Raw genomic sequence first — 56,474 nt, forward strand, 5'->3', positions numbered from 1 at the left:
CGATCATCAGATGCTGGCCTCCATTCCAGCCACCATCTTGAATCACAAAATCAGCAAACAGGGAATCCTGACGATTCAATCAAGCCGTGAACCGCTCTAACGGCGGTGAAAGCGCGCGTCAGGGCGCTCGGCTCCGATATGGTGGTGGTGCAGGTGCCGCGCATGCGGCCGCGCTTTTCGCTGATCGCCGCGGCCGTGGCCGCCGCCCTGCTGTGCGTGATGATCGCGGGCGGCTGGATCGGCACGGTGGCCTTCGAACGCCATCGCAACGCACAGGACCTGGTCGCGCAGGCGCTGGCGGCCCATGACCGCTGGTCGGCCGAGGCGATGAATGCCGCGACGCCACCCGTCAGCATCGACGATTTCCGGGCGCCGGAACTGGCGAGAGCCGACCTGAGGCTGGTTGCGCTGCTGCCGGACGTCAGGATCGGCGGCAAACGCGCCATACAGGCCAGCTATCTCGGCCCGCACGGATGCCGGCTGAGCCTGTTCCGCATCCCGCAAGCCGGCACGGACCAGCGCCTGCGCATCGCCCATGACGGAGACGCCCAGTCCGCCGAATGGGAAGACAAATCCTTCCATTTCGTCGTGGTCTCGCGCAAGCTCGACATGGCGCGCTTTGCGGTGCTGGCCGACGCGCTGCAGGCGACGACCACGCGGCCGGATCGTGTTCCGGCACGGGATATGATTGCCGCGCTGGAGAGCGCGCATCAGCCCTGCAACGGATAGGTCTCTTCCGGGCATTTGGCCAAGCGACAAAACCTCAATGGAAATTGCGTCCCTTGGGCATGACATCGCGCGCCTTGCGGGCAATCGCCTCGTCGTCCGGGGCAGCGACCCGTGCCCGGCGGCCCCCGGCATAAGTTTGCGCATCGCCTTGCGCGCTGGCGCTGCGCATGGCAGCGGCTGCCTGCACCTCTTCCGAAAGCGACCCCAGCCATAGCGACAGGTCCTCGATCCTGTCGGCAATGATGTGGACGACATCGGATTCCGACTGCAGCCTGCCGCTGACGCGAATGAAGCGCGAGCCCATGATGACCGGCCGGAACCGGTCGAACACCTTCCCCCAGACAATGACATTGGCGATGGCCTTCTCGTCTTCCAGGGTGAGGAAAATGGCCTTGCCATTGCCCGGCCGCTGGCGCACCAGCACCAGACCGGCGACGCAGACACGCCGCCCGTCCGGCACATTCGGCAGCCGCCAGTTCGGCGTGATGCCGGCGCAATCGAGTTTGTCGCGCAGGAAGGACACAGGATGCGCCTTCAGCGAAAGGCCGAGCGAGCGATAGTCGTGGATGACATGCTCGCCGAGCGGCATTTCCGGCAGTTCGGTCTTCGGTTCCATGTCTGCCAAGCGGATTTCAGGTCGATCGAACAGCGGCAGCTGGCTGGCCGCATTTCCGCTGCCCAGCGCGCGCACCGCCCACAGCGCCGCGCGCCGGTCGAGCCCCAGCGAGCGGAAGGCGTCGGCCTGGGCAAGCCGTTCCAGCGCGTCCACCCGCAGGCCGGAGCGCAGCCACATGTCGCGCACCGATTCGTAGCCTGCCCCGCGCGCGGCTACGCATGCCTTCATGTCGTCCTCGCCCAGTCCCTTGATCTGGCGGAAGCCGAGTCGCACCGCATATTTCGTGCGGATCACGCCGCGCATCTCGGCATGCCGGGCGATGACCCGCGCCGGATCGAAGGAGGCTTGCTCCAGCGCGCAGTCCCAGTCGGATGCATTGACGTCGATGGGCCGCACCTCGACGCCATGGTCCTGCGCATCGCGCACGAGCTGGGCCGGCCGATAAAACCCCATGGGCTGCGAATTCAGGATCGCGGCGCAGAAAACGTCCGGATAGAAGGTCTTGAACCAGCAGGAGGCATAGACCAGCAGGGCGAATGAGGCGGCATGGCTTTCGGGAAAGCCATAATCGCCAAAGCCTTTTATCTGGTCGAAGCAGCGCTGGGCGAATTCGCGCGGATAGCCCTTCGCCGCCATCCCCTCGACCATGCGCGTTTCATAGTCTTTGATCGTGCCGTTGCGGCGGAAGGTGGCCATGGCCCGGCGCAACTGGTCGGCTTCGCCCGGCGAAAAGCCGCCGGCCTCGATGGCGATGGCCATCGCCTGCTCCTGGAACAACGGCACGCCGAGTGTGCGCTTCAGTATCTTTTCCAGCTCGGGCTTGTGATATTCCACCTTTTCCTTGCCCATGCGCCGGCGCAGATAGGGATGCACCATGTCGCCCTGGATCGGGCCGGGCCGCACGATCGCGACCTCGATGACGAGATCGTAGAACTCTTTTGGCCTTAGCCGCGGCAGCATCGACATCTGCGCGCGCGATTCGATCTGGAAGACGCCGAGCGTATCGGCGCGGCAGATCATGTCGTAGACGGGCTTTTGTTCCGCCGGGATGGTGGCCAGCGTCAGCCGTCGGCCATAGGGGTCGCGGAAACGGTAATGGTCTTCCAGAAGATCGAGGGCACGCCGGAGGCAGGAAAGCATGCCGAGCGCCAGCACGTCCACCTTGAGGATGCCGACGGCGTCCAGATCGTCCTTGTCCCACTCGACCATCTTGCGCTCGTCCATCGCCGTTTTCATGATCGGCACGATCTCGTCCAGCCGGTCCCTGGTGATGACGAAGCCGCCGACATGCTGCGACAGGTGGCGCGGGAAGCCGAGTATCTCGTTGGCACGGTCAATCACATGCCTGGCTGCCGGGTCAGACTTGTCGAGGCCGCCGGCGGTGGCTTCCTTCTCGCCCAATGTGCTGGACGACCAGCCCCAGATAGAGCCCGACAGCGCGCCGCGCACGTCGTCCGACAGCCCCATCGCCTTGGCCACCTCGCGCAGGGCGGAACGGCCCCGATAGCTGACCACGGCGGCGGCGAGCGCGGTGCGCTTCTCGCTGTATTTTTTGTAGATATAGGCAATGATCCTGTCGCGTTTCTCGTGCTCGAAATCGACGTCGATGTCCGGCGGCTCGTCGCGTTCGGTGGACACGAAGCGCTCGAAGAGGACCTGCACCTTCATGCGTTCGGGATCGATCTCGGTGATGCCGAGGCAATAGCAGATCACCGAATTGGCGGCCGAGCCGCGCCCCTGGCAAAGCACGTTGCATTCTTCCGAACGGGCATAGCGGACGATGTCGTGAACGGTGAGGAAGTAGCGGGCATATTTTTTCTCCGCGACGATGCCGAGTTCGTGCCGGATCAGGCCCTGCACCTTTTCCGGCACGCCTTCCGGATAACGGTTTGCGGCCCCTTCCCAGGTCAGCCGTTCCAGCTCCTCCTGAGGGTCGACGCCCTCCTCCGTGGTTTCCTCGGGATAGTTGTGCTTCAGCTCGTCCAGGGAAAAGCTCAGGCTTTCGGCAAAGCGCAGCGTCTCGGCCAATGCCTGCGGACAGGCGCGGAAAAGCCGTGCCATCTCGGCGGGATGCTTCATGTGGCGCTCGGCATTGGCGGCGAGTTCGAAGCCGGCCCGGGCGACGGGCCTGTTCAGCCGGATCGCGGTGAGCACGTCCTGTAAGGCGCGCTGCCCGGCGGCATGGTAGAGCACGTCGTTTGTCGCCATCAGCGGCACGCCCGCGGCATCGGCCATCGCGGCCGCCTGCTCGATGCGGAAACGATCATTGCCGAGATAAGCGGGCGCGACCGCAAGGCGCAGATTCTTGCCAAACCGGTCCTTCAACTGCCGCATAAGAGCCAGTTGGTCCGTCGCCGGTGCCGAGAGGTCCGGCAGCACGGCAAGCGACAGGAGATCACCCCATGCGAGCAGGTCCTTGCGTTCGAGAAGCGTCGCGCCCTTTTCGGTTTCGGGCCGCAGATTGGCCTCGGTGAGCATGTGGCACAGATGTCCCCAGCCCGCGCGGTCTTGCGGATAGGCAAGCACATCCGGCGTGCCGTCGCCGAAGACCAGCCGGCAGCCGGGATGATAGGCAAGCCGCACCGGCTCCGCGTTGTCCGACAGCCTGATGCATTTGGACTGGGTCCAGGCGCGCACGACGCCGGCCACCGTGTTGCGGTCGGCAAGGCCCATGCCGGCATGACCCAGCAGGCAGGCCGTTACCACCAGTTCCCGCGGCTGCGAGGCGCCGCGCAGGAAGGAAAAATTCGATTGCGCGCCGAACTCGACATAGGCCGGGGAAGCAATCGGCGCGAAGGGGAATGGCTCCTGTTTCATGCGAACAGCCCTTGCATGAACCAGCGTGGATGGGGCTTGCCCTCGGCATAAAACCCCTCGCGGAACAGCCAGTAGCGGCGACCGTCGTGATCCTCGATGCGAAAATAGTCGCGCGTGGGGGTATCGGCGTTTTCATGCCACCATTCCGGGGCGATGCGCTCCGGCCCTTCGGCGCGCGCGACATCATGGAATACGCGGCGCCAGCGGAAACGCGCGGGCGGCCCTTCCGGGATCTCGGCGGCCATCACCTCGATCTGCTCGGGATGGGCAAGCAGGCGGATCGGCCGCTCCAGTGCCTCGGCCGGCAAGGCGCGCAGGGCCGTGGCGCCAACCGTCATCGCAAAGGATTGCCGCGCAACCGTCCGTTCCGGCACATGGCTTTCCACAATGGCCGGCCTGTGCACGGTCTGCGCGCCGAGGCGCGCCGAAATGCGGTCGACGAAAAGCGCGAGATCCTCCTCGCCCTGCGCGACATCGCCGGCAAGGTCGGCCTGGGCCATGTCGAAGGGTGCGGTGGCCAGAACCGAAAGCCGCAGCAGATCGAAGCCATAGCCGGCCTCAAGCGCGCCATCGAGCGCCGTCAGCCGTTCATGGAACAGGCGTGCGACCTGTTCGGCCGCGCGCAGCGGCCGCGAGGTGCCGACGCCGATGCGGCTGACCATGCCGTCCACCCGGAACAAGAGCAGTTGCAGGCTGCGCGCGCCTTCGCCGCGCCGCTCCAGATCGGCCTTCAGGCTCGTGGCGAGCAGGCGCACGAGCCGTTCGATGTCCTCCATGAGAACGACAGGCTCGGCCAGATGCCGCTCCACCGAAAGCGTCGCCACCGGCAGGCGCGGCGAGATCGCCTCCTCGATGCGGCCAAGCGCCTGATCGATGCGGGCGAGCAGGGTCGCGCCGAAACGGCGCGCCAGCGGCGCGCGGGAGCTGCGCAATATGGCGTCCGCAGTGCGCAGGCCCACACTTTCCAGCCCGGCGACGGTTTTGGGCTCAAGACGCAGTGCCGCCAGCGGCAGCGGCCCGAGCATCCTTTCCTCATTGCCGGCCTCGATTATGGCCGAGCTGCGATAACGCGCCGCCGCCCAGGCCGCCCCTGGCGTCGAGGCAAGGCCCGCCCGCACATCGAACCCTTGGTGAAAAAACCGCGCCAGCAGGTCGTCGAGCAGCGCCTTTTCGCCGCCGAACAGATGCGCGCAGCCGGTGATGTCGAGGAACAGGCCCTCGGCCCCGTCGAGCGCCACCAGCGGCGTGTAGCGGTCGCACCAGTCGGCCAGGCTGCCCAGCAGGCGCCGGTCGGCGGCAGGGTCCGCCTCGACGACCTCGATGCCGGGATGCATGGCACGGGCGTCGGCAAGGCCCATGCCGGGCTTCAACCGCAGCTTTTCAGCCTGCTCGTCGAGGGCCGCGATGCGCTGGGTGTTGTTTTCGCGATGGCTGACGACCAGCGGCGGTCGTGCCGCCTGCGGGCGCGAACGCCACAACCGCCCCAGCCGCTGGCGCAGGATGCGCTCGGTGCCGAGATAGGGAAACCATAGCGCCAGTATCCGCTGGCCCGAGGGCCTGTTCGTGTCTTTCGGCGAATGCGCGTTCATCGGCGTTCCATTCCAGGGTGAACTGTCCGGGCAGGGCAAGGCGGCTTTTGTCGATCCCGACGGCAAAGCCCGGCGGGCCGATCGAGCCTTCCAGCGGCCCGGCGATGGTGTGGCGCGGCGCCGCCGTTGCCGGCGACACGACGAGCCTGACGGGGGCCGCGGTCGGCTCGGCCCATGCAGCCTGCCGCAGAAGGAAAACGGGTCGCCCGGCGGCCTGCGCGCGTCGATGCAGCCGGCGCGTGGCGGTGAGGTCGAGCTTTTGCGGATTGCCGCGAATTTCGAGGATAACGGCCGAAAATCCCTTCAGCTCGGCCGCCTCCTCCGCGATCCACAGCGCATCGATCAGCTTTGGCGCCTCGGCGATCAGCAGGTCGTCCGGCGAGATGCCGAAGCGAGAGCGCAGGCCCGGCGCATAAGGCATGCCCGCTTCGTGGAAGATTTCAGCCGTGCCGATCCACAGCAGCGGCGTCCGGCACGCCGCCCGCGCCAGCAAAAGTCCGGTCAGCGCCAGGACAAAACCGCCGGCCGCGCCGGCGTCGCGGGTTTGCGCGCCGTGGATTTCCGTCAGCGCCGCAAGCGGCAGGCCGCCGCCAAGGGCAGCATCGAAACCCGCCGCCCCGGTGGCCAGGCAGGCGGCATCGACAATCGCGCGGCCATGACGCCGCAGTACCACAGCCTGGCCCTCATCCGCATGAGCGACCGCCGGCTCCAGCCGCTCGGGCAGCGTGCCCTCGATCTGCGCGATTTTGCGGCGCAAGGCAAAAACAGTCGCCTGCGCCACGGCGGAACTCGCCATGACGGTGTGCCTTCCCGGTAATTGTTCCTGTTATGTTCTTATAGATTCCAGAGGTCGACCCAAGAGTCAACAAGGAATTTATTCCTTTACGCGATCGGCAACCATGCTTGCCTGCATAGCCGACGGGAGAGCCCCGCCCGATTTTCCGCGTTCCGGCTTAAAAGCCTCGAAAGCCCGGGGACAAAAGGCTATATGCGGTCAAAAGGAAACAGAATGGCCCGTATTTACAAGAACCGCGCGTGGCACGATCAGCTTTCGCCGTCCCTGGAAGAATTGGAATTCCTGGCGCTCGAAGCCTATGCGCACCTGCCGGATGAGTTCCGGAAACTCACCGGGGAGGTCATCATCCAGATCGCGGAATTCCCCACCGACGAGATCATGGACGACCTGTCGCTGGAAACGCCCTTCGACCTTCTGGGACTGTTCGAGGGGCGCGGCATCGCCGAACGCTGGAACCCGCAGAGCGGCGAGGGACCGAACCGCGTCACGCTCTATCGCCGCGCCATCCTGGACTATTGGTCCGAAAACGAGGAAACGCTGGGCGACATCGTCACCCATGTGCTGATCCACGAGATCGGCCACCATTTCGGCCTTTCCGACGACGACATGGAGCGCATCGAGGAATCGGCCGACCATCCGTGAAGCGCGAACCGCCGCGCCGGCATGCGCGGGCGGCAGTCTCTCTCAATACTCGCCGAGCTTCATACTGGGGTCGTATTCGACGCCGTCGACTTCCTTCACGACAGCCTGGCCGCATTTCATGGTCCTGGTTTCGGCGTCGTAGCCATAGGTGGGCGCGCCGAACAGGTGCCAGCCCTTGTTCAGGACCGCTGTCACCTTGTGGCAGAAGCTCGCATCGTCCGGGCCGGTCAGAAAACGATAGAGTTGCATGGCGTCATTCCCATCGTGACGGTATCGTTGAACTCGGCTTTTCGCCCTGTCGGCTGCGTGGCGAAGCTTTATTCCACGCTTTTTTCGCTTACTTGGCAATCATCGCCGCCTTGGCCAGAAGTCTTTCGGCCTGGGCGCGATGCAACAGCTCCACCATGCGCCCGTCGAGCGCAATCGCGCCCTTTCCGGCGTTCTCGGGCAGGGTGAAGGCGGTCACGATTTTCCGGGCCTCGGCAAGCGCTTCGCCAGAGGGCGAGAAGGCGGCTTCGGCCGGGTCGATCTGGGCAGGATGGATCAACGTCTTGCCGTCGAACCCCATGGCGAGCGCCTGTGCGCAATCGGCCGAGAAGGCATCGAGATCGCGGAAATCATTGCTGACGCCGTCGAGGATGTCGATCCCGCCAGCGCGCGCGGCCAGCACCATCTGCATCAGCCAGGGCATCAGGTAGCGGCGATCCGGTGTCGCCTTAACGCCGGTCATGGCCACGAGGTCATTGGTGCCGGCGACCAGGCAGGACAGGCGCGAGGCGACATCGCGGCCAAGCTCGGCGATCGCGCCGATATTGAGCACGGCGCGCGGCGTCTCGATCATGGCCCACAGCCGCAGCGTCCCGGGCACGTCGGCCTCGTCCAGCACATCGCCTGCTTCCAGCACATCGCGCGGGGTTTCCACCTTGGGCAGCAATATGCCGTCGGGCCGGCAGGCGATTGCGGCGGCGAGATCGTCCGCACCCCACTCGCTCGACAGCGCGTTGATGCGCACCACCATCTCGCGCACGCCGGCCGGGCGGTCGCCAAGGATGCCGGCAAGTTTCTGCCGCGCGACTTCCTTCCGGTCGGGGGCGACGGCGTCTTCCAGGTCCACCACCACAACGTCGCAGGACAGCGAGGCGAGTTTGGCCAGCGCCTTGTCGCTGGAGGCGGGCACATAGAGCACCGAGCGGCGCAGGGTCGGAGCGTTTTGCATCATTTGGCCTTCTTGCCGTGCCGTGCTGGCTCTTGCAAGACGCCATCGAAAAACCCTGATAAGGGAAATCCATCCACGACCACAACCAATCGGGAACACAAAATATGGCGCATTACGACGTCATCATCATCGGCGGCGCGATCGTCGGCAGTTCGATCGCCTATTATCTGCGCGAGGAGGGGTTTTCGGGCTCCATCGCGCTGATCGAGCGCGACCCGCAGTTCACTTACTCCTCCACGACGCTGTCCTGCGCCTCGATCCGCCAGCAGTTCTCGATCCCTGAAAACATCCGCCTGTCGCAGTTCACGCTGGCGCTGTTCCGCCGCCTGCAGCAGGAATTCGGCGCTGACGCCGACATCGGTTTTCGCGAGGGCGGCTATCTCATCCTCGCCGGCGAGGCCGGCCTGCCCATCCTGAAGCAGAACCATGCCGCGCAGATGGCCGAAGGCGCCGACATCGTGCTGGAGGATGCCGACGCGCTGCACAGGCGCTTCGGCTGGATTTCCACCGAGGGCATCGTCGGCGGCGCCTATGGCCGCTCGGGCGAGGGCTGGTTCGACGCCCATGCGCTGCTCACGCTGTTCCGCAAGGCGCTGCGCGGCCGGAATGTGGAGTTCATCACCCGGTCGGTCACCGGCATCGAGCGCGAGGGCGACCGCGTCACCGCCGTCACCCTCGACGATGGCGAGCGGCTGGAAGCGGGCATGATCTTCAACGCCGCCGGCCCCTCCGCCGGCAAGGTTGCCGCCATGGCCGGCATCGAGCTGCCGGTGGAGCCGCGCAAGCGCAGCGTCTTCATCTTCGAGGCGCATGACAAATTCGACGACATGCCGCTGATGGTGGACCCCAGCGGCATCTATGTGCGCCCCGAGGGCAGCGTCTACATCACCGGCGGCGCGGAAGAGGAGGACGGCGAAGCCGCCGCCGCGCCGGAGGATTTCGACCCCGACTGGTCGCTGTTCGAGGAAAAGATCTGGCCGGTGCTGGCTACACGCGTTCCCGCCTTCGAGGCGATCAAGGCCACCCGCGCCTGGGCCGGGCACTACGACTACAACACGCTCGACCAGAACGCGGTGATCGGCCCGCACCCGCAGGTCACGAACTTCATCTTCGCCAACGGTTTTTCCGGCCATGGGCTGCAACAGGCCCCCGCTGCCGGCAAGGCGCTGGCCGAGCTTGTCATGCATGGCGCCTACAGGACCATCGACTGCTCGGCCTTCGGCTATGAACGCATCGCCGGGAAGCGGCCGTTCCGGGAACTGAACGTGATCTGAGCGTGCTGCGGCATGTGCCGGCCGAACACAATGCATTGCCCGCGCGTATCGGGCTTTGATTCACCGTCTCTATTGTGTAAAGCAGAGGCGAAACATTCCCCGGAACCAGAACGGGTACAGGCCTATGGAAAAGTTCAACAAGCTCACCGGCGTCGCCGCTCCCTTGCCGATCGTCAATGTCGACACCGACATGATCATCCCCAAGGATTACCTCAAGACGATCAAGCGCACCGGTCTCGGCACGGGGCTTTTCGCCGAGATGCGCTACAATGAGGACGGTTCGGAAAATCCCGATTTCGTGCTCAACAAGCCGGCCTACCGCAACGCGCAGATCCTCGTGGCCGGCGACAATTTCGGCTGCGGCTCGAGCCGCGAGCATGCCCCGTGGGCGCTGCTAGATTTCGGCATCCGCTGCGTGATCTCGACCTCGTTCGCCGACATTTTCTACAACAACTGCTTCAAGAACGGCATCCTGCCGATCACGGTCAGCCAGGAAGACCTCGACAAGCTGATGGACGACGCCTCGCGCGGCGCCAACGCCACCCTCACCGTCGATCTGGAAGCCATGGAAATCCATGGCCCCGATGGCGGCACGGTCAAGTTCGACCTCGACGACTTCAAGCGCCACTGCCTGCTGAACGGCCTCGACGACATCGGCCTGACCATGGAGAAGGCCCCGGCAATCGCCACCTTCGAGCAGAAATACGCCGAAACCCGCCCCTGGGCCTGAAGCCCGAAAGGCACATGTCGAATTGCAAAGGGCTGCCTCGCGCAGCCCTTTTTCGTGGCCAGAATACCATCCTGCAAGACAGGTTGAACGCACCGGGCAGTGAACTCCGGCGCAAGGGCTGACAGCGCGCGGCGGGCTGTGGCATGGTCGGCGCTTATTCGCCGCCGGAGCCCGGATTTCCGGCCTTTTATGCAACTCCCCGATTCGGAGTGCCCATGCACAAGACCGTTTCCCTTATCGCTGCCGCCTTGCTGCTGGGCGTCGCCATGCCGGCCCTTGCACAGGACGGGCAGCCAAAATCCATTCCCTTCGCCGGCGGCAAGCTGACGATCACCGAAACGCCCGAGCAGGACAAGATCCTGGCGTTCGACGGCAAGGAACTGGCCCGCAATTATGTGGTGCTCTACGACCGCACGGTGGAGCTGCAAGGCACCAGGGCCGCGCTGTTTGCGGTGGGCGACGGCGGCAATGCCTGCGGCACCTCGACCGTGATCGTCTGGAAGCCGGAAGATCAGACGCTCAAATCGGTCACGGTGGGTGCCGATTGCGGCGCGCCGCCGGCAGCCGCCACCGACGATGCGCTCTATTTCGTGCCCTATCTGCGGCCGGGCGAAACGGCCGACGTGCAGAGCTGGACCCCCGACGAGGGCCTGAAGCTCGCCGGCGAATTGAGCTACGCGCCGCAGCCGGACACGCATTGGGACGACCTGGAAGGCGGCAAGCTCGGGCATCCCTACGATCTCTTCGCCAACGCGGATTTCTATGCCGCCGCGCAAAAGCTGCTGGACGGCAAGCTGGAGGATGTAGCGCTGGCGCTTGCGGTGGCGGCCGAGCCCGAAAGGACGCGATCCGGCATCATCTACGGCAGCGGCTGCATTCCCCATTCCTGCGGCGAGGGCAATGGCTTCTTCGCCGTCGATCCGAAGGCCGAGGCGGTCTGGTTTGCCCAGCAGACCGATGCGTCCACGCCCGACGCCTGGCCGGCACTCGACAGTTGGCCGGCCGAAATCCGCGACATCATGACCAGAACCTTCGCTCAATAGGATTTTTCATGCGCAAGCTCATCTCCACCGGTTCGCCCTTCGAGAAGACCGCGGGCTATTCGCGCGCGGTGGTGCAAGGCGACTGGTGCTTCGTCTCCGGCACCACCGGCTACGACTATGCCACCATGACCATGCCCGACAGCGTGGAAGACCAGACCCGCAATTGCCTCGCCACCATCGCCAGGGCACTGGAGGAAGGCGGCTTCGAGATGGCCGACGTGGTGCGCGCGCATTACTACGTCACCGACCGCAGTTTTGTGGATGTGGTGTTCCCGATCCTCGGCGAAGCCTTCGGCGAGATCAGGCCCGCCGCCACCATGATCGTCTGCCAGCTCAACACGCCCGAGATGAAGATCGAGATCGAGGTGACGGCGATGAAACGGGAGTGATGATGTAGGGGATGGAGGCAGCGCAGCGCACCCGGCTGGAATGTCCGCAGTCGACCCATTGTCGTCGTTCATTGGCTTAACCGATGCATCAAAAGGCGTACCCGAAGCCTGTCGCGAGAAATCAGATCATGCCGCCATTGGCGCGCAGCACCTGGCCGTTGATCCAGGCCCCGTCCGGGCCGGCGAGGAAGGCAACCGCCGATGCGATGTCCTCCGGTGTGCCAAGGCGTTCGAGCGGGTTCATCTTCGACATGCGCTCGATCAATTCAGGCGACTTGCCATCAAGGAACAGCGCCGTGGCGGTCGGTCCGGGAGCGACAGCGTTGACGGTGATTGAGCGGCCGCGCAGTTCCTTGGAGAGGATGCCGGTCAGGGCTTCCACGGCAGCCTTCGTCGCGGCATAGACGCTATAGGTTTCGAGCTTCAGGCCGACCACCGAGGTCGACAGATTGACGATGCGGCCGCCGTCGCGCAGGCGCCTGGATGCTTCGCGCAAGGTGTTGATCGTGCCCTTGAGGTTGATGGCGATCTGGCTGTCGATGAGGTCGTCGTCGCTGTCGGCGAGTTTGGCCAGTTTCATGATACCGGCATTATTGACCAGAACGTCGATGCCGCCAAAGGCTGCCTCGGCGCTGTCGAACATGCGGGCGATATGATTAGGATCGCTAACGTCGGCCTGGATTGTGAGGGCCTTGCCGCCGGCCTTTTCAATGTCGGCGGCGAGCTGTTCGGCCGCAGCGACCGAGCCGGCATAGTTGATGATGACAGTGAGACCGTCGCTTGCGAGGCGCCGGGCAATGGCTGCGCCGATCCCGCGGGATGCGCCGGTTACGAGAGCGACTTTGCTGGTGGCAGTCATGGTGCTTCTCCTTCTGGTTCGTGCCGTGTGGGCTGATGAGCAGCAGATAGCCCTTTTATCCCTGCGGATAATCGGTAAAAATCAAGCATCACTATTCCGAACAGACGAACAATATAGAAGGCCTGTATGGATCGACTGGACGCGATGCGGCTATTCACGCGCGTGGTGGAGCGGCGCAGCTTCAGCCAGGCTGCGACGGACCTTGCCATTCCGCGCTCGACGGCAACACAGGTCATCCAGAAGTTGGAGGAACGGCTGGGCGCGCGCCTGCTGCAACGCACGACGCGCACGGTGCGGGCCACGCTGGACGGCGAAGCCTAGACGATGTGGAAAATGCTGAAGCGGCGTTCCGCGACACCAGTCCGCGCGGGCTGCTGCGGGTCGATGTGCACGGCACGTTGGCCCGTCATTTCCTGCTGCCGGCGCTGCAGGAATTTCTGGAAGCCTATCCCGGTATTCAGTTGCACATGAGCGAAGGCGACCGGCTAGCGGATCTTGTGCGCGAGGGGATCGACTGCGTGCTGCGCGTTGGCTCCCCGCAAGACAGCGATATGATCGCCCGGCGCGTTGCAGTGCTGAACGAGGTGACGGTGGCGTCACCGGATTATTTGGCCAAACATGGCGTGCCCATGAGTGTCGACGCCTTGAGGGACGGTCACTGCATGGTCGGCTTCCATTCCAGCGCGACGGGCGGGTTGCTGCCTCTGCAATTTACCGTCCACGGCGAAATCCAGTCACTAACACTGCCGACAACGCTTACCGTCAGCGCCGCGGAAAGCTACGTCGCAGCCGCAGGGCTCGGCCTGGGACTGATCCAGGTGCCGCGGTATCACGTGGACGCAGCGCTGGCATCCGGTGAACTGGTCGAGGTTCTGCCGGCACACCCGCCCTCGTCAACACCGGTCTCGCTGCTCTATCCGTCCAGCCGTCAGCTTTCTCCCCGTGTGCGAATCTTCATCGACTGGGTGGCCAGACAGTTCACTGCGTGCTGACGATGGCAGCGTTGTCGGTCGACACAGCTTTCTTCGGTTTGGAAGCACTCGGCGATCAGACTGCAGCCAGGATGGGCTGTTCTTCGGGCCAGCGATCCCAAAAGCGGGCGGTCAACTTCCCACCCCTTAGTTGCCGTAGGCTCACTCCCCCTCCTTCCCCTCCACGCCACCCCAAAACCCTTCCCTGCCCTGCACCAACCCTTTCCGTCTTGCGTGTCGCGCGCGCGGCGTTTAGCAAGGCGGCGGTTCATGGCTTTCTGAAAGGGTTTTCTCCTCATGGCTACGCGCAAGCTTCTCCTCCTGCCGGGCGACGGCATCGGTCCCGAGGCAATGAACGAGGTTCGCAAGCTGATCTCGGTGATGAACGAGAAATTCGGCTGCGGCTTCGAGACCGAGGAAGGTCTCGTGGGCGGAAGCGCCTATGACGCGCACGGCCAGTCGATTTCCGAGGCCGACATGGAGAAGGCCATGGCGGCGGACGCGGTGCTGTTCGGCGCCGTCGGCGGCCCGAAATGGGCCGACGTGCCCTACGAGATGCGCCCCGAGGCCGGCCTGCTGCGCCTGCGCAAGGACATGCAGCTCTTCGCAAACCTGCGTCCGGCCATCTGCTATCCGGCGCTGGCTTCGTCCTCGTCGCTCAAGCCGGAGGTGGTCGAGGGCCTCGACATCCTCATCCTGCGCGAGCTGACCGGCGGCGTCTATTTCGGAGAGCCCAAGGAAATCACCGATCTCGGCAACGGCCAGAAGCGCGCCATCGACACCCAGGTCTACGACACCTACGAGATCGAGCGCATCTCGGGCGTCGCCTTCGAGCTGGCGCGCACGCGCCGCAACAAGGTCACCTCGATGGAAAAGCACAATGTGATGAAGTCGGGCGTGCTGTGGAAGGACGTGGTCTCCCAGACCCACAAGGCCAAATATTCCGACGTGCAGCTCGAGCACATGCTGGCCGACGCCGGCGGCATGCAGCTCGTGCGCTGGCCCAAGCAGTTCGACGTCATCGTCACCGACAACCTGTTCGGCGACATGCTGTCGGACGTGGCGGCCATGCTCACCGGCTCGCTCGGCATGCTGCCCTCGGCCTCGCTCGGCGCGCCCGATGCCAGGACCGGCAAGCGCAAGGCGCTCTACGAGCCGGTGCACGGCTCCGCGCCCGACATCGCCGGCAAGGGTCTCGCCAACCCGATCGCCATGATCGCGTCCTTCGCCATGTGCCTGCGCTACTCCTTCAACATGACGGCCGAAGCCGACCGCCTCGAAGCGGCGATCGCCGGCGTGCTGGAAGACGGCCTGCGCACCCGCGACATCATGTCGGAAGGCAAGACCGAGGTCGGCACCACCCGGATGGGCGACGCCATCGTCGCAAAATTCCTGTCGCTGGCGGCGTAAGAACGCCCGCAGGCATCTGTCAGCCCGACGAGGCCCACCGGCTTCGTCGGGCTTTTTTTCGAGCCCTCTTCGCCGCAACCGCCAATTGACTATTTACGCAAAGGGCGTAAAAGCAGCGGCGAACAGGGAACCCCTCGATGCACGGCCACTCTTCGGCTCATTCCGCATTCGACCTTCCCGGCCATGATGTGAACCATCCGGCCGGGCGCGGCTTCGCGTCCCTGATTTCGACCAAAACCATGGCCAAAAAAACGACCACTACGGTCTGACTTCCCTTGGCCTGCTCACCCTCTCCCGGGTCTGGCCCGGGGGTGAAAAACCCGCGTTGGCCGGCGGGTTTTCTCCAGGAAAAGAGCGGAGAGGGACAGGAGTAATCTGACGATGGGTTTCAAGGTTGCGATCGCTGGCGCCACGGGCAATGTGGGCCGGGAAATGCTCAATATTCTGGAAGAACGCGGCTTTCCCGCCGACGAAGTGGTGCCGCTGGCCTCGCGCCGCAGCCAGGGTACGGAAGTGTCCTATGGCGACAAGACGCTGAAGGTGCGCGCGCTCGACACCTATGACTTCTCCGACACCGATATCTGCCTGATGTCGGCCGGCGGCAACATCTCCAAGGAATGGTCGCCGAAGATCGGCAAGCAGGGCTGCGTCGTCATCGACAACTCGTCGGCCTGGCGCTACGACGCCGAAGTGCCGCTGATCGTGCCGGAAGTGAACCCGGATGCGATCGACGGCTTTTCGAAGAAGAACATCATCGCCAACCCGAACTGCTCGACCGCCCAGCTCGTCGTGGCGCTGAAGCCGCTGCACGACAAGGCGAAGATCAAGCGCGTTGTGGTGTCCACCTACCAGTCCGTCTCGGGCGCCGGCAAGGAAGGCATGGACGAGCTGTTCACCCAGACCCGCGCCGTCTTCGTGGCCGACCCGGTCGAAGCCAAGAAGTTCACCAAGCGCATCGCCTTCAACGTCATCCCGCACATCGACGTGTTCATGGAAGACGGCTACACGAAGGAAGAGTGGAAGATGGTGGCCGAGACCAAGAAGATGCTCGACCTCAAGATCAAGCTGACGGCGACCGCCGTGCGCGTTCCCGTGTTCATCGGCCACTCGGAAGCCGTCAACATCGAGTTCGAAAACCCGATCACGCCGGACGAGGCGCGCGACATCCTGCGCGAGGCGCCGGGCTGTCTGGTCATCGACAAGCATGAGGATGGCGGCTACGTCACCCCGGTCGAGAGCGCCGGCGAGGACGCGACCTACATCTCGCGCATCCGCGAGGACGCGACCGTCGAGAACGGCCTGGCCATGTGGGTCGTCTCCGACAATCTGCGCAAGGGCGCGGCACTGAACACGGTGCAGATCGCCGAGCTTCTCATCGCGCGCGGCCTGATCACGCCGAAGAAGAAGGCTGCCTGATCGGCCTTTCATGAAATCGGGCGGCGCTTCGTGACCGAAGCGCCGCTTTTTTATTGCAGCCGGCGCTCCGCTCCGGGCCCGCGATTGCCATGCGCTGAAGCGGGCTTTCGCGCAATTTCATGTCGGCGGCCGCAGCCTTTCCGAAACGGAGTTGCGGTTTTCCCGAACCGATGCCCGCGCCGTATTTTCGACGCCGGCGCGGTGTCATTTCAATTCATGAACCAATCGCATTTATGCTCTTGCCAGCGGATCGCGGCTCGCTAAACACGGGCCATCTGCTACGATTGTCGCAGAGCAATGCATGGGTGGGGAGTTTTCAGAACCATGGCATCCAGCACAAAAATCACAGCCCCGAAATCCTCACCGACGCCGAAGACCGCCGAGAAGCGCGGCCGGCTGGCCGACTATCTGCTGGCGCGCGCGCCGGCCGAGGACATTGCGGCCTACGATCCGGTGGTGCTGACGCGCGCCGCCGAACTGGCGCGGCAGGCGGTCGCCCGCCATCACAAGGGAAAAACCGTGATCGCCATCGACCGCGATCCGGAAATCCGGCTCGAAGGCAAGCCGCTGACGGTGGTGACGGTCGTCAACGACAACATGCCCTTCCTGTTCGATTCGATCCTCGCCGAAATCGGTGACAGCGTCGGCGAGCCCACGCTGGTCACTCACCCGGTGGTGCTGGTGCGGCACGACAAGGACGGCGTGGAGGAAATTCTGGGCGAAGGCGGCCCGCACAAGGAGGACGACCACGGCGCCGATCGCGTCAGCGTCGTGCATGTCCACATCAAGGCGCTGAGCGACGAGCAGGCGGCGACACTGGAAGAGCGGCTGCGCAAGATGCTGGCGCAGGTGCGTGCGGCCGTGATCGACTGGAAGCCGATGCTGGCGCGGCTCGACCATGCGATTTCCGAATTCCGCTATGGCGAGATCCCCCTCGACAAGGATGCCGTGGCCGAGGCCATCGCCTTCCTCGAATGGCTGCGCGACGACAACTTCACGTTCCTCGGCATGCGCGAGTTCCGCTATACCGGCGGCGAAAAGACCGGCACGCTCGACCGCGCCGGCAAGCCCGGCCTCGGCATATTGGCCGATTCGGATGTGCTGGTGCTGCGGCGCGATGCCGATGGCGACAATGTCACCACGCCCGAAATCCGCGCCTTCCTGCACGGTCCCGATCCGCTGATCGTCACCAAGGCCAATGGCAAGTCGGTGGTGCACCGGCGTGCCTATCTCGACTATATCGGCGTCAAGACCTACGACCGTAACGGCAAGCTGTCCGGCGAACTGCGCATCGTGGGCCTGTTCACCTCCACAGCCTATACGCGCTCGGTGCTGAAAATCCCCTATCTGCGGTCCAAGGCGCAGGCGGTGATCGAGGCTTCCGGCTTCGACCCGGCCGACCATTCCGGCAAGGCGCTGATCAATGTTCTGGAAAGCTATCCGCGCGACGAGCTGTTCCAGACCTCGATTCCGACGCTGCGCAAGAATGCCGAGGCGATGCTCGGCCTCATCGAGCGGCCGCGCTCGCGCGCGCTGGTTCGGGTCGACCAGTTCGACCGCTTCGTCTCCGTGCTCGTCTTCGTGCCGCGCGACCGCTACGATTCCGACGTGCGCGAGAAGATCGGCACCTATCTCAAGACCATGTTCGACGGGCGGCTGTCGGCCTATTATCCTGCCTTCCCCGAAGGCGGGCTGACGCGCATTCACTTCATCATCGGCCGTTCCGGCGGCAAGACGCCGGTGGTCGAGCAGGCGACGATCGAGGCGGCGATCCGCGGCATCGTGCGGACCTGGGAGGATGCGCTGGCGGAAGCCGAAGCCGCATCCGGCAGCGATGCCGGCCTTGCCCGCATCGCCAGCCGCTTCCCCGAAAGCTACCGCAACAGCTTCACGCCCGAGCAGGCGCTCGCCGATGCGCGCCAGATCGGCACGATCAGCGCCGACAACCCCATCGCCATCGACTTCTATCACGACCACGGCCAGACGCCCGAACAGGCCTCGCTGAAGATCTATCACCACGGCATGCCGGTGGCGCTGTCGCGGCGCGTGCCGATCCTGGAGAACACCGGCTTCCGCGTTATCAGCGAACGCACCTTCGAGGTGCGCGGTGGCGAGGCCGGCTCGATCTTCATCCACGACATGGAGCTGGAAAACGCCTATGCCGGGCCGATCGACCTTTCCGACGGCGGCGCGTTGTTCGACGAGGTGTTCCTTTCGGTCTGGCGCGGCGACGCCGACAATGACGGCTACAACGCACTGGCCCAGGCCGCCGCGTTGCCGTCATCTGCCATCGGCATCCTGCGCGCCTATGGCCGCTATCTGCAGCAGGCCGGCATTCCGCAAAGCCAGGATTTCATCGCCGCCGCGCTCAACCGCTATCCGCAGATCGCGCGCGCGCTGCACGAGCTGTTCGTCGCCCGCTTCGATCCGTCCGTGAAGGACGGCGAGACGGCCGCCAGGCACCTCAAGGCATCGATCAAGGATGCGCTGGAAGAAGTGCCCAATATCGACGACGACACCATCATCCGGCGCTATCTCAGCCTCATCGAAGCCACGCTGCGCACCAACCGTTTCGTTGCCGATGCGAGGGAAAAGGGCCTGTCGCTGGCAATCAAGCTCGATTCGCGCGCCATCGAGGGCCTGCCGGAGCCGAGGCCCTGGCGCGAGATTTTCGTCTATGGGCCGGAGGTCGAGGGCGTGCACCTGCGCTTCGGCCCCGTCGCGCGCGGCGGTTTGCGCTGGTCCGACCGGGCGCAGGACTATCGCACCGAAGTGCTCGGACTGGTGAAGGCGCAGCAGGTCAAGAACGCCGTCATCGTGCCGGTGGGCGCCAAGGGCGGCTTCTATCCCAAGCGCCTGCCCACGGGCGGCAGCCGCGATGCGGTGTTCGAGGCCGGCAAGGCCGCCTATATCAACTTCATTTCCAGCATGCTTTCGGTGACCGACAATATCGAGGGCGGCCATGTCGTTCCGCCAGCGGGCGTGACGCGCCGCGACGGCGATGACCCGTATTTCGTCGTCGCCGCAGACAAGGGCACGGCCACCTTCTCCGACACCGCCAACGCCATCAGCGAGGCGCATGGCTTCTGGCTGGACGACGCCTTCGCCTCCGGCGGCTCGGCCGGCTACGACCACAAGAAGATGGGCATCACCGCGCGCGGCGGCTGGGAGGCGGTCAAGCGGCACTTCCGCGAGATGAACCGCGACATCCAGACCTCGCCCTTCACCGTGGTGGGCGTGGGCGACATGTCGGGCGACGTGTTCGGCAACGGCATGCTGCTTTCCGGGCAGACCAGGCTGATCGCCGCCTTCGACCATCGCGACATCTTCATCGATCCCGATCCGGACCCGGCCGTCTCCTTTGCCGAGCGCAAGCGCCTGTTCGAACTGCCGCGTTCGAGCTGGCAGGACTATGACCAGACAAAACTGTCGGCGGGCGGCATCGTCGTCTCGCGCAACCAGAAATCGGTGACGCTGCCGGCAGCGGCGGCGCAGGCGATCGGCCTTGCCGGGACCACCGCCTCGCCCACCGAGATCATCAACGCCATCCTCAAGGCGGATGTGGACCTGCTCTGGTTCGGCGGCATCGGCACCTATGTGCGCGGCAGCGGCGAAACCAACCAGGAAGTGGGCGACCGCACCAACGACGCCATCCGCGTGACGGCGGCGCAACTGCGCACCAAGGTGATCGGCGAGGGCGCCAATCTCGGCGTCACCCAGCGCGCGCGCATCGAATTCGGCCTGCTCGGCGGGCGCAGCAATTCCGACGCCATCGACAATTCGGCCGGCGTGAACTCGTCGGACGTCGAGGTCAACATCAAGATCGCGCTGGCCTCGGCCATGCGCAAGGGCACGCTGACGCGGCCGGCGCGCAACAAGCTCTTGGCCGAGATGACCGACGAGGTGGCGGCGCTGGTGCTGGCCAACAACTACCAGCAGCCGCTGGCGCTTTCCCTGCAGCGCAAGCGCGGACTGGCCGACCTCGTGCATCAGGGTCGTTTCATGACCACGCTGGAGGAGCGCGGCCTGCTCGATCGCGCGGTCGAGTTCCTGCCGTCGGCGGCTGCCCTTGCCGAGCGCGAGGCGCGCGGCGAGCCGCTGACGCGTGCCGAGCTGGGCGTGCTGCTTGCCTATGCTAAGATCGTGCTGTTCTCCGACATCGTGAACAGCGATCTGCTCGACGATCCGCATTTCGAGCGCGACCTGATGGACTATTTCCCGGAACGCATGGCCGGGAAATACGAGGCCGAGATCAAGGACCACAGGCTGCGCCGCGAGATCATCGCGCGCGTGCTCGCCAACGATCTCGTCAATCGCGGCGGGCCGTCCTTCGTCAACCGGTTGCAGGAAGCGACGGGCCGTAGCGCGGCCGATGTGGTGCGCGCCTTCGTGGTGGTGCGGGCAGGCTTCGAGCTGCCGGCGCTCTACCGCGAGATCGACGCGCTCGACAACCGCATCGACGGCCAGCTCCAGCTCGATCTCTATCAGGCGGTCGGGCGGCTGATCTTCGTCACCAGCCGCTGGTATCTGCGCAACGAGGCGGGCGAAGGGCCGGTGGACCGCGACATCGCCGCGCTGGCCGAGGCGCGCCGGGCGCTGGAGCCGCAGCTTGCCGCGTTGCTGCCCGCCTTCAACAAGGCCCGCCTTGCCGAGCGCCGCGACATCTTCGTGGCCGATGGCGCGCCGGAGGCCCTCGCCGAGCGACTGGCGCTGACGGATGTGGCCGAGCTGATCCCCGACATCGCGCTCGTGGCCAAGACGGCAAAGGCCGACATCGTGGCGGCCGCCCGCGCCTTCTTTACGGTCAGCGACATATTCCGCATCGCCCGCATCGAAGACGCGGCACATGCCATCAGCACGTCCGATTACTATGACGAGCTGGCGCTGTCGCGCGCGACCGAGACCATCGACGCCGCGCGCAGGGGGATCGCCTCGGCGGCGCTCACTCGCTTCGGCGCGTCCGACGACCCTGTGGCGGCATGGCTGGAAGCCGGCGGCGCGCGCGTCGCCCGCATCCGCGAGAGACTGCAGGGCCTGACCGAAGGCAGCGGCGACATCACCGTGTCGCGGCTGTCGGTGGCCTCCGGCCTGATGGGCGACCTGACCGAAGCTTGAGGCGCGACCCGTCTCAAATTTCCACCCCGCATCGCCGGGAGCGCATGCTCCCGGCGCAAGCCGGATTGTGTCCCTCGGATAGCCTCTCAGGAGGTCGGTTTCTGCGATCTCGCAACGATGACGATACCGACAAGAGACACGACGAGACCGCCCGCCATCGCCCATGACAACGGTTCGCCGAACATCACCCACGCCCAGATCATCACCACCGGCGGGCTGAGATACAGCACCGCCGTAACCCGCGCCGGGGACGATTTGCGAAGCGCCAGATAGTAAAGGCTCCACGCTCCGAGGGTGGCGACGAAGACGAGCCAGAGAATGCCGCCGACGAAACCCGGCTCCAGCAGCGGCAACACGCTGCCTTCATGCCAGGCGAACACCGAAAAGATGGCGGCAGCCGACAGGCACTGGATGCACAGGCTTTGATGCACCGGCATGAAATTAGCCGGGCTGCGCTTTTGCAGCAGCGTCGCCATGGCCAGCGACAGCGTCCCGACCACCGGCAATGCATACGCCCACAGCGGCACGTCGGCCATGTTCAGCGACCAGCCCGATGCGATCAGGACGCCGGCCAGCCCGATGAAGGAGCCGATCCATTGCCGCCCGTTGAGGGCCTGCCCGAGAACCGGCCAGGACAACACGGCCACCATCAGGGGCAGCATATCCGTGATCAGGGCGACGAGCCCGGTCGGGACGCCATGGGAGATCGCAAGCGCAAATGCGCCGAGATAGGCCGACATAGCCAGTGCGCCGAAAAGAACCTGCGGGAGAACGTCTTTCCGTCGCGGCCTTGGGCCGATCGTCAACGCGAAAGGCAGCAGCACGAGGCCCGAAACCAGGCTGCGCCAGAGCAGGATAAGGAAGATCGGCGCGTGGTCGCTCGCAAAGCGAATGCCGATGAAGCCGGCACTCCAGCAGATCACCAGTGCCGCTTCCAGCAGGACGAGGATCGCAAGCCCCATCAGCCCACGGCCAGGGCCACAGGGTGCTGCAACGGCTTCACTCACCGGCGCGGGCTTTCGAACCGATCAAGCATGGACAGGGCCATTTTGCGGGCCGCTTTCAGCCGCGCGTCATGGCCATCGAGACCCGCTCGCGACATCGCGCCTTCGAGCAGGAACGAGAGATGTTCGGCCAGTTCCGCGACCGCGCCGGGATCGGACCGCATCTCGCCGAGATGTTCCCGGAACAGGTGCTCGACATCGTCCTTTTGCGCCGCGACGGTTGCGCGGGCAGGATCGCCTACCGCAAGCTCTGCGGCCGCATTGAGGAGCCCGCAGCCGCGAAACCCCCATTCATAGGCGCGGACAGCGTGATCGACATAGGAATCGAACACGGCAAGAACACGCTCCCTGGGCGTGGACGCGACGGCAAGGCGCAGCCGGAGGAGTTCGTGCCACTCCGCACGCCGTCCCTCGACATAGGCGTTCACCAAATCGGCCTTGGACGCGAAATTGTTGTAGAGGCTCATCTTCGCGACACCCGCATGGGCGGTGATCGCGTCGATGCCGGTTGCCCCGACGCCGTCGCGGTAGAACAATTCGGCTGCCGCCTTCAGCAGACGCTCGCGCGCAGGAGTTTTGTCGGGCATGGTCGATCCTCAATCTAGATAGACCGATCTACCTAATTTTTGGATCGAATGAGACATCCCTCGCGTCCACCTCTGGCGCAATCGCGACATGGGCTATCATCTGCCGGAACGCGACCCTGCACTCGCGCCCATGATCACGATTGCCCATCTTGCCGCGTCGGAGGCTATAGTCGCGAAAGGCGTCGGAGGTTTCGCGTCCACGCTCCCTGCAGACATGGCCGGCAGCACATGGAGAGGAAATCATGGAAACCAGCGTCAGGAGGTTCTTCGAGCGATACGAAAACGCTTTCAACCGGTCCCTCGCCGGCGACATGGACATGGATGAGGTCTCGGCACTCTATGCCGCCGAGTTCATAGCCGCCTCGCCAGCCGGGGTGATGACCGGAAGGAACGACGATCAGCTCAGGCAGGTCATGGCGCAAGGCTATGCGCACTATCGGGCGATCGGAACGAAGGAGATGCGGATCCGCGATCTTCGTCTTTCCCCCATCGACGATCACCATTGCGTGGCGCATGTCGCCTGGACGGCAACCTATGCCCGGAAGGACCAGCCGGATGTGGCGATCGATTTCGATGTCCATTACTTCGTCCGGAAGCTGAACGGCGAGCCGCAGGTTTTCGGCTGGGTGTCGGGCGATGAACAGGCGCTTTTAAGGCAGCACGGCATCGTCTGAAATCCACTCGTCCCGGCAGGATCACGCCGGTCAAGGCCGGCCGCCTTTCGTGATCGTCCGGGCGGGAAAACGCTTTCGGGGTGGAGAAAATCGATTGCCTATCTATTTCGGAAGGGAGCGGATGGGGAACAACGCCGAAATCCTGGCTTCAAAGTGAGAGGAATACTCGATGGCTACCGCCAAGAACACGATTTGCCTCTGGTACGACAAGGATGCCGAGGCCGCCGCCCGCTTCTATGCCGGGATATTTCCCGGCAGCAAGGTGAGTGCCGTGCACCGCGCACCGGGCGACTACCCATCCGGTAAAAAGGGCGACGTGCTGACAGTTGAATTCACGGTTGCCGGTATCCCCTGCCTCGGCCTCAACGGGGGGCCTGTATTCAAGCATAACGAAGCCTTCTCGTTCCAGATCGCCACCGACGATCAGGAGGAGACCGACCGCTACTGGAACGCCATAGTCGGCAATGGCGGCCAGGAAAGCGAATGCGGCTGGTGCAAGGACAAATGGGGCATCTCCTGGCAGATCACGCCACGCGTGCTGACGGAGGCGCTGGCGGTCGGCGGCGCCGAAGCAAAACGCGCATTCGATGCCATGATGACCATGAAGAAGATCGACGTCGCCGCGATCGCGGCCGCGCGACGCGGTTGAGGCGCCGTCCTGTGGTCAAACGGCTGCCGTGTCCGGCAGCCTGGTTTCCGCTCACCAGACACTCCGAGCCGCTTTGGGACACAGGCGGTTCAGGGTCGGGTGGAAGCCGCACCGCGGCAAACGCTCAGGCCAAGCGGCCGGCGCGGGCCAGTCCGTGCGCCACCAGCCGGTCGATGATCTCCGGATAGCTGACGCCGCTTGCCGCCATCGCCTTGGAATACATGCTGATGTCGGTGAAGCCGGGGATGGTGTTCAGCTCGTTGATGAGGATGCGCATGTCCGGCGTGACGAAAAAGTCCACGCGCGCCATGCCGTCGCAACCCAGTGCCCGGAAAGCCTGTGCCGCCATGGCGCGAATGCGGCTTTCCACCGCGTCGGGCAGTTCCGCCGGCACTTTCAGCACCGCGCCGTTCTCATCGATATATTTGGCGTCGTAGCTGTAGAAACCGTGGCTTTGCGCCGGCACGATCTCGCCCGGACGGGACACGAAAAGCCCGCCTTGCGTATCTTCCAGCACGCCGCATTCGATCTCGCGGCCCTCGATGAATTCCTCGGCCAGCAGCTTGCTGTCGTGGTCGAAACCTTCGGCAAGGGCTATGTCGAATTCCTGGCTGGCGTGGACTTTTCTGACGCCGACCGAAGAGCCCTGCCGCGCCGGCTTGATGAACAGCGGAAGCCCGAGTTCACGTTCAAGCTCGACAAGGGCCGGGGCCGCGCCCTGATGGATCGTGACGGACCGGGCGACCGGCAGGCCCGCCTCGCTCAGCAGGCGCTTGGCGATGTCCTTGTCGATCGCGGTCGCGGAACCGAGGATGCCGCAGCCGACCAGCGGCACCCGCGCCACCTGCGCCAGCCCCTGCACCGAACCGTCCTCGCCATGCAGCCCGTGCAGGACCGGAAACAGGATGTCGATCCTGGGCAGTTCATGAGGGGCGGCGCCATCGCCCGGGATCGCCACCACCCTCCCCTGCCCGCCCGGCACGAGGCAGATTTCGGTGCCGCTCTCCGGTTTCGCCAGCGCTCCGCCCTCGAAACCACTCAGCAGCCACTGCCCCTCGCGGGTGATGAAGACGGGAACGACGTCGTATTTCGCCGGCTCAAGCGCGCGCATGACATTGGTGGCCGAAAGCACCGAGACATCATGTTCGGCGGAACGCCCGCCGAAGAGCACGGCAATGCGCAGTCGTTTCGCGGTATCGGTCATGCGCGTGCTCCCGGCTTGTCAGAGCGCAGTGGAGGCGGCTGCGCCCGCATTGGGAATGTTGATGTCGATCTCCAGCGTCGAGGTCGTCTTGCCGCGGTCCATGGTGATGCGCACATCGTCCTGGTTGACCTGAACGTGCTTGGCGATCACGGCCATGATCTCCTCGCGCAGCACGGCGACGAGGTCGGGCTGGTCACGGTTGTTGCGTTCATAAGCCAGCAGCACCTGCAGGCGCTCGCGGGCCACGGGCGCACTGGCGCGGCGTTTGAAGATATCCAGAAGGCTCATGCCACCCTCCTTCCCAGAAGCCGGTTAAGGAGACCTTTCTTCTCGACGGGAAGCACCATCGGCACGTCTTCGCCCTGTAGCCGCCGGGCGGCGTCGGCATAGGCACGCGCGGCCGCGTTGGCGGGCTCGTTGAGCGTCACCGGCGAGCCCACATTGGAGGCGCGCAGCACGCCCTGGTTCTCCGGAATGATGCCCAGAAGCGGCACCGACAGGATTTCCAGCACATCGTCGATGCTGAGCATCTCGCCGCGCGCGGCGCGCGCCGTGTCATAGCGGGTCACGAGAACGTGCTTGGTGACATCCTCGCCCTGCTCGGCCTTCAGCGTCTTGGAATCGAGCAGGCCGATGATGCGGTCCGAATCGCGAACCGAGCTCACCTCGGGATTGGTGACGATGATCGCCTCGTCGGCAAAGCGCATGGCAAGCTGGGCGCCGCGCTCGATGCCCGCCGGGCTGTCGCACAGCACGTAGTCGAACTTTTCCCGAAGCTTGCCGATCACATTGGCCACGCCTTCCTCGGTCAGCGCATCCTTGTCGCGGGTCTGCGAGGCGGGCAGCAGGAAGAGAGACTCCACCCGCTTGTCGCGGATCAGCGCCTGCGAGAGCTTGGCCACGCCCTGCGTGACGTTGACGAGGTCGAACACCACCCGCCGCTCGGCGCCCATGACCAGGTCGAGGTTACGCAGGCCGACATCGAAATCGATGAGGACCACCTTCTTGCCGGTCTGGGCCAGAACGCCCCCGAGGGCGGCGGTCGAGGTTGTCTTCCCGACGCCGCCCTTTCCAGATGTGACGACCACTACCTTGCCCATGCATGTCTCTCCAATATTGTCAGTTGAGCGCCGCGACCAGAATCACGCTGTCTTCCAGATAGGCCTGTATCGCCCTGCCACGCGTGGATGGCTCCATGTCCTCCGCAGTGCGATACCAGCCGTCCACCGCAAGAAGTTCTGCTTCATTTTTGCGGCAGAAAATGCGCGCTTTGCGATTTCCCCAGGCTCCTGCGAAAGCGCGCCCGCGCAAGGTGCCGTAAACATGGATGGACCCGCCCGCGAGGATCTCGGAGCCGGAACTGGCCGAGCCGAGGACGATGACGTCGCCCTGCGGGTGGTAGATCGACTGGCCGGAGCGAATCGGTGATTCGACGATCAGCGTACCCGATGCCGGCGGCTCCTCGGCTTCGACGGGCTCGGCGGCCACGGCCGGCTGTTCCTCGATCGTCGTTTCCCTGGCGCCCTTGAGAAGCGGCGGCAGGTCCGGTCCCAGCGAATCGATATGCTTCGATTCGATTGCGTAGATACGAATCCCGCGCTCGGCGAACTGCGCCAGCAGGCCTTGTATTTCCACGGTTTCGGGCTTGAGCGCAGTCAGATCCAGCACCACCGGACGGCCGTCGAAAAAGCCGGGAGAGTTCTCGATCCAGCGGTCCAGCTCCTGCAGCCAATCGTCCAGCGGTGTTTCCGGCACCAGCGCAAAGGCGATGAATGAGCGGGCGCGAAAGCGTATGGATTTCTGCTGCATGGGGGCGATGCTGTTCACGGGATTCGGATCCTTACCGGTGCTTCGCGGTGTAGGCTATGGTGAACGAAACGTAAACCGCAATCCGCCCCGTTGCAGGCCACGCACCTGCTGATAGCTTTGGACTGTTGCAAATCCGCGCGGCCGCGCCGGCTTTGCGCCGCCGCGAAAAACGTGCAGACATGGCGTCGATCAGGATGATCCGGGCGGGAGAAAAAGGCGTGGCCGAGGCGAGCATGGACGAAACCAGGACATCGCGCGCCGGCATCTGGGGCTGGATGTTCTTCGATTGGGCCGCACAGCCCTTCTTCACGGTGGTCACCACCTTCATCTTCGGCCCCTATGTCGTTTCGCGCATGGCGGCCGATCCGGCCATCGGCCAGGCGGCATGGGGCTACGGCATCGCAGCGGCCGGTTTCGTCATCGCCATATTGTCGCCGGTGCTGGGCTCGATCGCCGACCAGACGGGTCCGCGCAAGCCTTGGATCGCCTTCTTCGCGGCAATCAAGATCGCCAGCCTGTGCGCTCTCTGGTATGCCGCGCCCGGCTCGCCGCTGGTGCCGGTGATCCTGCTTTTCTCGCTCGCCTCGGTGGCGGCGGAATTCTCCATCGTCTTCAACGATTCGATGATGCCGCGGCTGGTGCCCAAGGCCCGGATCGGCAGCGTGTCCAACATAGCCTGGGGGCTCGGCTATGTCGGCGGCATGATCGCGCTGATCTTCGTGATCCTGTTCCTGGCTGGCTCGCCGGAGACCGGCCGCACGCTGATCGGCCTGCAGCCGCTGTTCGGGCTAGACCCGAAGCTGGGCGAGGATGCGCGCATAACCGGACCGCTCGCGGCGCTGTGGTATTTCATCTTCATCCTGCCGATGTTCTTCTTCACGCCGGACGGCGCGAAAGGCAAGGCGCTGGCGCCGGCCGTGCGCGAGGGCCTTGCCGAGCTGAAATCGACGCTCGGCGAAGTGCGCCGGCGCAGCGGCATCCTGCGCTTCCTCGTCGCCCGCATGATCTATCAGGACGGCGTCAATGCGCTGCTGGCGCTGGGCGGCGTGTTCGCGGCCGCCATGTTCGGCTGGTCGACCACGGAAATCGGCCTGTTCGGCATCATCCTCAATGTTGTGGCGGTCTTCGGATGCCTGACGGCCAGCAGGCTCGACACCGCACTCGGCTCCAAGACGGTGGTGCTGATCGCCCTGGCGATGCTGATCGTGGCGACACTGGGCATCCTGTCCACCGGGCCGGGCTACACGCTGTTCGGCGCGATGCCGTTCGATGGGGCCGATACCGGCGGCTTCTTCGCCACGCCCGCGGAAAAGGCCTACATCCTCTACGGATTGCTGATCGGGCTTGCCTTCGGCCCGGTGCAGGCGTCGTCGCGTTCCTATCTGGCGCGCAGCGTGACGCCGGCCGAGGCCGGCCGCTATTTCGGCATCTATGCGCTGGCCGGCCGCGCCACCAGTTTTCTGGCACCGTTCCTCTACGCCACCATCACCGCCATGACCGGCTCGCCGCGGCTGGGCATGACGGTCATCATCGTGTTTCTGGTGGTGGGCATGGCGGTTCTGCTGCCGACACCCTATCCGGCGGACAAGGCGAAGGGCTGACTTTAACCCTCCTCCAGTGAGGAGGGTAGGGCCCTCAATGCCTGAAGTGCCGCACCCCGGTGAACACCATGGCGATGCCGTGTTCGTCGGCGGCGGCGATCACCTCGTCGTCGCGCATCGAGCCGCCCGGCTGGATGACCGCCGTGGCGCCCGCCTCGATGGCCGACAGCAGGCCGTCGGCAAACGGGAAGAAAGCGTCGGACGCCACCACGGAGCCCTTCGTCAGCGGCTCGGCATTGCCGGCGGCTTCGGCGGCATCCAGCGCCTTTCGCGCGGCGATGCGCGAGGAATCGACGCGGCTCATCTGGCCTGCCCCGATGCCCACGGTCGCGCCGTCCTTCACATAGACGATGGCGTTCGACTTCACATGCTTGGCGACGCGGAACGCAAAGCGCAGGTCTTCCATCTCACGTTCGGTCGGCGCGCGTTTTGTCACCACCTCCAGCTCGAAATCGTCGACCACCGCATTGTCGCGCGATTGCACCAGAAGGCCACCGGCCACCGACTTGACCAGCGTTCCGGCAGTGCGCGGATCGGGCAGGCCGCCCGTCACCAGCAGGCGCAGGTTCTTCTTGGCGGCGATGATGCCTTGCGCTTCCTCGCTGGCCTCGGGCGCGATGATGACCTCGGTGAAGGTTTTCACGATTTCTTCCGCCGCTTCCGCGTCGAGCAGGCGATTGACGGCGACGATGCCGCCGAAAGCCGAGACCGGATCGCAGGCGAGCGCCTTGAGATAAGCGTCCTTGAGGTTCATGCCCTCGCCGACGCCGCAGGGGTTGGCGTGCTTGATGATGGCGACAGCCGCGGAAGCCGCCGGGTCGAACTCGCCGACCAGCTCGAAGGCCGCGTCCGTGTCGTTGATGTTGTTGTAGGAGAGCTGCTTGCCCTGCAACTGCTTCGCGGTCGCCACGCCGGGGCGCTTCTCGCCGGTCACGTAGAAGCCTGCCTGCTGGTGCGGGTTCTCGCCGTAACGCATGACGTTTTCCAGCTTGCCGCCGAAGGCGCGCCAGGTGGGATGCTCGATGGCCAGCGCGTCGGCGAACCAGCCCGAGATCGCCGCATCATAGGCGGCGGTGCGGGCGAATGCCTTGGCGGCCAGCTTCTGGCGGAACTCATAGGAGAGGCTGCCGGCGTTCAGTTCCAGCGCGTTGAGCACCGCAGCATAGTCTTCCGGATCGGTGACGAGGGCGACATAGGCGTGGTTCTTGGCCGAAGCGCGCACCATGGCCGGGCCGCCGATATCGATGTTTTCCACGATCGAGGCATAGTCGGCGCCCGACTGGCGCACTTCCTCGAACGGGTAGAGGTTCACCACCACCAGATCGATGGGCTGGATATTGTGGGCGCGCATGGCCTCGGCATGCTCGGGATCGTCGCGCACGCCCAGCAGCGCGCCGTGCACCGACGGATGCAGCGTCTTGACGCGGCCGTCCATGATCTCGGGAAAACCGGTGAGTTCCGACACGTCGCGCACGGCGATGCCGGCGGCGGCGATGGCCCTGGCCGTGCCGCCGGTCGAAACCAGCTCGACGCCGGCCCTGGCGAGGGCGGCGGCGAAGTCGATCAGGCCGGTCTTGTCGGAGACCGACAGCAGCGCGCGGCGCACGGGAACGAGGTCTGGTGCGGGAATCTTCTTGGAGGCGACGGCCATGGCATCGGGCCTTTCGGGCTGGTTGGGAGGGTAGGAGCGGCCTACCCCCACGGATGGGACATCGCAAGGGCAAAATCGCCGCGCCGGCGCGGTTTTCCGGCCTGTTTCAGTACGCGCTGCCGTGTGCCTCCACGAACTGCCAGTTCACTTCGGGCAGCTGCGAGGCCTTGAAGGCAAGCACGATCTGGCGGCTGCGGCGCGGCCCGCCGAGCCCGGCGAAGAAGATGGACTCTTCCACCTGCGGCGCGACCTCGTGGCTGGTGAACACCCAGCGGTCGCCATTGGGCGCCGCAAGCACCAGCCTGCCCCTGTCGTCGCGGTAAAGCTCGATTTCGGGATGCAGGTGGAAGCGGATGGTGACGGCGTCGTGGCGACCGGACGCGCCGTCGCCGTGCAGGAAGCGGTCGGTGCCGGACAGGAGCGTGCCTTCCGCCGACAGCGCGACCTCACGCTCGTGCCGGATGCCGAAAAGCGGCACATAGCCGTCATGGCTGGCGATGAAGCCCTGCATGCCATGCGTGTCGGTGCGATGGCTGGTGACGCTGCGCGGACCCCGGATCAGCCGTGCGCCGAGCAATCCGTTGACGCGCGGCGAATGGCTGAAGCGCGCCGAGGAGGTGTCGTTGAGGCCGGCGGTGGAGTGGGCGGCCGTGGCGCGCGACAGCGGCCTGAACTCTTCCGAGCCATAGGCGTCGATGCCGGCATTGACGATGAAATGCTGGCGGCCGGACGACATCTCGAAGGACAGGCAGCCGGCATGGGCCTTGTCCGACACCTGGCTTGGCGGCGGCAGGCCGGTATCGGCGATCACCGTGGTGGCGCCCATCGACAGCCGCTCATAGCCCGAATAGGGCGCATGCAGCAGCGGTGCGCCGGCAGTGTCGTCATGGCGCAAGATGGCCGCGATGCGGTCGTGGATGGTCACGCCCATGCCGTTGAACCGGGCCATGCTGCCGTCGCGATGGCGGAAGAAGCGCAGCGCCGGCAACATGCGGTCGATGGCGCCGATCAGCGCCTCGGGCGGCGACTCGGCCTGGTTGGCGTAGGTCTGCCGCAGCGGCAGGAGATCGGCCAGCAGTTCCAGCACGGCAAGCGGGTTGCGCGAGATATGGCCGCCATCGGGCAATATCTGCCGCTCCAGCTCTTCGGCCAGATTGCGCGTGGCGTTGCGCAACGCGGAAGGCGACGCCGGCAGGGACAGGGCGGAAAAGGCCAGCGCAATCCTCGCCCTGAGCTTTTCCTCGCCGTCGGTCATCTCGCGCGCCATGGAGCGCAGATAGCGGATCTGCACCGCCAGCGATTTCAGGTAGCCGCGATAGAAGGGAAGTTCCGCGCCTTGCAGAACGACCGAGGAATGCTGCAGCCAGGCGATGATGCGGCGCGCGACGACCGCCGGCTCCCAGGCGGTGCCACTGATGCGGCCGCCATGGCTGGCGATCCAGTCGCCGACCAGCGCGCGGGCATTGGCCGCGGCAAGCTCCGTGCCGGCGGCGCGCATGTGGCGCAGCCAGCGGAACGAATGCAGCGAGCGCTGCCATTCGCGGTTTGCGCCTTCGATCTGGAACGGCGATTGTCCGCCGGTTTCGATCATCTGGCCCGCGAAGGGATAGCGGCCGTAATAGATTTCCAGCGCGATCTGCTGGTCGGCAAGACGCAGGTCAGGCGGGGCGATCAGAACCCGTTCGGGCGTGCGGCCGGCAAAGCGCCAGCGATAGACCGGGCCGCCGCGCAAGCGACGGCGTGCCTTGCGCCAAAGCTCTTTGGCGACGAGCGCCCAAAGGTCTGCCGTGTTGCCCGTGGCAATCGACAATCAGTGCCTCCAGAAAAGAAAATATCCGCCCGCAAGCCAGAATTATCTGATTCACGACATTATGCGAAGGCGAATTTGGTCGCGCAGGCGCAACTGGGGATAAGCCTTCCGGCTTCGGGCCGCCACCCGCAGGTTAATGCCATTTGCGACAATGGGTGTGCGATCTCGCATTTTTCACCCTTAATTTATGTAAAATCGGCTCCGAAAACGTCGATTTTATAGCTTTCGAAACCGCCAGACATGCGGTTTGCCTTGACTCGACGGTCGTTTTCCTGTCTACAGCCTCGCAATTCCGCGACGAGTAAAACCACTCCGAGCAGCCGACCGGGACCCATAGCGGTATAAAGAGATCCCGGAGGTCAACACCCGGCAGCGCGATGCGCCCCCGGGTGCCATTCGGCTTTGGCCATTTGTCCGGCCCGGATGCTTGGCTCTCAGGCGCGGAACCATTACCTCTGGCAGGGAAACCCGTCAGAGACAGAAGGAAGATCGATGTTCGAATCGCTGCAAGAGCGACTTGGCTCCATTCTCAACGGCCTGACCGGCCGTGGCGCGCTGTCGGAAGCCGATGTTTCGGCTGCCCTGCGCGAAGTACGCCGCGCCCTCATCGAGGCCGACGTGGCGCTGGAGGTCGTGCGTTCCTTCGTTGACCGCGTGCGCGAGAAGGCCGTCGGCGCGGCCGTGCTCAAGTCGATCAAGCCCGGCCAGATGGTCGTCAAGATCGTCCATGACGAGCTGATCGAGATGCTGGGCGCCGAGGGCGTGGCAATCGACCTCAACGCCCCTGCCCCGGTCGTGATCATGATGGTCGGCCTGCAGGGCTCGGGCAAGACCACCACCTCCGCCAAGATCGCCAAGCGGCTGACCGAGCGCCAAGGCAAGAAAGTGCTCATGGCCTCGCTTGACACGCGCCGGCCTGCCGCGCAGGAGCAGCTGCGTCAGCTCGGCGAGCAGACCAATGTCGCCACGCTTCCCATCGTCGCAGGCCAGACCCCGGTCGATATCGCCAGGCGCGCCGTGCAGGCGGCCCGGCTCGGCGGCCATGACGTCGTCATCCTCGACACCGCCGGCCGCACGCATATCGACGAGCCGCTGATGGTCGAGATGGCCGACATCCGGCAGGCCTCGAACCCGCATGAAATCCTGCTGGTGGCCGACAGCCTGACCGGCCAGGACGCCGTCAACCTCGCCAAGAATTTTGACGACCGCGTCGGCATCACCGGCCTCGTGCTCACCCGCATGGACGGCGACGGCCGCGGCGGCGCGGCCCTTTCCATGCGCGCCGTCACCGGCAAGCCGATCAAGCTCATCGGCACCGGCGAGAAGATGGACGGGCTGGAGGAGTTCTATCCCAAGCGCATCGCCGACCGCATCCTCGGCATGGGCGACATCGTTTCGCTGGTCGAGAAAGCCGCCGAAACCATCGACGCGGAAAAGGCCGCGGCGATGGCCAGGAAGATGCAGTCGGGCAAGTTCGACCTGAACGACCTCGCCGGCCAGTTGCAGCAGATGCAGAAGATGGGCGGCATGGGCGGCATCATGGGAATGATGCCCGGCATGGGCAAGATGAAGGACCAGATTGCCGCCGCCGGCTTCGACGACAAGATGTTCGCGCGCCAGCTCGCCATCATCTCCTCGATGACCAAGGCCGAGCGCGCCAATCCCGACATTCTCAAGCACAGCCGCAAGAAGCGCATCGCCTCCGGCTCCGGCACCGACGCGGCCGAGATCAACAAGCTGCTCAAGATGCACCGCCAGATGGCCGACATGATGAAGGCCATGGGCGGCAAGGGCAAGGGCGGCGGCATGATGCGCGGGCTGATGGGCGGCATGGCGCAGAAGATGGGCCTTGGCGGCATGATGCCCGGAATGGGCGGCATGCCCGACCTTTCCAAGATGGATCCCAAGCAGCTCGAGGCGCTGAAGAAGCAGGCGGAAGCCGCCGGCCTCGGCAACGGCCTGCCCGGCGGGCTTCCGGGTCTCGGCAGTGGCGGCTTGCCGGGTTTGCCCGGCGGCGGCATGAAGCTGCCCGGCCTCGGCGGCGGGCTTCCGGGCCTCGGAAAGAAGAAGTGAGGGCAGCGACATGAACGACGCCGACGTCAAGAACCTGCTCGCCCAGTACCGCGCCTCGATCGACAATATCGATGCCGCGCTGGTGCATATGCTGGCCGAGCGCTTTCGCTGCACCAAGGCGGTGGGCGTGCTGAAGGCCACCCACGGCCTGCCGCCGGCCGACCCGGCGCGCGAGCAGAACCAGATCGCGCGGTTGCGCCGTCTTGCCGACGAAGCGCAGCTCGACCCCGATTTCGCGGAGAAATTCCTGAACTTCATCATCCGCGAAGTGATCCGCCATCATGAGGCGATCGCCCAAGAAAAGACAGTGTCCACAACATGAGCGCACAGCTTGCGACTCTTATCGCTGCGATAATAGCAGCAGTTGTATCGTTAATAGCGGCGGCGGCATCATTTTATGCAGTTTACTATCAATCGACACGCTCTTCTCGGCTTCGTTTGGCTGAGTTTCGGAGAGAGTGGATAGAAGTTCTTCGGATAAAGATGGCAGAGTTTCTTGCCATTCATTTTCAACGAGACAGTGTCAGTACGCTTATTAATGGAAGTTTTAACGACACCGATAATTTATTTGAGAGCACAAAAAAACATATCGAGCTAACCACGTCTCTTGGAGAAAGACTCTCCTATGTTCAGTTAAGCTTAAACAGCTCAGAGACAGCCCATAGAGAGCTTATTGATATTATGTACTTCATGGTTAACAACCCGTTGCCTGAAGTGGAAAAGGAGTACCAACGGGTTGGTTTTAAGTTCACTGAAAAGGCTGGTGAGGTTCTCAAGTCTGAGTGGACTAGGTTAAAACAAGAAATGTAGAAGGAACTGAACAAAATGTCACTGAAGATTCGTCTGGCCCGCGCGGGCTCCAAGAAGCGCCCCTATTACCATGTCGTCATCGCCGACGTGCGCAGCCCGCGCGACGGCCGCTTCATCGAGATCATCGGCGCATGGAACCCGATGCTGCCCAAGGATGGCGAGCGCGTGAAGCTCGACGCCGACCGCGCCCGGCACTGGCTGGCCAACGGCGCCCTGCCGACCGACCGCGTCGCCCGCTTCCTCGACGAGGCCGGCGTTTCCAAGCGCGACGCCCGCAGCAACCCGACCAAGGGCACGCCGGGCAAGAAGGCGCAGGAACGCGCTGCCGCCATCAAGCAGGCTCAGGAAGAAGCCGCTGCCGCGCTGGCCGCCGCCAATGCCGCTCCGGCCGAAGAAGCCTCGGCCGAGTAATCCTTCAGCTTCGGCTGGAATTGGGACGGCGGGTTTCGGCCCGCCGTTTTCTTTTCCGGCAGCTTCATAAAACCTGTCCGCACCGGCGTCCCTCGCCGGCCGGTCGCCTGTCGCCACAACGCAACCGCGTGAAACCATGATCCGCATCGAAAACGTCAGCAAGCAGAACAGCCACCGGCTGCTTTTCATCGAAGCTTCCGCAACCCTGCAGAAGCAGGAGAAGATCGGCCTTGTCGGTCCCAACGGCGCCGGCAAGACCACGCTGTTTCGCATGATCAACGGCGAGGAGCTGCCCGACGAGGGCCAGGTCTCGACCGAACGCGGCATAACCATCGGCTATTTCAACCAGGATGTCGGCGAGATGGCCGGCCGCAGCGCGGTGGCCGAGGTGATGGAGGGTGCCGGCCCGGTGAGCGAGGTGGCGGCCGAACTGCGTGATCTCGAGGCCGCGATGGTCGATCCGGACCGCGCCGACGAACTCGACACGATCATCGAGCGCTATGGCGAGGTGCAGGCCCGCTATGAAGAACTCGACGGCTATTCGCTCGACGGCCGCGCCCGCGAGGTGCTGTCCGGTCTCGGCTTCAGCCAGGAGATGATGGACGGCGACGTCGGCAAGCTTTCGGGCGGCTGGAAGATGCGCGTGGCGCTGGCCCGCATTCTCCTGATGCGGCCCGACGTGATGCTGCTCGACGAACCGTCGAACCATCTCGACATCGAAAGCCTGATCTGGCTGGAGGAATTCCTGAAGGGCTATGACGGCGCGCTCTTGATGACCTCGCACGACCGCGCCTTCATGAACCGCATCGTCAACAAGGTCATCGAGATCGACGGCGGGGCGCTGACGTCCTATACCGGCGACTACGAGTTCTACGAGCAGCAACGCCAGCTTGCCGACAAGCAGCAGCAGGCGCAGTTCGAGCGCCAGCAGGCGATGCTGGCCAAGGAGATCAAGTTCATCGAGCGCTTCAAGGCGCGCGCCTCGCATGCTTCGCAGGTGCAAAGCCGCGTGAAGAAGCTGGAAAAGATCGACCGCGTCGAGCCGCCCAAACGCCGCCAGACGGTGGCCTTCGAGTTCCAGCCCGCACCGCGCTCGGGCGAGGATGTCGTCACGCTCAGGAATGTGCACAAGCGCTATGGCAGCAAGATCATCTATGAGGACCTCGACTTCCAGGTCCGCCGCAAGGAGCGCTGGTGCATCATGGGCATCAACGGCGCGGGCAAATCGACGCTCCTGAAACTGGTCGCCGGCGCCTCGGAACCGGATCAGGGCACGGTGGCGCGCGGCCCGAGCGTCAAGATGGGCTATTTCGCCCAGCACGCCATGGACCTGCTGGACGGCGACCTGACCGTGTTCGAGCAACTTGAGCGCAACTTCCCGCAGGCGGGACAGGCGCCGCTGCGCGCGCTGGCCGGCTGCTTCGGCTTTTCCGGCGACGAGATCGAGAAGAAATGCCGGGTGCTTTCGGGCGGCGAAAAGGCGCGTCTCGTCATGGCGATCATGCTGTTCGATCCACCGAACCTGCTGGTTCTGGACGAGCCGACCAACCATCTCGACATCGCCACCAAGGAAATGCTGATCGAGGCGCTGTCACGCTATGAAGGCACCATGCTCTTCGTCTCGCACGACCGCCATTTCCTCTCGGCCCTTTCCAATCGCGTGCTGGAACTGACGCCCGACGGCATCCACACCTATGGCGGCGGCTATACCGAGTATGTCGAGCGCACGGGTCAGGAAGCGCCCGGCCTGCGGCACTGAACCGACACCTGCGCCGGCACAATGGCTCCGGCGCAGCCCCCTGCGGGCAAGCCCGGCTTCGCTCCTCCCCCGGCCTCAGCCCATCACCAGCGCCTTCCGCCGTCGTGAGCGGTGGCGAAAGCGGACAATATCGCGCACCAGCCCATTATTGACCTCAACCATAGTTGAGGTTCTAGAAGCAGTGTCGGCACGCGACGGACGTTCGCAAAAGGAGGCCGACATTGAACAGCAACATTGACGATACACTCCCCTCGGGCGGCGCGGCATCGGTGGCTGCAAGCGCTCCGGCAAGCTGGAGCGAGCTATTCAGCGGAAGGAACGCCTTCTACGCCCTGGCTCTTGCCGGCGGCGTGACGCTGCACGCCGTGAACATGTACATCGCCACGACCGTCATGCCATCGGTGATCGCCGACATAGGCGGGCTCGATTTCTATGCCTGGGCGACCACGCTTTTCGTGGCGGCATCCATTCTCGGCGCGGCGCTCACCGCCAAACTTCTGAAAAGCGCCGGCCCGCGCGGTGCCTATGTCATCGCCACGCTTCTGTTCTGCGTCGGCACGCTGGTCTGTTCGCTGGCCCTCAACATGCCGGTGATGCTGGCCGGTCGCGCGGTGCAGGGGCTGGGCGGGGGTTTCCTCTATGCCCTTGCCTACGGCCTCACCCGTGTCGTGCTGCCCGAACGGTTGTGGGGACGGGCAATCGGCCTGATCTCGGCCATGTTCGGCATCGCCACGCTCATCGGCCCAGCGATCGGCGGCGTCTTTGCCGAATATGGCGCATGGCGGGCCGCGTTCTGGTCGCTGCTTCCCTTCGCCGCCCTGTTCGCGCTTCTGGCCTTCGCCACGCTGCCGCGCAGCAGTTGGGATCACAATGAGCGCGTATCAGTCCCCTTCCTGCAACTGGTGCTGCTGATGGGCGCGGTGCTGGCGGTGTCGGCCGGCAGCCTGTCCGCCGAGACGACATGGAAGCTGGTCGGCCTGCTGGCCGGCCTGTTGCTCATCGCACTCATCGCCGCGGTGGAGACCGGCGCGAAGGCCCGGCTGCTGCCGAAAAAGTCGTTTCGCATCTCGACGCCGCTTGGCGCGCTCTATCTCATGATCGCGCTTCTGATGCTCAGCATGCAGCCCGAAATCTTCGTGCCCTACCTCCTGCAGAAGCTGCATGGGCAGTCGCCGCTCTGGGCGGGCTATCTGGCAGCCCTGATGGCCATCGGCTGGACGGTCGCGTCGTTCCTCAGTTCGCGCTGGCAGGAGCGTGGCGGGGATCGTCTGGCTCTCGCCGGGCCCGTGCTGGCGCTGGCCGGGCTCGTCCTGCTGGCCGTTTTCCTGCCGGTCGAGGGTGGGGGCGACTGGTCGCTGCTGGCGCCGATCAGCGCGGGCCTCATCCTGGTGGGTTTCGGCATCGGTCTGGCATGGCCGAGCCTCGTGACCCGCGTCTACCAGAACGCGCCTGCCACCGAACAGGACCTGGCCGCCGGCGGCATGACCACCGTGCAGCTTTTCGCCATCGCATTCGGCACGGCCTGTGCGGGCATGGTGGCGAATTTCGCCGGCATCGCGGAGCCGGGCGATGTCGCGGGTGCGTCCAGTGCCGCGTTCTGGCTCGGCGGCATCTTTGCCGTCGCCCCGGCCATCGGCGTTCTGGTGGCTGTGAAAGTGGTGCGGCTGACCGGCAGGTAATCGAACCGGACAAAAAAGGCGGCGGAGCCGAGGCCCCGCCGCCTTGTTCATTCAGAGCGTTGAAACGCTCCTCAGTTCCAGTCGCGAATGTCGACGAAGTGGCCGGCGATCGCGGCCGCCGCGGCCATGGCCGGCGACACCAGATGCGTGCGGCCCTTGAAGCCCTGGCGGCCCTCGAAGTTGCGGTTCGAGGTCGAGGCGCAGCGCTCGCCCGGCTTCAGGCGGTCGTCATTCATGGCCAGGCACATGGAGCAGCCCGGCTCGCGCCAGTCGAAACCGGCTTCGATGAAGATCTTGTGCAGGCCTTCGGCTTCCGCCTGTTCCTTCACCAGGCCCGAGCCCGGCACGATCATGGCCGAAACGGTCGAGGCGACCTTTTTGCCTTCCACCAACTTGGCGACCGCACGCAGGTCCTCGATGCGGCCATTGGTGCAGGAGCCGATGAAGACGCGATCGATGGCGATGTCGGTGATCTTGGTGCCGGCGGTCAGGCCCATATAGTCGAGCGCGCGCTTCTTGGAGTTGCGCTTGTTCTCGTCGGCGATCTCGTCCGGGTTCGGCACGACGCCGGTGACGGAGGCGACGTCCTCGGGCGAGGAACCCCAGGTGACAATCGGCGGCAGCTTGGCGGCGTCGAGCACGACGACCTTGTCGAAATGCGCGCCTTCGTCGGTGTGCAGCGTCTTCCAGTAGTCGAGCGCCATGTCCCAGGCCTTGCCCTTCGGGGCGCGCGGCTTGTCCTTCACATAGGCGAAGGTCGTCTCGTCCGGCGCGATCAGGCCGGCGCGGGCACCACCCTCGATCGACATGTTGCAGATGGTCATGCGGCCTTCCATCGACAGCGCGCGGATCGCTTCGCCGGCATATTCGATGACGTAGCCGGTGCCGCCGGCGGTGCCGATCTCGCCGATGATGGCGAGCACAATGTCCTTGGCGGTGACGCCTTCCGGAAGCTGGCCGTCAACACGCACCAGCATGTTCTTGGCCTTCTTCTGGATGAGCGTCTGGGTCGCCAGCACATGCTCGACCTCGGAGGTGCCGATGCCGTGCGCCAGCGCGCCGAAGGCGCCGTGGGTGGACGTGTGGCTGTCACCGCAGACGATGGTCATGCCCGGCAGCGTGAAGCCCTGCTCGGGGCCGACGATGTGGACGATGCCCTGGCGGACGTCGTTCTCGGAATAGTATTCCACGCCGAAGTCGGCGGCGTTTTTCGCCAGCGCCTCGACCTGGATGCGGCTTTCCTCGTTCTTGATGCCGAGCTTGCGGTCGGGCGAGGTCGGCACGTTGTGATCGACCACGGCCAGCGTGCGCTCGGGATGACGAACCTTGCGGCCCGACATGCGCAGGCCCTCGAAGGCCTGCGGGCTGGTCACCTCATGGACGAGGTGGCGGTCGATATAGAGCAGGCAGGTGCCATCGTCCTGACGGTCGACAACGTGATCGTCGAAAATCTTGTCGTAGAGGGTGCGCGGTGCGCTCATTTGCGTAAATCCGTCGATGTGAGAAATGGAGAAGCCCGGCCCATGCCGGAATTCCTGTCGGCCGAAGGCGCGAGCAGGCAGCGACGGCTAGATAAGTCGGCTGGTCAGCGCGCCGGAAATCCGCGCGAAGAAACGTGCCGGCAGGCGCTTCTTGTCCTGCAGCACGAACCCCTTGTAGGCCGGATCGCCGAAAAGTTCTTCCATGCCCGGTTAGATAGCAATCTTTTGGCGAATGGGCAATTGGCCTGAACAGCGCATGCCTGCGATCCCTTCCCGGCCGGGGCAGCGTGCGGTATGAAAATCCCATGTTGCTGATCGTCGGAACAGTCCGCTTGCCGCCCGCCAATCTGGAGGCGGCACGCCCGGTGATGGCGCGCATGGTTTCGGCCAGCCGCGCCGAAGATGGCTGCGCGGAATATTCCTATGCCGAAGACATCCTCGATCCGGGGCTTATCCACGTCAGGGAGATGTGGCGCGACCAGGCCGCGCTCGACCGGCATTTTGTCTCCCCGCATATCAAGGCGTGGCGGGCGGCATGGTCGAAGCTTGGCATAGGGGACCGAAACCTTCGGGTCTACGAAGTGGGCGACCCGCGCGCGACCTGAACGCTGGCGTTCGTCACAGCACCTCGAAGACAAACGTCCTCACCAGCGCGTCGGGCTCGGCGATGGCGTAGCAGCGGAACCACGGGCTTTGCTCCACCGGCTTCCACTTGCCCTGCCGCTCCAGTCCGTCGAAGACCTCCTGGAAACCGCCGCCCTCGAACACCTTGTCGCGCACGGTGAAGATGGCGTGGCCGCCTTTTCGCGTGATGCGCGCCAGTTCGAACAGGCCCGAGGCCGGCGCATGGCCCATGGTGAAGACGCCGGTGGAGAAGACGGCGCGGAAATGCCCGTCGGCCCAGGGCAGCGGCCCGCCCAGCATGGCCTTGCGCAGGTCGGTGTAGCTCTGCCGGCCGCTGGCGATCTTCAGCATCTCGTCCGACAGGTCCAGCCCGGCAATGTCGGTATAGCCCAGCGCCTTGAGTTGCGGGCCGGAAAGGCCGGTGCCGCAGCCGGCGTCGAGCAGCGGACCGCCGCCAACCGGCACGTAGCGTGCCACCCAGGCGGGGATCAGGAAGGGCAGCAGATAGCCGAGCGACGCCGTCTCGCTGTCATAGGTCGCCGCCCATTCAGCATAGGCGGCTTTCAGCGCTTCCGGATCCTCGGCCGTATAGACCGTGTCCAGCGAGGCATTGGCCTTGTCGAGATCCATGCGTTCCTCCCTGCTTCTACGCGCAGGGTGGGGTCGGCGGAGCTTTCCCGTCAAGGGCCGAAAAGCTTTGGCTCAGACCTTCTGGCGACGCAGCCTGCGTTCCAGTCCACGCAACGTCAGCGACAGGCCGATGGTGAGGATCAGATAGATATAGGCCACCATCGAATAGGTCTCGAAGAAGCGGAACGAGCCGGAAGCGTAGACCTTGCCCATCTGGGTGATATCGGCCACGCCCAGCACCGAAACCAGTGAAGAATCCTTCACCATGGCCACGAAATCGTTGCCGAGCGGCGGCAGGATGGTGCGGATGGCCTGCGGCAGCACGATCAGGCGAAAGCGCTGGTAGCGCGTCAGGCCAAGCGCCTTGGCGGCCTCGATCTGGCCCGGTTCGACCGACTGGATGCCGGCGCGGAACACTTCCGAGATGAAGGCCGAATAGCCGATGGTGAGCGCGATGATGGCGCGCCACAGAAGCGAGAAGTCGCGCACCTGAAGCGCCGGGATCAGCCCGGCGTCCTGCAGCGGCGCGGTCAGCGCGTTCCATCCGGCCACGAAGGCCGGCGCGCCGACGAAGGCGATCCAGAACAGCAGCACCAGGACCGGAACGCCGCGAATGATCTCGACATAAAAGCGCGCGCTCTGGCGCAGCCACACCGAGCCCGACAAGCCCATCAGCGCAATGCCCAGCCCAAGTATGGACGCCAGCGCAAAACCGACCAGCGTGACGAAGACGGTGATGCCGATGCCCTTTGCGACCGTCCGGAAGACCTGGGCATAGATGTCGTTGGTGACGATGAAGACCGCGACGGCAATGGCAATCGCGACGGCGATGGCCAGCCACCATGGAAATTCCTTCCTGTCGGGTGAGGTCGGGGAAAGCAGGTGCATCTGCAAATGCGAAGACCGCGAGCTTCGGCGTTTGAGAGCGAGGGCTCTCAGCCTTTGTTTCCGGAGCATGGTCCGGTCCGAAAAGTCCGCAACTTCCCGGAACCATGCTTCCGCCGAAACTGCCTCGGCCTTCCTTGATCCGTCACTCGCCCATCTTGTAGTCGAGGAACCACTTCTTGTTCAGCGTTTCGAACGTGCCATCTTCCTTCATCGAGGCGATCGCGGCATTGATCGGCGCGACGAGGTCGGAGCCCTTCTTGAAGATGAAGCCGAAATCCTCGGTGCCGAGCGGCTCGCCCACCACCTTCAGCGCACCGTTCGAGGAATCGACATAGCCCTTCGCCGCCACGCTGTCGGTCAGCACGAGGTCGACGTCGCCCGACTTCAGGGCCTGCACGGTGGCGCCGAAGGTTTCGAACAGCTTGATGCGCGGGTTCTGCTCGTTGCCGTCGAGGATTTCGTAAACGGCGGTGTAGAAGGGCGAGGTGCCCGGCTGGGCGGCGATCAGCCCGTCCTTGAGATCGGCGAAGCTCTTGGCGTCGGTGAAGCGGCTTTCATCGCTGCGCACCAGCATGAACTGCTGCGAGCGCATGTAGGGGTCGGAGAAGTCGACCTTTTCCTTGCGGTCGTCCTTGATGGTGATGCCGGTCATGCCGATGTTGTACTGCCCGTCGGAAATAGACTGGATCATCGCGTCCCACGAGGTGTTCTGGTACTCGACCTTGAAGTTCAGGCGCCTGGCCATCTCGTTCATGGCGTCATATTCCCAGCCGATCTGCTCACCCGTCTTGGGATCGACGAATTGCAGCGGCGGATAGGCGTTCTCGGTCACCACCGTGACGGCCTTGCCACCGAGATCGGGCAGCGTCTCGGCGGAGGCGGCAGCGGGGGCCAGCACACAGGCCAGCAGCCCGGCCAGTATGAGTTTCAACCTGTTCATGACGCGCTCCGTTCGGAAATATCTTGGATTGAAAAGACAGAATTGACGGCCAGATTAGCCGACTGATAGCGGCATGCAAGAGACGGCCATGCTGCCGGACAGCCCATGGCGCGAAAAATGCGCCCGGTGCCGGCCGCCACGCTTCCAACCTACGGTTTCGTGGCGCCGATGGAGAAGGAGAGCGGAATTTTCGGCGAGGAATCCGGCAGCGCGAACTGCTCGCCGCCGAGTTCGACGAGATCGGGGAAGGCACGCCATACGACGATCTCATGCTCGTTGAGGAAATCGATCCTCAGCCCCGCCCCGATCAGCGCGTTGACGATGTCGCTCAACGGATGAAGCCACTCATAGCAGCGCGTGTGGGTCAGTTGCCTTTCGTCGCCCGTATAGGTCTGGCTGTCGTTCCATGCCAGCGGCGTTTCGCCGGGCGTGCGCCAGCCATATTCCAGCTCGAGCTTGCCGTTCCTGGCCTCGAGCTGGTTCATCTGCGGATGGCCTTCGAGCAGATAGAGCTTGCCGCCGGGGCGCAGCAGCGCCGACACCACCCTTGCCCAGCGGAAGATGTCGTCCAGCCAGTTGATGGCGCCCCAGGTGACGAACACCATGTCGTAGGTACGGCCGAGCACTTCGGGCGCGTCGTAAACCGGGGCCTCCACGAAACGGGCATCGGTGCCGGCGCGCCTGGCAAAGTCGCGCGCCGCCGCAATCGCCTTGGGTGAAAAGTCGAGACCGGTAACGCTCGCGGCCCCCAGATGCTTGAGGCTGAGCGTGTCGAGGCCGATATGGCATTGCAGGTGGACGATGTCCTTGCCGCTGATATCGCCGATTTCGCCAGCTTCCAGCGCGTGAAGGGACGAGCCGCCGGCCAGCACTTTCGCGATGCGGTAGCTGCCGGTGGTGTCAGTGGAATGAAGTTCGGCGCGGTTGTCCCAGTTGCGCAGATTGGCCTGCTTGAACGCGTCCATCGTCTCTCCTCCCGACGGCTGGAAAACAAGGAACAAAAAAGGCGGCCGGAGCCGCCTTTCGTCCAAAGTCCCTTCGCAGGAACTATTCGGCGGCCTTTTCGGCCTCGGCTGCAGCAGCCTTCTCGGCGGCTTCCTGGGCGGCCTTTTCGGCGGCCAGGGCCTCGGCGGCGGCGATCTTCTCGGCTTCGATGCGCGCCTTCTCGGCGTTCAGCGCATCACGCTCGGCTTCGTTCAGCTTGCGGGCGCGCACGCCGGTGTTTTCCGAAATACGGGCCGACTTGCCGCGACGATCGCGCAGGTAGTAGAGCTTGGCGCGGCGGACCTTGCCGCGACGGACGACTTCGACGCCCTCGACCATCGGCGAGTAGACCGGGAACACGCGCTCCACGCCTTCGCCGTAGGAGATCTTGCGCACGGTGAAATTTTCCTGGAAGCCCGAGCCCGAACGCGCGATGACGACGCCTTCATAGGCCTGGACGCGGGTGCGCGAACCTTCGGTGACGCGAACCAGCACGCGGACGGTGTCGCCCGGCTGGAATTCGGGGAGCTTGCGCTTGGCTTCGATCTTGGCGGCCTGTTCGGCCTCGAGCTGACGGATGATGTCCATCGCAATAACCTCTTCTTCGTTCTCAACAGCCAGAGCGCCCGACGCTCGCCGATCCAGTTCCACGACCGTTCGGCTATGCCCTTCTCCCGCAAGGGATCGGAGGCAGGGGCGGTTTCACCGTCCTTGTTGACGGGTTCGGAAGCATCATACTCCCGATTGCGGTCGCGCACATACACGCTTCCGCGCCGATTGTCACCTCTTGGGCGCGGCTTTTTTGGCGCTTTCTGCGATTTCATGGGCCGAATAGAGGTCCGGGCGGCGTTCCCGCGTCAGTTTCTCGGCTTCGGCCCGTCGCCATGCCGCGATTTTCGCATGGTTGCCGGAAATGAGCACGTCGGGAATAGGCCGCCCCTCGAAGTCCTGCGGGCGGGTGTAATGCGGGTGCTCCAGCAGGCCGTTCTCGAAACTTTCCTCGTCGCCCGAACTGTCATTGCCCATGACGCCGGGCAGCAGGCGTACCACCGCATCGAGCAGCACCAATGCGGCCGGCTCACCGCCCGAGAGGATGAAATCGCCGATCGAGACTTCCTCCAGCCCGCGCGCCTCGATGATGCGCTGGTCCACCCCCTCGAAGCGTCCGCACAGGACGATGGCGCCGGGACCGGCCGCAAGCTCGCGCACGCGCGCCTGCGTCAGCGGCTTTCCGCGCGGGCTCATCAGCAGTTTTGGGCGCGGATCATCCGCCGGGGCGGTGGCGTCGATGGCCTTCGCCAGAATATCGGCGCGCATCACCATGCCGGCGCCGCCGCCTGCGGGCGTGTCGTCCACCGTGCGATGGCGGTCTGTGGCGAAATCGCGGATCTGCACGGCTTCAAGCGACCAGTCGCCGCGCTCCAGCGCCCGCCCGGCCAGCGAAAGCCCCAGCGCGCCCGGAAACATCTCCGGGTAAAGCGTCAGCACCGAGGCGCGAAAGCCGCTCACCGGTCGCCTCCGGCATCCTTCGGGCCGCGCTCCCGCGCGTCCGCGCCTTGCTCTTCGTCGCCGGATTCCTCGACGAGCCCGGCGGCAACCGTGTCGATGCGCAGGAAACCGGCCTTGATGTCGATCTCGGGCACTGCGGCCTCGGTGAAGGGCACGAGCACGCCCTTCCTGCCGGCATGGCTGATTTCGAGAATGTCGCCGCCGCCGAAATTCTGCACCGCCGTCACCCTGCCGACCGCGGCGCCGGTTTCGTCCTTCACCGCAAGGCCGATCAGGTCGGCGTGGTAAAATTCGTCCTCCTCGCCGTCGTCGGGCAGGGCCGAGCGGTCGATGAACAGCTCAGTGCCGTTCAACGCCTCGGCGGCGTCGCGGCCGTTCACGCCCTTGAAGCGCACGACCACGACGGTCTTGGCCGGGCGGATGTCGATGACCTCGAAGGCACGGCCGTCCTTCGAAAAGAGCGGGCCGTAGTCGCCCAGCGCCAGCGGATCGCCGGTGAAGGTCTTGACGCGCAGTTCGCCGCGCACGCCGTGCGGAGCGCCGATCACGGCCATCTGGATGGGATTTTCAGGCTTGGGCATGAGCAAAATTGTCCTTTGCCCGTCTCTATCCCCGCCTTTCGCCGATTTCAACGATGCCTTCACGCCTTGCTAACCCGCAGGCATCAGCATGGGCGCAGGCAAATCACAGATGGACCATGCAGCAGGAATTTCTCATCTCCGCCCGCCCCGACCTCCAGCAGGCGCGTGAAAGCTGGCTGAAGGCGCTGGCCGGCGAGCGGCGTCTGTCGGCCCTGACCGTGGAGGCCTATGAACGCGACACGCGCCAGTTCCTCCAGTTCCTCACCGGCCATTGCGGCGGCGCGCCGGGCATCGCCGATATCAGCGAACTGCGCCCGGCCGATCTGCGCGCCTTCCTCGCCGCGCGGCGCGGCGATGGGGCCGGTGCGCGCACGCTGGGGCGCGGCCTTGCGGGCGTCCGCTCCTTCCTGCGCTTTCTGGAACGCCGCGGTCTTGCCAATGCCGCCGGTGCTGCGGCGCTGCGCGCCCCGCGCCAGCCCAAATCGTTACCCAAGCCGCTCACCGCGGCGGACGCCAAACGCGTCGTCTCGGCGCAGGAGCAGCTTGCCGAAGAACCATGGATCGCGGCGCGCAACGCCGCCGTGCTGACGCTGCTTTACGGCTGTGGCCTGCGCATTTCCGAAGCGCTGGGGCTCTCCGGAGGCGAACTCACAAGCGCCGAAGAAACAGCGTTGCGCATCACCGGCAAGGGCGGCAAGACGCGGCTGGTGCCGGTGCTGCCGGTGGCGCTGTCGGCGGTTGCCGAATATCGCAAGCTTTGCCCTTATCATCTCGCGGCCGAAACACCGTTGTTTCGCGGCGCGCGCGGCGGGCCGCTCAATCCGGCGATCATCCAGCGCGAGATGCAGAAGCTACGTTCCGCGCTTGGGCTTGCCGACACGGCGACGCCGCATGCGCTGCGCCATTCCTTCGCCACCCATCTGCTCGGGCGCGGCGGCGATCTGCGCACCATTCAGGAACTGCTCGGCCATGCCAGCCTCTCGACCACGCAGGTCTATACAGGGGTCGATACGGCACGGCTGCTCGACATCTATGAGGCGGCGCATCCGCGCGCATGACACGCCGGCCGCCCGCGTCGAAAATTCGCCACGTCCGGTTAACGGTTTTGCCGCTTTTTGCGCTTAACGCTGGTGGCATGAAACGCGCTCTCGCAATCGCCGACCGCACCGCGCTCGCGACACTCGTCCTGATCGTCGGGCTCAATGTCCTGTTTTTCATCTCCTTCGTCGTCACCATGATGCTGGCCATGGGCAAGGCCCATGCCGAGGCGCCTGCCTGCAAGGGCATCGATATGCTGGCGTCGCTCGAAAAAAGCGACCCGGCGCTGGCGGCCTCGATCAGGGACGAGGCGGACAAGACGCCGAACGGCAAGGGCCTTCTGTGGAAGATCGAGAAGGCCGGCGAAAAGCCGTCCTATCTGTTCGGCACCATGCATATGGCCGATCCGCGCGTGACGACCATGCCCGCCCCGGCACAACAGGCCTACGAGGCGGCTGACATGGTGGTGATCGAGACCACCGAAATCCTCGACCAGTCCAAAATGATGGCCGCCATCATGAAGGAGCCTGATCTCACCATGTTCACCGACGGCACGACGCTTACGTCGCTCCTGCCGCCGCAGGATGTGGAGATGGTGGAAAAGGCGCTCGATGCGCGCGGTATCCCGGCCGGCAGCGTCGACAAGATGAAGCCGTGGATGCTTTCGGCGATGGTCGCCCTGCCCGCCTGCGAACTCGCGCGCAAGGCTGACGGCGCGCCGGTGCTGGACGTCAAGCTGGCCAGGGACGCCGAGGCCGCCGGCAAGGAGATCGACGGGCTGGAGACGGTTGCCGACCAGTTGCGCGCCATGGCGTCGCTGCCGATGGAATTCCACATCAAGGGGCTCGTCGACACGCTGAAGCTCGGCGAGCGCATCGATGATGTGAACGAAACCATGATCGTGCTCTACCAGCACGGCGACACCGGCATGTTCTGGCCGTTGTTTCGCGCCGTGCTTCCCGATGAAGCGGGCACAGACGACGGCTTCGCCGCCTTCGACGAGACGATGGTGACGGCGCGCAACCGCACCATGGCCGAGCGGGCCGAGCCGATCCTGAAACGGGGCAACGCCTTCATCGCGGTCGGCGCCATGCACCTGCCGGGCGCCGACGGGTTGATCGAACTGCTACGCGCACGCGGCTACACGCTCACCGCAGCGGGCTGAACATGCTCTTGGCGGGTCGATCACGATCCGGTGAAACCAAATATCGTCTTGGCCGTTATAGGCGCATGCAACCGACGGAGACTTGATCATGGCCAAGCCCGAACGCATGCCCGATCCGCAGGCGAACGATCCGGCAAAGACGCCTCCCCCGATCGACCCGAAGCTGGGCCAGGCCGAGCCGCGCAATCCGGCCTCCAACCCCGCCACGCAGCAATCCGTCAGCGGCGGCAGCATGTTGCTGATCGCGGCCATCGTGGTCGTTCTTGCGGTGATCGCCTATTTCATCTTCTTCCCCGGCGTGGCCAATACGCCGGTAGAGCCCGAGGGCCAGACGACGACCGAGCCGGCAGCGCCGGCGACACCTGCGCCGGAAACGACCGCACCCACTGCTCCGGCAGCACCCGCCACGCCGGAACCGCAATCGACCACGCCAACGCAACCGGCACCTGCACAGCCTGCGCCGACTGCCCCGGCGCCCGCACCGGAATCGACGACGCCCACCCCACCGGCAACAACGCCGGAACCGCAGTCGAACGCGCCAGCCCAACCCGCACCTGCACCGACACAGCCGGCGCCTGCACAATAGCGCTCAGGCAGCGGACGCAAAAAAGGCCCGCCAGATGGCGGGCCTTGGCATATTCGAAATAGCGCCGGCTCAGCCGAGCTTTGCGTCCAGCGATACCTTGATGGCGCCGAGCGCCCTGGAGACCGGGCAGCCGGCCTTAGCCTGCTCGGCAAGCTCCTTGAACTTCGCGGCATCGATGCCCGGCACGGTGCCGACCAGCGTCAAGGCGCTTTCGGTGATCTCGAAGCCGCCGCCCGCCGCCGGTCCATAGGTCACCACCGCTTTGGCGTCGAGCTTTTCGGCGGGCGTGCCGTTCTCGGCGAGGAAGTGCGAAAGCTGCATGGCAAAGCACCCGGCATGGGCGGCCGCGATCAGTTCCTCGGGATTGGTGCCGGATTTCCCGCTTTCGTCCTGGAAGCGACCCTTGAACGAATAGGGCGTGGACGCAAGCGTGCCGCTTTGCGTGTCGAGCGTGCCGTTCCCTTCGGTCAGGCTTCCCTTCCAGACGGCGGTTGCTTGGCGATGCATGTTTCTCTTCCTCCTGATTTTTCCATCGCCGGCAATGCGGCGACCCGTGCGAATATAGAGCCTTGCCTGCCGGTGGCCATCAGGATTTTCCCTCGGGCGCGCCAGACTGGCCCTTTGCCGCTCCGATCTTGCGTTTCGCGCACGATCTTCCCACATAATGGCGGACAGGAGAGCTTGAATGACCAAAACCGGTTTCGACACCGGCACGATTGCCGGCGACGAGAAGAAGGTGCGTGAGAAATTCTGGCGCACGGCAAAAAAGGCAGCCCGCCACATCCCCTTCATGGACGAAGTGGTGGCAGGCTATTATTGCGCGCTCGACAGGCAGACCCCGCTGAAAGCGAAGGGCATATTGCTTGCGGCACTGGCCTATTTCGTGCTGCCCTTCGATGCGGTTCCCGACGTTCTGGCCGGCATCGGCTTCACCGACGACATCGCCGTGCTGACGGCTGCGATCGCTGCGGTCAGCGCCCACATGACCCCCGCCCACCGGCTGGCGGCGCGGGAAGCACTTGCCCGCCAGGACTGAGCTTTTTCGTACAAGCCGCCCCCGCAACTTCGCATGCCGGGGCGGCATTTCCTGTTGACGCAAACATTGCAGGCTGAAACGCAGAGTCAAATTCTTGCCGCTTTCGTGGCTTTCAACCGCTGTCAGGGACGGTGTCGACCGCTTTTTGCGGCGTGTGCAAAGGGCGTCGATGCCATGGCGGAAATGACTTTTTAAGACGTATTCACGCTTTGGTAACCCAGATTAAATCAAAATGAACCCAGCCGGGCAGGGCGAATCCTGACTGCCCGCCTCCCACACCATGCAAAGAACAGGGAATTCAAAAACAATGCGCCCATTCATTGCTCTCGCTACGAGCCTGTTTCTGGTTGCCAGCGCCGCCCCCTCGCTTGCCCAGTCGGCCACCAAGATTGGCCAGCACAATGCATGGGGCACCTACAGCTATCAGGCCAATACCGGTAAGGTCTGCTACGTCCTGACGGTTCCCACCGACAAGCAGCCGACCAATCTCGACCATGGCGACATCTTCTTCTTCGTCAGCCAGCGGCCCGGCCAGTCGGTTTCCTACGAGCCGCAGTTCATCGCCTCCTACGACTTCCAGGCCAATTCCAAGGTCACGGTCACGGTGGGCAACAAGAACTTCACCATGTTCACGCGCGGCAAGTCGGCCTGGGTGGAAAACGCCGCCGAGGAGCCGTTGCTGATCGCCGCCATGAAGGGCGGCGCGGACATGAAGGTCGCGGCCAAGTCCGGACGCGGCAACCCCACCGAATACACGTTCTCGCTGAAGGGCATTTCGGCGGCACTGCAGTCGATCTCGGCCTGCAAGTAAGACGCTTTTCCCTGTTTCTTCGAGGCCGGATCCTGCGATCCGGCCTTTTTTAGTTTCCTGCGTCAGTTCGGCGCGCGGGACGCATCCTGCGCATGCTGCGTGGCCGCCGCTTCGGCGCGGCGCCGTCTCAGCGCATCGGCCGCGAAGACGCGCGACAGCGCGTGATAAAGCGGCTCGCGCGAGATGATGCGCGCCGTGCCGTAGCCGAGCATCGAGGCGAACATCAGCGCAATGACATTGTCATGGTTGCCGGTCATCTCCAGGATGATGACGAAGGCGGTCATCGGCGCCTGCACGACGCCGGCGAAATAACCGGCCATGCCAAGCACGGCCGCAAGGCCGATATTGGAGCCGAACAGCAGGCCGAGCGAGCTGCCGAGCCCCGCGCCCACCGCCAGCGAGGGCGCGAAGATGCCGCCGGGAATGCCGGAGATCATCGACAGCAGGCCGGCGGCGAGTTTTTCCACGAAGAACAGCCAGGGCAGCGGCGCGCCTTCGATCGCGCCGCACGCCTGCTCATAGCCGGTGCCGAAGGTGAGCCCGCCCGACAGGAGGCCGATGACGGCCACGCCGAGGCCGCAGCCGCCGGCAAGCAGCAGGGTGCGCTTCAGCGGCGAAGGCGTCAGCCAGCGGCGGACGCGCCGCGAGGCTTTCAGCGCGAGCGTGCTGAAGCTGGCGCCGAGCGCGCCGCCGAGGACGCCGCAGACGATGACCAGCGGCCAGTCGCCGGGAAAGGCGGCGGTGACGTCGGTGACGCCGAAATAGGTGTAGTTGCCGACGAGGCCGAGGGAGGCCAGGCCCGCCAGGATGACGGCCGAAAGCACCAGCCCGTTTGTGCGCGCCTGATAGGAACGGCCCATCTCCTCGATGGCAAAGACGATGCCCGCGAGCGGCGTGTTGAAGGCGGCCGCGATGCCTGCCGCCGAACCGGCGAGGATGAGCCCGCGCGCCTGCGCCATGCCGCCCCAGCGCGCCGCCTGCAGCATGATCGACGCGCCGACCTGCACGGTCGGGCCTTCGCGGCCGATGGAAGCGCCGCAGAACAGGCCGACCACGGTGAGCAGGATCTTGCCCGCCGCCAGCCGCAGCGACAACAGGCGGCTGCGTTCCGCATCCTCCCGCAAGTGCCGCGCGGCGATTGCCTGCGGTATGCCGCTGCCCTGCGAGCCCGGAAACAGGACGAAGGCCGCCCACGCGCAGGCGACAAAGCCCGCCGGCGTGACGACAAGCGGCAGCCAGGCGTTCCAGCCTTCGCCTGCGGTCGTCAGCTTGAACAGGTGCTGTGCGGCGTCGGCCAGCTTGGCGAAGAGCACGCTGATGAGGCCGATGGCAAGCGCGCCGGCCCAGAATACCAGTCGCGGCTGCCAGACGCGCCGCGATGTGAGGATGGCCCGCGAGCGCCGGAGCATCGGAATTCGTTTCGCGCTTCGGGCCAATGCGGACGTCCTTTTGCTGCGATCCTGCCTGCCGGGCATCAACAGGACGCGTTCCGTGCCTGTCAACCTTTGCCGATAAGGTGCTGGATGGTTGCGCACTTGGCATTGCTTTGCGACAACACCATCTCTGGGACCGTGACGCGGACGCCAAGTCGTGCTATGTGCGCGCTTTCGGTCCGCCAGAGGCGGCAACACAACCCCAGAAATTCCGTATCATGGCTTTTTCGCTCGATCTCACTGCTGACAGCACCCGCAACGCGTTGCGCCCCGGCATGGCGCAGGAAAAGGCTTCGCTGATCGGCCTGACGCGCGCCGAGATGGCGAAAGCACTCGTCAATGCCGGCATCGTGCCCGAGCGCCAGGCCAAGATGCGCGTGCAGCAGCTCTGGCACTGGCTCTATGTGCGCGGCGTCTCCGACTTCGCGCATATGTTCAACATATCGAAGGATCTGCGCGCGGCGCTCGCCGAGCATTTTTCCATCGGCCGCCCCGAAATCGTCGAGGAGCAGATTTCCAACGACGGCACGCGCAAATGGCTGTTCCGCTTTCCGCCGCGCGGAGCGGGCCGTCCGGTCGAGATCGAAACCGTCTACATCCCCGAAGAAGGGCGCGGCACGCTGTGCATCTCCAGCCAGGTGGGCTGCACCCTGACCTGCTCGTTTTGCCACACCGGCACGCAGAAGCTGGTGCGCAACCTCACCGCCGAGGAAATCCTCGCCCAGCTTCTGTCGGCCCGCGACCGGCTGGGCGACTTCCCCGACCGCGACACGCCGGCCGGCGCCATCGTGCCGAGCGAGGGGCGCAAGGTGTCCAACATCGTCATGATGGGCATGGGCGAGCCGCTCTACAATTTCGAGGCGGTGAAGAAGGCGCTGCTGATCGCCTCCGACGGCGACGGGCTGGCGCTGTCGAAGCGCCGCATCACGCTCTCCACCTCCGGCGTCGTGCCCGAAATCTACCGCACCGGCGAGGAGATCGGCGTCATGCTGGCGATCTCGCTGCACGCCACCAATGACGATTTGCGCGACCTCCTGGTGCCGATCAACAAGAAGTTCTCGCTCAAGGAACTGATGAAGGCCTGCCGGGAATATCCGGGCCTGTCCAATGCGCGGCGCATCACCTTCGAATATGTGATGCTGAAGGAGGTCAATGACAGCCTCGACGACGCCAAGGCGCTGGTGAAGCTGCTGAAGGGCATTCCGGCCAAGATCAACCTGATCCCGTTCAACCCGTGGCCGGGCTCGAACTACCAGTGCTCGGATTGGGAGCAGATCGAGAAGTTTGCCGACTATATCAACGCGGCCGGCTATGCCTCGCCGATCCGCACGCCGCGCGGCCGCGACATCCTGGCCGCCTGCGGCCAGCTCAAGTCGGAATCGGAGCGGCTGAAGAAGTCCGAGCGCCTGGCGCTGGAAGCCATGATGATCGCGGGGCACGGCGAAGCGTGACCGGCGTGCTGGCCATCGTCTTGCGGCTGGCGGTCATTCTTCTGGGCTATATCGGCGCGTCGCTTGCCGCGAGCGCCTTCGTGAACATCCTGATGTTCGGGCCCCTCGGGATGGGGCCGGATGGCTCGATCGCCCCGGCGTTCATATTCACCATCCCGTTCACGGCGCTGTTCGTCGCCTATTTTGCTTTCCTGCCGGCGTTGCTCGCGGTGCTAGCCACGGAATTTCTCGGCAAGCGCGACTGGCTGACCCATGCGCTCGGCGGCGGGGCCGTGGCGCTGGCCGCCATCGGTCTCATGTTTGCCGGCATGAATGCCACGCAGGACTTTGGCGACGAAGGCTTCGACCTTCCCCGGCTGGACCAACCGCAAATGGCGTTGCTGTTCGTCGGCGCCGGGCTTGTCGGCGGCATTGCCTACTGGCTGATCGCCGGCCGCTCGGCGGGTAGCTGGCGACAGGATACGCGTCTGCCGCCTAGCGCGCCTGCGCCGTGATGATCTTCAGCGCGAAGGCCGAAAACACGCCTGCGAACAGATAGTCCACCACACGCGTGACGCGCGGGCTTTTGCGCAAGAGCCCGGAGAACCTGTCGGCCGCGATCACCATCGTCGCCGTCAGCGGCAGCGACAGAGGGATGAACAGCAGCCCGAGGAAGAACAGTTTCTGTGGCGCATACGGGTCGTGCGCCGAGACGAATTGCGGCAGGAAGGTCATGAAGAACAGGATGATCTTCGGGTTGAGCAGGTTGATGCCCAAACCCGTCAGCCAGTTCTGGAACAGGCTGTGCGCGCCCGACCCCTTCATCTTTTCCGGCGCGAAGGCGGAACCGTTCCTGACGGCCTGCCAGGCAAGCCAGAGCAGATAGCCGGCGCCACCTGCTTTCAGCACCATGAAGGCCTGTGGCGACGCCACGATCAGCGCGGACAGGCCGACCGCCACCAGAACGGTATGGATGACGATGCCGGTGAAGGCGCCGGACATGCAGGCAAAGCCCGCTCCCCGCCCTTCAGACAGCGCGCGGCCGACGAACAGCGTCATGTCCGGGCCCGGCGTGATGGCGATGATGAAGGTGGCAGCTGCGAATTGCAGTATGATGGCGATTTCGGGAACGAAGGACATGTGTGGGAGGCTCATTGTAGCGTGAGCGGCAGCATAATCGAAACCGCCATGCCATGCCACGCACAAAACGCCGGCAGGACAAGCCTTGCCCGCCTCGCCGTTCCTGTTAAAAGTGCCGCCGGAAGCGGTGCCGCGAGGGCGGCGCGCGGCAACAGGAACCGGATCGACTATGTCCAAGTGGAAAGACGTGAAAAAGGTCGTGCTCGCCTATTCCGGCGGCCTCGACACCTCCATCATCCTGAAATGGCTACAGACGGAACTGGGCGCGGAAGTCGTGACCTTCACCGCCGATCTCGGCCAGGGCGAGGAACTTGAGCCGGCGCGCAAGAAGGCCGAGATGCTCGGCATCAAGGAAATCTTCGTCGAAGACGTGCGCGAGGAATTCGTGCGCGATTTCGTCTTCCCGATGTTCCGCGCCAATGCCGTCTATGAAGGCGTCTATCTGCTCGGCACCTCGATCGCCCGCCCCCTGATCTCAAAGCACCTGATCGAGATCGCCGACAAGACCGGCGCCGACGCCATCGCCCACGGCGCGACCGGCAAGGGCAACGACCAGGTCCGCTTCGAGCTTTCGGCCTATGCGCTGAACCCCGACATCAAGATCATCGCGCCGTGGCGCGACTGGGCTTTCAAGAGCCGCACGCAACTGCTGGAATTCGCCGAGCAGCACCAGATCCCGGTCGCCAAGGACAAGAAGGGCGAAGCCCCGTTCTCCGTCGACGCCAACCTGCTGCACTCCTCCTCCGAGGGCAAGGTGCTGGAAGACCCGGCGCTGGAAGCGCCCGAATATGTGCATATGCGCACCATTTCGCCGGAAGCCGCGCCCGACAAGGCGACCGTCATCAAGATCGGTTTCGAGAAGGGT

At 64.7% G+C, this 56,474-nt stretch carries 52 protein-coding genes and 1 pseudogene (1 of these 53 running past the window's edge); 28 read left to right on the forward strand and 25 right to left on the reverse strand.

All coding sequences use genetic code 11. The annotated features are described in order from the left end of the window. The first annotated feature begins 105 nt into the window (after nucleotides 1-105). Nucleotides 106-729 carry a hypothetical protein gene (locus tag C7441_RS17110; RefSeq protein WP_109613932.1) on the forward strand — a complete coding sequence of 208 codons (624 nt, stop codon included), beginning with the start codon at nucleotides 106-108 and terminating at the stop codon, nucleotides 727-729. Nucleotides 730-763: 34 nt separating this feature from the next. On the opposite strand, the gene C7441_RS17115 is transcribed toward C7441_RS17110, so the two are convergent. The 3 genes from C7441_RS17115 to C7441_RS24415 are packed head-to-tail and all read right to left on the reverse strand — an operon-like array spanning nucleotide 764 to nucleotide 6,547. Then, on the reverse strand, nucleotides 764-4,162 hold the full coding sequence (locus tag C7441_RS17115; RefSeq protein ID WP_109613933.1) for an error-prone DNA polymerase: 3,399 nt from the start codon (nucleotides 4,160-4,162) through the stop codon (nucleotides 764-766). Further along, on the reverse strand, nucleotides 4,159-5,640 hold the full coding sequence (locus C7441_RS17120) for a Y-family DNA polymerase (protein ID WP_244916190.1): 1,482 nt from the start codon (nucleotides 5,638-5,640) through the stop codon (nucleotides 4,159-4,161). Before C7441_RS17120 ends, C7441_RS17115 begins: the two co-directional genes overlap by 4 nt. After that, nucleotides 5,543-6,547 (reverse strand): ImuA family protein, encoded by a 1,005-nt coding sequence (locus C7441_RS24415; RefSeq protein WP_244916187.1) that lies wholly within the window; start codon nucleotides 6,545-6,547, stop codon nucleotides 5,543-5,545. Before C7441_RS24415 ends, C7441_RS17120 begins: the two co-directional genes overlap by 98 nt. Nucleotides 6,548-6,760: 213 nt before the next feature. Here C7441_RS24415 and C7441_RS17130 point away from each other — a divergent pair, with 213 nt between their 5' ends. After that, nucleotides 6,761-7,189 carry a metallopeptidase family protein gene (locus C7441_RS17130; RefSeq protein WP_019170810.1) on the forward strand — a complete coding sequence of 143 codons (429 nt, stop codon included), beginning with the start codon at nucleotides 6,761-6,763 and terminating at the stop codon, nucleotides 7,187-7,189. A 42-nt stretch (nucleotides 7,190-7,231) separates the two neighbouring features. Here the strand turns inward: C7441_RS17130 and C7441_RS17135 are convergent, their stop codons facing one another. Then, nucleotides 7,232-7,438, reverse strand: a complete 207-nt coding sequence (locus C7441_RS17135) for a DUF1737 domain-containing protein (protein WP_109613936.1) — start codon at nucleotides 7,436-7,438, stop codon at nucleotides 7,232-7,234. A gap of 88 nt (nucleotides 7,439-7,526) precedes the next feature. Beyond that, nucleotides 7,527-8,408 (reverse strand): HpcH/HpaI aldolase/citrate lyase family protein, encoded by an 882-nt coding sequence (locus tag C7441_RS17140; RefSeq protein WP_109613937.1) that lies wholly within the window; start codon nucleotides 8,406-8,408, stop codon nucleotides 7,527-7,529. 101 nt (nucleotides 8,409-8,509) lie between these two features. On the opposite strand from C7441_RS17140, the gene C7441_RS17145 reads away from it, so the two are divergent. The 4 genes from C7441_RS17145 (at nucleotide 8,510) to C7441_RS17160 (ending at nucleotide 11,841) form a co-directional block, all read left to right on the forward strand. Next, on the forward strand, nucleotides 8,510-9,679 hold the full coding sequence (locus tag C7441_RS17145; protein ID WP_109613938.1) for an NAD(P)/FAD-dependent oxidoreductase: 1,170 nt from the start codon (nucleotides 8,510-8,512) through the stop codon (nucleotides 9,677-9,679). Nucleotides 9,680-9,803: 124 nt separating this feature from the next. Next, a complete protein-coding gene (leuD, locus tag C7441_RS17150) occupies nucleotides 9,804-10,409 on the forward strand; it encodes a 3-isopropylmalate dehydratase small subunit (RefSeq protein WP_019170814.1) in 606 nt (201 codons plus the stop codon). Between the two features lie 215 nt (nucleotides 10,410-10,624). Beyond that, nucleotides 10,625-11,452: a hypothetical protein gene (locus C7441_RS17155; RefSeq protein ID WP_109613939.1), complete on the forward strand. Its 828-nt coding sequence runs from the start codon at nucleotides 10,625-10,627 to the stop codon at nucleotides 11,450-11,452. Between the two features lie 8 nt (nucleotides 11,453-11,460). Then, nucleotides 11,461-11,841 (forward strand): RidA family protein, encoded by a 381-nt coding sequence (locus C7441_RS17160; RefSeq protein WP_109613940.1) that lies wholly within the window; start codon nucleotides 11,461-11,463, stop codon nucleotides 11,839-11,841. A gap of 121 nt (nucleotides 11,842-11,962) precedes the next feature. Here the strand turns inward: C7441_RS17160 and C7441_RS17165 are convergent, their stop codons facing one another. Continuing rightward, on the reverse strand, nucleotides 11,963-12,700 hold the full coding sequence (locus C7441_RS17165) for an SDR family oxidoreductase (protein ID WP_109613941.1): 738 nt from the start codon (nucleotides 12,698-12,700) through the stop codon (nucleotides 11,963-11,965). A 126-nt stretch (nucleotides 12,701-12,826) separates the two neighbouring features. Between C7441_RS17165 and C7441_RS17170 the strand changes: the two are divergent. The 4 genes and pseudogenes from C7441_RS17170 (at nucleotide 12,827) to C7441_RS17185 (ending at nucleotide 21,612) form a co-directional block, all read left to right on the forward strand. Next, nucleotides 12,827-13,692 (forward strand): annotated as a pseudogene (locus C7441_RS17170) (LysR family transcriptional regulator). Between the two features lie 276 nt (nucleotides 13,693-13,968). Continuing rightward, nucleotides 13,969-15,081 (forward strand): 3-isopropylmalate dehydrogenase, encoded by a 1,113-nt coding sequence (gene leuB, locus C7441_RS17175; RefSeq protein ID WP_109613942.1) that lies wholly within the window; start codon nucleotides 13,969-13,971, stop codon nucleotides 15,079-15,081. 381 nt (nucleotides 15,082-15,462) lie between these two features. Beyond that, nucleotides 15,463-16,497: an aspartate-semialdehyde dehydrogenase gene (locus C7441_RS17180; RefSeq protein ID WP_109613943.1), complete on the forward strand. Its 1,035-nt coding sequence runs from the start codon at nucleotides 15,463-15,465 to the stop codon at nucleotides 16,495-16,497. Nucleotides 16,498-16,821: 324 nt separating this feature from the next. Beyond that, entirely contained in the window at nucleotides 16,822-21,612 is a 4,791-nt protein-coding gene (locus C7441_RS17185; RefSeq protein ID WP_109613944.1) for an NAD-glutamate dehydrogenase, read from the forward strand. A gap of 86 nt (nucleotides 21,613-21,698) precedes the next feature. On the opposite strand, the gene C7441_RS17190 is transcribed toward C7441_RS17185, so the two are convergent. After that, nucleotides 21,699-22,619 (reverse strand): DMT family transporter, encoded by a 921-nt coding sequence (locus C7441_RS17190; protein ID WP_244916188.1) that lies wholly within the window; start codon nucleotides 22,617-22,619, stop codon nucleotides 21,699-21,701. Then, nucleotides 22,616-23,203 (reverse strand): TetR/AcrR family transcriptional regulator, encoded by a 588-nt coding sequence (locus C7441_RS17195; protein ID WP_109613946.1) that lies wholly within the window; start codon nucleotides 23,201-23,203, stop codon nucleotides 22,616-22,618. The genes C7441_RS17190 and C7441_RS17195 overlap by 4 nt, the downstream gene beginning before the upstream one ends. A 242-nt stretch (nucleotides 23,204-23,445) precedes the next feature. Between C7441_RS17195 and C7441_RS17200 the strand changes: the two genes are divergently transcribed. Continuing rightward, entirely contained in the window at nucleotides 23,446-23,877 is a 432-nt protein-coding gene (locus tag C7441_RS17200; RefSeq protein ID WP_109613947.1) for a DUF6841 family protein, read from the forward strand. Between the two features lie 169 nt (nucleotides 23,878-24,046). After that, complete coding sequence (locus C7441_RS17205) at nucleotides 24,047-24,526, forward strand: VOC family protein (RefSeq protein ID WP_109613948.1); 480 nt, start codon at nucleotides 24,047-24,049, stop codon at nucleotides 24,524-24,526. A 124-nt stretch (nucleotides 24,527-24,650) separates the two neighbouring features. Here C7441_RS17205 and C7441_RS17210 read toward each other — a convergent pair whose 3' ends face one another. From C7441_RS17210 to minC, 4 genes are read right to left on the reverse strand one after another with little or no spacing between them, the layout of a single operon-like run. Next, nucleotides 24,651-25,730 (reverse strand): D-alanine--D-alanine ligase family protein, encoded by a 1,080-nt coding sequence (locus C7441_RS17210; RefSeq protein ID WP_109613949.1) that lies wholly within the window; start codon nucleotides 25,728-25,730, stop codon nucleotides 24,651-24,653. Nucleotides 25,731-25,748: 18 nt separating this feature from the next. Next, the gene (minE, locus tag C7441_RS17215) at nucleotides 25,749-26,018 is read right to left on the reverse strand and encodes a cell division topological specificity factor MinE (protein WP_019170827.1); all 270 of its coding nucleotides are present in this window, start codon (nucleotides 26,016-26,018) and stop codon (nucleotides 25,749-25,751) included. Next, a complete protein-coding gene (minD, locus tag C7441_RS17220; RefSeq protein WP_109613950.1) occupies nucleotides 26,015-26,830 on the reverse strand; it encodes a septum site-determining protein MinD in 816 nt (271 codons plus the stop codon). The genes minE and minD overlap by 4 nt, the downstream gene beginning before the upstream one ends. A 19-nt stretch (nucleotides 26,831-26,849) precedes the next feature. Beyond that, a complete protein-coding gene (gene minC / locus C7441_RS17225; RefSeq protein WP_026060122.1) occupies nucleotides 26,850-27,557 on the reverse strand; it encodes a septum site-determining protein MinC in 708 nt (235 codons plus the stop codon). A gap of 215 nt (nucleotides 27,558-27,772) precedes the next feature. On the opposite strand from minC, the gene C7441_RS17230 reads away from it, so the two are divergent. Next, complete coding sequence (locus C7441_RS17230) at nucleotides 27,773-29,140, forward strand: MFS transporter (RefSeq protein WP_109614033.1); 1,368 nt, start codon at nucleotides 27,773-27,775, stop codon at nucleotides 29,138-29,140. A gap of 34 nt (nucleotides 29,141-29,174) precedes the next feature. On the opposite strand, the gene purH is transcribed toward C7441_RS17230, so the two are convergent. Then, nucleotides 29,175-30,791, reverse strand: coding sequence for a bifunctional phosphoribosylaminoimidazolecarboxamide formyltransferase/IMP cyclohydrolase (gene purH / locus C7441_RS17235; protein WP_109614034.1), 1,617 nt, complete (start codon nucleotides 30,789-30,791; stop codon nucleotides 29,175-29,177). A gap of 106 nt (nucleotides 30,792-30,897) precedes the next feature. Continuing rightward, entirely contained in the window at nucleotides 30,898-32,601 is a 1,704-nt protein-coding gene (locus C7441_RS17240; protein ID WP_109613951.1) for a heparinase II/III family protein, read from the reverse strand. Nucleotides 32,602-33,093: 492 nt separating this feature from the next. On the opposite strand from C7441_RS17240, the gene ffh reads away from it, so the two are divergent. The 6 genes from ffh to C7441_RS17270 all read left to right on the forward strand — a co-directional run bounded on the left by ffh (nucleotide 33,094) and on the right by C7441_RS17270 (nucleotide 39,333). Continuing rightward, nucleotides 33,094-34,674 (forward strand): signal recognition particle protein, encoded by a 1,581-nt coding sequence (ffh, locus tag C7441_RS17245; protein WP_109613952.1) that lies wholly within the window; start codon nucleotides 33,094-33,096, stop codon nucleotides 34,672-34,674. A 10-nt stretch (nucleotides 34,675-34,684) separates the two neighbouring features. After that, nucleotides 34,685-34,996, forward strand: a complete 312-nt coding sequence (locus C7441_RS17250) for a chorismate mutase (RefSeq protein ID WP_109613953.1) — start codon at nucleotides 34,685-34,687, stop codon at nucleotides 34,994-34,996. Then, a complete protein-coding gene (locus C7441_RS17255; protein WP_146201515.1) occupies nucleotides 34,993-35,484 on the forward strand; it encodes a hypothetical protein in 492 nt (163 codons plus the stop codon). Before C7441_RS17250 ends, C7441_RS17255 begins: the two co-directional genes overlap by 4 nt. 15 nt (nucleotides 35,485-35,499) lie before the next feature. Then, complete coding sequence (rpsP, locus tag C7441_RS17260; protein WP_109613955.1) at nucleotides 35,500-35,895, forward strand: 30S ribosomal protein S16; 396 nt, start codon at nucleotides 35,500-35,502, stop codon at nucleotides 35,893-35,895. A 136-nt stretch (nucleotides 35,896-36,031) separates the two neighbouring features. Continuing rightward, nucleotides 36,032-37,654 carry an ABC-F family ATP-binding cassette domain-containing protein gene (locus C7441_RS17265; protein WP_109613956.1) on the forward strand — a complete coding sequence of 541 codons (1,623 nt, stop codon included), beginning with the start codon at nucleotides 36,032-36,034 and terminating at the stop codon, nucleotides 37,652-37,654. Between the two features lie 221 nt (nucleotides 37,655-37,875). Further along, nucleotides 37,876-39,333, forward strand: coding sequence for an MFS transporter (locus tag C7441_RS17270; protein ID WP_109613957.1), 1,458 nt, complete (start codon nucleotides 37,876-37,878; stop codon nucleotides 39,331-39,333). Between the two features lie 71 nt (nucleotides 39,334-39,404). Here C7441_RS17270 and leuC read toward each other — a convergent pair whose 3' ends face one another. Beyond that, entirely contained in the window at nucleotides 39,405-40,814 is a 1,410-nt protein-coding gene (gene leuC, locus C7441_RS17275) for a 3-isopropylmalate dehydratase large subunit (RefSeq protein ID WP_109613958.1), read from the reverse strand. Between the two features lie 305 nt (nucleotides 40,815-41,119). On the opposite strand from leuC, the gene C7441_RS17285 reads away from it, so the two are divergent. Further along, on the forward strand, nucleotides 41,120-41,419 hold the full coding sequence (locus C7441_RS17285) for a putative quinol monooxygenase (RefSeq protein WP_109613959.1): 300 nt from the start codon (nucleotides 41,120-41,122) through the stop codon (nucleotides 41,417-41,419). 13 nt (nucleotides 41,420-41,432) lie between these two features. On the opposite strand, the gene C7441_RS17290 is transcribed toward C7441_RS17285, so the two are convergent. From C7441_RS17290 to rimM, 7 genes are all read right to left on the reverse strand, one after another. Then, the gene (locus tag C7441_RS17290; RefSeq protein ID WP_109613960.1) at nucleotides 41,433-42,068 is read right to left on the reverse strand and encodes a class I SAM-dependent DNA methyltransferase; all 636 of its coding nucleotides are present in this window, start codon (nucleotides 42,066-42,068) and stop codon (nucleotides 41,433-41,435) included. Between the two features lie 72 nt (nucleotides 42,069-42,140). After that, nucleotides 42,141-42,956: an amino acid ABC transporter permease gene (locus C7441_RS17295; RefSeq protein ID WP_019170842.1), complete on the reverse strand. Its 816-nt coding sequence runs from the start codon at nucleotides 42,954-42,956 to the stop codon at nucleotides 42,141-42,143. 142 nt (nucleotides 42,957-43,098) lie between these two features. Then, complete coding sequence (locus tag C7441_RS17300; RefSeq protein ID WP_109613961.1) at nucleotides 43,099-43,896, reverse strand: basic amino acid ABC transporter substrate-binding protein; 798 nt, start codon at nucleotides 43,894-43,896, stop codon at nucleotides 43,099-43,101. A gap of 149 nt (nucleotides 43,897-44,045) precedes the next feature. Beyond that, on the reverse strand, nucleotides 44,046-44,861 hold the full coding sequence (locus C7441_RS17305; RefSeq protein WP_109613962.1) for a class I SAM-dependent methyltransferase: 816 nt from the start codon (nucleotides 44,859-44,861) through the stop codon (nucleotides 44,046-44,048). Nucleotides 44,862-44,943: 82 nt separating this feature from the next. Further along, nucleotides 44,944-45,468 (reverse strand): 50S ribosomal protein L19, encoded by a 525-nt coding sequence (gene rplS / locus C7441_RS17310; protein ID WP_109613963.1) that lies wholly within the window; start codon nucleotides 45,466-45,468, stop codon nucleotides 44,944-44,946. A 192-nt stretch (nucleotides 45,469-45,660) separates the two neighbouring features. After that, entirely contained in the window at nucleotides 45,661-46,389 is a 729-nt protein-coding gene (gene trmD / locus C7441_RS17315) for a tRNA (guanosine(37)-N1)-methyltransferase TrmD (protein ID WP_109613964.1), read from the reverse strand. After that, entirely contained in the window at nucleotides 46,386-46,970 is a 585-nt protein-coding gene (rimM, locus tag C7441_RS17320; RefSeq protein WP_109613965.1) for a ribosome maturation factor RimM, read from the reverse strand. Before rimM ends, trmD begins: the two co-directional genes overlap by 4 nt. A 116-nt stretch (nucleotides 46,971-47,086) precedes the next feature. Here rimM and C7441_RS17325 point away from each other — a divergent pair, with 116 nt between their 5' ends. From C7441_RS17325 to C7441_RS17335, 3 genes are all read left to right on the forward strand, one after another. After that, on the forward strand, nucleotides 47,087-48,028 hold the full coding sequence (locus C7441_RS17325; RefSeq protein ID WP_109613966.1) for a tyrosine recombinase XerC: 942 nt from the start codon (nucleotides 47,087-47,089) through the stop codon (nucleotides 48,026-48,028). Nucleotides 48,029-48,105: 77 nt separating this feature from the next. Beyond that, nucleotides 48,106-49,173 (forward strand): TraB/GumN family protein, encoded by a 1,068-nt coding sequence (locus tag C7441_RS17330; RefSeq protein WP_109613967.1) that lies wholly within the window; start codon nucleotides 48,106-48,108, stop codon nucleotides 49,171-49,173. Nucleotides 49,174-49,261: 88 nt separating this feature from the next. Then, entirely contained in the window at nucleotides 49,262-49,759 is a 498-nt protein-coding gene (locus C7441_RS17335; protein WP_109613968.1) for a hypothetical protein, read from the forward strand. A 69-nt stretch (nucleotides 49,760-49,828) separates the two neighbouring features. On the opposite strand, the gene C7441_RS17340 is transcribed toward C7441_RS17335, so the two are convergent. Then, on the reverse strand, nucleotides 49,829-50,266 hold the full coding sequence (locus tag C7441_RS17340; protein ID WP_019170850.1) for an OsmC family protein: 438 nt from the start codon (nucleotides 50,264-50,266) through the stop codon (nucleotides 49,829-49,831). A 178-nt stretch (nucleotides 50,267-50,444) separates the two neighbouring features. On the opposite strand from C7441_RS17340, the gene C7441_RS17345 reads away from it, so the two are divergent. Next, nucleotides 50,445-50,795 carry a YkvA family protein gene (locus C7441_RS17345; RefSeq protein WP_019170851.1) on the forward strand — a complete coding sequence of 117 codons (351 nt, stop codon included), beginning with the start codon at nucleotides 50,445-50,447 and terminating at the stop codon, nucleotides 50,793-50,795. 307 nt (nucleotides 50,796-51,102) lie between these two features. Further along, complete coding sequence (locus C7441_RS17350) at nucleotides 51,103-51,606, forward strand: invasion associated locus B family protein (RefSeq protein ID WP_109613969.1); 504 nt, start codon at nucleotides 51,103-51,105, stop codon at nucleotides 51,604-51,606. A gap of 62 nt (nucleotides 51,607-51,668) precedes the next feature. Here the strand turns inward: C7441_RS17350 and C7441_RS17355 are convergent, their stop codons facing one another. After that, nucleotides 51,669-53,042, reverse strand: a complete 1,374-nt coding sequence (locus C7441_RS17355; protein ID WP_109614035.1) for a chloride channel protein — start codon at nucleotides 53,040-53,042, stop codon at nucleotides 51,669-51,671. A 215-nt stretch (nucleotides 53,043-53,257) separates the two neighbouring features. Between C7441_RS17355 and rlmN the strand changes: the two genes are divergently transcribed. Both rlmN and C7441_RS17365 read left to right on the forward strand, forming a co-directional pair. Continuing rightward, a complete protein-coding gene (rlmN, locus tag C7441_RS17360; protein WP_109613970.1) occupies nucleotides 53,258-54,490 on the forward strand; it encodes a dual-specificity RNA methyltransferase RlmN in 1,233 nt (410 codons plus the stop codon). Beyond that, nucleotides 54,487-54,984, forward strand: coding sequence for a hypothetical protein (locus tag C7441_RS17365; protein WP_109613971.1), 498 nt, complete (start codon nucleotides 54,487-54,489; stop codon nucleotides 54,982-54,984). Before rlmN ends, C7441_RS17365 begins: the two co-directional genes overlap by 4 nt. On the opposite strand, the gene C7441_RS17370 is transcribed toward C7441_RS17365, so the two are convergent. Beyond that, complete coding sequence (locus C7441_RS17370; protein ID WP_109613972.1) at nucleotides 54,965-55,609, reverse strand: LysE family translocator; 645 nt, start codon at nucleotides 55,607-55,609, stop codon at nucleotides 54,965-54,967. The two genes, C7441_RS17365 and C7441_RS17370, sit on opposite strands and share 20 nt — an antisense overlap. Before the next feature lie 169 nt (nucleotides 55,610-55,778). Between C7441_RS17370 and C7441_RS17375 the strand changes: the two genes are divergently transcribed. Continuing rightward, nucleotides 55,779-56,474 carry the 5' portion of an argininosuccinate synthase gene (locus C7441_RS17375; protein ID WP_109613973.1) on the forward strand. Its footprint extends 525 nt past the window's final position, so only the first 696 of its 1,221 coding nucleotides appear in the window; the start codon lies at nucleotides 55,779-55,781; its stop codon lies beyond the right edge, outside the window.

The organism is Pseudaminobacter salicylatoxidans, assembly GCF_003148475.1.
In the GTDB taxonomy this organism is placed as follows: Bacteria; Pseudomonadota; Alphaproteobacteria; order Rhizobiales; family Rhizobiaceae; genus Pseudaminobacter; species Pseudaminobacter salicylatoxidans.

Excerpts from the sequence above, each read along its gene's own strand:
- C7441_RS17180 (WP_109613943.1), top strand. The coding sequence starts at position 15,463 with ATGGGTTTCAAGGTTGCGATCGCTGGCGCCACGGGCAATGTGGGCCGG.
- C7441_RS17160 (WP_109613940.1), top strand. The coding sequence starts at position 11,461 with ATGCGCAAGCTCATCTCCACCGGTTCGCCCTTCGAGAAGACCGCGGGC.
- C7441_RS17185 (WP_109613944.1), top strand. The coding sequence starts at position 16,822 with ATGGCATCCAGCACAAAAATCACAGCCCCGAAATCCTCACCGACGCCG.
- C7441_RS17330 (WP_109613967.1), top strand. The coding sequence starts at position 48,106 with ATGAAACGCGCTCTCGCAATCGCCGACCGCACCGCGCTCGCGACACTC.
- C7441_RS17155 (WP_109613939.1), top strand. The coding sequence starts at position 10,625 with ATGCACAAGACCGTTTCCCTTATCGCTGCCGCCTTGCTGCTGGGCGTC.
- minE (WP_019170827.1), bottom strand. The coding sequence starts at position 26,018 with ATGAGCCTTCTGGATATCTTCAAACGCCGCGCCAGTGCGCCCGTGGCC.
- C7441_RS17255 (WP_146201515.1), top strand. The coding sequence starts at position 34,993 with ATGAGCGCACAGCTTGCGACTCTTATCGCTGCGATAATAGCAGCAGTT.
- C7441_RS17325 (WP_109613966.1), top strand. The coding sequence starts at position 47,087 with ATGCAGCAGGAATTTCTCATCTCCGCCCGCCCCGACCTCCAGCAGGCG.
- C7441_RS17195 (WP_109613946.1), bottom strand. The coding sequence starts at position 23,203 with ATGCCCGACAAAACTCCTGCGCGCGAGCGTCTGCTGAAGGCGGCAGCC.
- leuC (WP_109613958.1), bottom strand. The coding sequence starts at position 40,814 with ATGAGCGCACCGCGCACCCTCTACGACAAGATTTTCGACGATCACGTT.
- rlmN (WP_109613970.1), top strand. The coding sequence starts at position 53,258 with ATGGCTTTTTCGCTCGATCTCACTGCTGACAGCACCCGCAACGCGTTG.
- minD (WP_109613950.1), bottom strand. The coding sequence starts at position 26,830 with ATGGGCAAGGTAGTGGTCGTCACATCTGGAAAGGGCGGCGTCGGGAAG.
- C7441_RS17335 (WP_109613968.1), top strand. The coding sequence starts at position 49,262 with ATGGCCAAGCCCGAACGCATGCCCGATCCGCAGGCGAACGATCCGGCA.
- rplS (WP_109613963.1), bottom strand. The coding sequence starts at position 45,468 with ATGGACATCATCCGTCAGCTCGAGGCCGAACAGGCCGCCAAGATCGAA.
- rimM (WP_109613965.1), bottom strand. The coding sequence starts at position 46,970 with ATGCCCAAGCCTGAAAATCCCATCCAGATGGCCGTGATCGGCGCTCCG.
- purH (WP_109614034.1), bottom strand. The coding sequence starts at position 30,791 with ATGGCCGTCGCCTCCAAGAAGATTCCCGCACCAGACCTCGTTCCCGTG.
- C7441_RS17210 (WP_109613949.1), bottom strand. The coding sequence starts at position 25,730 with ATGACCGATACCGCGAAACGACTGCGCATTGCCGTGCTCTTCGGCGGG.
- C7441_RS17115 (WP_109613933.1), bottom strand. The coding sequence starts at position 4,162 with ATGAAACAGGAGCCATTCCCCTTCGCGCCGATTGCTTCCCCGGCCTAT.
- C7441_RS17345 (WP_019170851.1), top strand. The coding sequence starts at position 50,445 with ATGACCAAAACCGGTTTCGACACCGGCACGATTGCCGGCGACGAGAAG.
- C7441_RS17145 (WP_109613938.1), top strand. The coding sequence starts at position 8,510 with ATGGCGCATTACGACGTCATCATCATCGGCGGCGCGATCGTCGGCAGT.
- C7441_RS17290 (WP_109613960.1), bottom strand. The coding sequence starts at position 42,068 with ATGGATCTCGACAAGGCCAATGCCTCGCTGGACACGGTCTATACGGCC.
- C7441_RS17350 (WP_109613969.1), top strand. The coding sequence starts at position 51,103 with ATGCGCCCATTCATTGCTCTCGCTACGAGCCTGTTTCTGGTTGCCAGC.
- C7441_RS17305 (WP_109613962.1), bottom strand. The coding sequence starts at position 44,861 with ATGGACGCGTTCAAGCAGGCCAATCTGCGCAACTGGGACAACCGCGCC.
- C7441_RS17285 (WP_109613959.1), top strand. The coding sequence starts at position 41,120 with ATGTTGCTGATCGTCGGAACAGTCCGCTTGCCGCCCGCCAATCTGGAG.
- C7441_RS17135 (WP_109613936.1), bottom strand. The coding sequence starts at position 7,438 with ATGCAACTCTATCGTTTTCTGACCGGCCCGGACGATGCGAGCTTCTGC.
- C7441_RS17265 (WP_109613956.1), top strand. The coding sequence starts at position 36,032 with ATGATCCGCATCGAAAACGTCAGCAAGCAGAACAGCCACCGGCTGCTT.
- C7441_RS17200 (WP_109613947.1), top strand. The coding sequence starts at position 23,446 with ATGGAAACCAGCGTCAGGAGGTTCTTCGAGCGATACGAAAACGCTTTC.
- C7441_RS17300 (WP_109613961.1), bottom strand. The coding sequence starts at position 43,896 with ATGAACAGGTTGAAACTCATACTGGCCGGGCTGCTGGCCTGTGTGCTG.
- C7441_RS17165 (WP_109613941.1), bottom strand. The coding sequence starts at position 12,700 with ATGACTGCCACCAGCAAAGTCGCTCTCGTAACCGGCGCATCCCGCGGG.
- rpsP (WP_109613955.1), top strand. The coding sequence starts at position 35,500 with ATGTCACTGAAGATTCGTCTGGCCCGCGCGGGCTCCAAGAAGCGCCCC.
- C7441_RS17250 (WP_109613953.1), top strand. The coding sequence starts at position 34,685 with ATGAACGACGCCGACGTCAAGAACCTGCTCGCCCAGTACCGCGCCTCG.
- C7441_RS17340 (WP_019170850.1), bottom strand. The coding sequence starts at position 50,266 with ATGCATCGCCAAGCAACCGCCGTCTGGAAGGGAAGCCTGACCGAAGGG.
- ffh (WP_109613952.1), top strand. The coding sequence starts at position 33,094 with ATGTTCGAATCGCTGCAAGAGCGACTTGGCTCCATTCTCAACGGCCTG.
- C7441_RS17140 (WP_109613937.1), bottom strand. The coding sequence starts at position 8,408 with ATGATGCAAAACGCTCCGACCCTGCGCCGCTCGGTGCTCTATGTGCCC.
- C7441_RS17370 (WP_109613972.1), bottom strand. The coding sequence starts at position 55,609 with ATGTCCTTCGTTCCCGAAATCGCCATCATACTGCAATTCGCAGCTGCC.
- leuD (WP_019170814.1), top strand. The coding sequence starts at position 9,804 with ATGGAAAAGTTCAACAAGCTCACCGGCGTCGCCGCTCCCTTGCCGATC.
- C7441_RS17130 (WP_019170810.1), top strand. The coding sequence starts at position 6,761 with ATGGCCCGTATTTACAAGAACCGCGCGTGGCACGATCAGCTTTCGCCG.
- leuB (WP_109613942.1), top strand. The coding sequence starts at position 13,969 with ATGGCTACGCGCAAGCTTCTCCTCCTGCCGGGCGACGGCATCGGTCCC.
- C7441_RS17295 (WP_019170842.1), bottom strand. The coding sequence starts at position 42,956 with ATGCACCTGCTTTCCCCGACCTCACCCGACAGGAAGGAATTTCCATGG.
- C7441_RS17205 (WP_109613948.1), top strand. The coding sequence starts at position 24,047 with ATGGCTACCGCCAAGAACACGATTTGCCTCTGGTACGACAAGGATGCC.
- C7441_RS24415 (WP_244916187.1), bottom strand. The coding sequence starts at position 6,547 with ATGGCGAGTTCCGCCGTGGCGCAGGCGACTGTTTTTGCCTTGCGCCGC.
- C7441_RS17230 (WP_109614033.1), top strand. The coding sequence starts at position 27,773 with ATGGACGAAACCAGGACATCGCGCGCCGGCATCTGGGGCTGGATGTTC.